The organism is Sporosarcina sp. BP05 (genome assembly GCF_014282005.1).
In the GTDB taxonomy this organism is placed as follows: Bacteria; Bacillota; Bacilli; order Bacillales_A; family Planococcaceae; genus Sporosarcina.
In genome coordinates this window covers 1-57671 of the sequence record NZ_JACFTD010000019.1, presented here as the reverse complement: position 1 = coordinate 57671, position 57671 = coordinate 1, and the positions used below count along the sequence as shown (strand labels likewise).

At 39.0% G+C, this 57671-nt stretch carries 48 protein-coding genes and 3 pseudogenes (1 of these 51 running past the window's edge); 26 read left to right on the top strand and 25 right to left on the bottom strand.

What is annotated here, in order from left to right; all coding sequences use genetic code 11:
- A protein-coding gene (locus tag H2672_RS16255; protein ID WP_186673095.1) for an EAL domain-containing protein crosses the window boundary here: on the bottom strand, positions 1–2005 show its 5' portion. The gene continues 530 nt to the left of window position 1, outside the view; only the first 2005 of its 2535 coding nucleotides appear in the window; its start codon is at positions 2003–2005; the stop codon falls past the left edge of the window.
- Positions 2006–2951: 946 nt separating this feature from the next.
- Here H2672_RS16255 and H2672_RS16250 point away from each other — a divergent pair.
- Genes H2672_RS16250 through H2672_RS16240 form a run of 3 tightly spaced genes read left to right on the top strand, consistent with a single transcriptional unit; the run spans position 2952 to position 7203 of the window.
- Positions 2952–5168, top strand: a complete 2217-nt coding sequence (locus tag H2672_RS16250; RefSeq protein ID WP_222439433.1) for an EAL domain-containing protein — start codon at positions 2952–2954, stop codon at positions 5166–5168.
- 24 nt (positions 5169–5192) lie between these two features.
- Positions 5193–6827, top strand: a complete 1635-nt coding sequence (locus tag H2672_RS16245; RefSeq protein ID WP_186673094.1) for a thiamine pyrophosphate-binding protein — start codon at positions 5193–5195, stop codon at positions 6825–6827.
- 1 nt (position 6828) lies between these two features.
- A complete protein-coding gene (locus H2672_RS16240; RefSeq protein WP_186673093.1) occupies positions 6829–7203 on the top strand; it encodes a carboxymuconolactone decarboxylase family protein in 375 nt (124 codons plus the stop codon).
- A gap of 383 nt (positions 7204–7586) precedes the next feature.
- Here the strand turns inward: H2672_RS16240 and H2672_RS16235 are convergent, their stop codons facing one another.
- The 4 genes and pseudogenes from H2672_RS16235 to H2672_RS16220 all read right to left on the bottom strand — a co-directional run bounded on the left by H2672_RS16235 (position 7587) and on the right by H2672_RS16220 (position 11580).
- Positions 7587–7853, bottom strand: a complete 267-nt coding sequence (locus tag H2672_RS16235; protein WP_186673092.1) for a hypothetical protein — start codon at positions 7851–7853, stop codon at positions 7587–7589.
- 889 nt (positions 7854–8742) lie between these two features.
- Entirely contained in the window at positions 8743–10125 is a 1383-nt protein-coding gene (locus tag H2672_RS16230; RefSeq protein WP_186673091.1) for a catalase, read from the bottom strand.
- 180 nt (positions 10126–10305) lie between these two features.
- Positions 10306–10581 (bottom strand): annotated as a pseudogene (locus H2672_RS16225) (DNA alkylation repair protein); the annotation flags it as partial.
- Between the two features lie 312 nt (positions 10582–10893).
- On the bottom strand, positions 10894–11580 hold the full coding sequence (locus H2672_RS16220; RefSeq protein WP_186673089.1) for a LysM peptidoglycan-binding domain-containing protein: 687 nt from the start codon (positions 11578–11580) through the stop codon (positions 10894–10896).
- A gap of 370 nt (positions 11581–11950) precedes the next feature.
- Here H2672_RS16220 and H2672_RS16215 point away from each other — a divergent pair, with 370 nt between their 5' ends.
- Positions 11951–12979 carry an NADP-dependent oxidoreductase gene (locus H2672_RS16215; RefSeq protein ID WP_186673087.1) on the top strand — a complete coding sequence of 343 codons (1029 nt, stop codon included), beginning with the start codon at positions 11951–11953 and terminating at the stop codon, positions 12977–12979.
- 332 nt (positions 12980–13311) lie between these two features.
- Entirely contained in the window at positions 13312–14667 is a 1356-nt protein-coding gene (locus tag H2672_RS16210) for an NAD(P)/FAD-dependent oxidoreductase (RefSeq protein WP_186673085.1), read from the top strand.
- A 275-nt stretch (positions 14668–14942) separates the two neighbouring features.
- Here H2672_RS16210 and H2672_RS16205 read toward each other — a convergent pair whose 3' ends face one another.
- The gene (locus H2672_RS16205) at positions 14943–17102 is read right to left on the bottom strand and encodes a M28 family peptidase (RefSeq protein ID WP_222439432.1); all 2160 of its coding nucleotides are present in this window, start codon (positions 17100–17102) and stop codon (positions 14943–14945) included.
- A 411-nt stretch (positions 17103–17513) separates the two neighbouring features.
- On the opposite strand from H2672_RS16205, the gene H2672_RS16200 reads away from it, so the two are divergent.
- From H2672_RS16200 to H2672_RS16185, 4 genes are all read left to right on the top strand, one after another.
- Positions 17514–18464, top strand: a complete 951-nt coding sequence (locus H2672_RS16200; RefSeq protein WP_186673083.1) for a carbamate kinase family protein — start codon at positions 17514–17516, stop codon at positions 18462–18464.
- Between the two features lie 64 nt (positions 18465–18528).
- Entirely contained in the window at positions 18529–19764 is a 1236-nt protein-coding gene (locus tag H2672_RS16195) for a Zn-dependent hydrolase (RefSeq protein WP_186673081.1), read from the top strand.
- Positions 19765–20046: 282 nt separating this feature from the next.
- Positions 20047–20223, top strand: coding sequence for a Zn-dependent hydrolase (locus H2672_RS16190; RefSeq protein ID WP_186673079.1), 177 nt, complete (start codon positions 20047–20049; stop codon positions 20221–20223).
- Entirely contained in the window at positions 20207–20785 is a 579-nt protein-coding gene (locus H2672_RS16185; protein WP_186673077.1) for a Fic/DOC family protein, read from the top strand. Before H2672_RS16190 ends, H2672_RS16185 begins: the two co-directional genes overlap by 17 nt.
- 203 nt (positions 20786–20988) lie before the next feature.
- Here H2672_RS16185 and H2672_RS16180 read toward each other — a convergent pair whose 3' ends face one another.
- On the bottom strand, positions 20989–24471 hold the full coding sequence (locus H2672_RS16180; protein WP_186673075.1) for a right-handed parallel beta-helix repeat-containing protein: 3483 nt from the start codon (positions 24469–24471) through the stop codon (positions 20989–20991).
- Between the two features lie 407 nt (positions 24472–24878).
- Here H2672_RS16180 and H2672_RS16175 point away from each other — a divergent pair, with 407 nt between their 5' ends.
- The 3 genes from H2672_RS16175 (at position 24879) to H2672_RS16165 (ending at position 26088) form a co-directional block, all read left to right on the top strand.
- A complete protein-coding gene (locus H2672_RS16175; protein WP_186673073.1) occupies positions 24879–25115 on the top strand; it encodes a helix-turn-helix domain-containing protein in 237 nt (78 codons plus the stop codon).
- Between the two features lie 121 nt (positions 25116–25236).
- A complete protein-coding gene (locus H2672_RS16170; protein ID WP_186673072.1) occupies positions 25237–25608 on the top strand; it encodes an IS3 family transposase in 372 nt (123 codons plus the stop codon).
- A gap of 3 nt (positions 25609–25611) precedes the next feature.
- Entirely contained in the window at positions 25612–26088 is a 477-nt protein-coding gene (locus H2672_RS16165) for a DDE-type integrase/transposase/recombinase (protein ID WP_186673071.1), read from the top strand.
- Positions 26089–26467: 379 nt separating this feature from the next.
- Here H2672_RS16165 and H2672_RS16160 read toward each other — a convergent pair whose 3' ends face one another.
- The 3 genes from H2672_RS16160 to H2672_RS16150 form a co-directional block, all read right to left on the bottom strand.
- Complete coding sequence (locus tag H2672_RS16160; RefSeq protein WP_186673070.1) at positions 26468–27646, bottom strand: hypothetical protein; 1179 nt, start codon at positions 27644–27646, stop codon at positions 26468–26470.
- 363 nt (positions 27647–28009) lie between these two features.
- Entirely contained in the window at positions 28010–29242 is a 1233-nt protein-coding gene (locus tag H2672_RS16155) for a hypothetical protein (protein WP_186673069.1), read from the bottom strand.
- A gap of 49 nt (positions 29243–29291) precedes the next feature.
- Positions 29292–29924 (bottom strand): FIVAR domain-containing protein, encoded by a 633-nt coding sequence (locus tag H2672_RS16150; RefSeq protein WP_186673068.1) that lies wholly within the window; start codon positions 29922–29924, stop codon positions 29292–29294.
- Positions 29925–30252: 328 nt separating this feature from the next.
- On the opposite strand from H2672_RS16150, the gene H2672_RS16145 reads away from it, so the two are divergent.
- From H2672_RS16145 to H2672_RS16120, 6 genes are all read left to right on the top strand, one after another.
- Positions 30253–31029: a conserved phage C-terminal domain-containing protein gene (locus H2672_RS16145; protein ID WP_186673066.1), complete on the top strand. Its 777-nt coding sequence runs from the start codon at positions 30253–30255 to the stop codon at positions 31027–31029.
- Positions 31030–31062: 33 nt separating this feature from the next.
- On the top strand, positions 31063–31467 hold the full coding sequence (locus tag H2672_RS16140; RefSeq protein ID WP_186673064.1) for a DnaB-like helicase N-terminal domain-containing protein: 405 nt from the start codon (positions 31063–31065) through the stop codon (positions 31465–31467).
- A 48-nt stretch (positions 31468–31515) separates the two neighbouring features.
- The gene (locus H2672_RS16135) at positions 31516–31710 is read left to right on the top strand and encodes a magnesium chelatase subunit ChlI family protein (RefSeq protein WP_222439430.1); all 195 of its coding nucleotides are present in this window, start codon (positions 31516–31518) and stop codon (positions 31708–31710) included.
- A 211-nt stretch (positions 31711–31921) separates the two neighbouring features.
- A complete protein-coding gene (locus tag H2672_RS16130) occupies positions 31922–32500 on the top strand; it encodes a transposase (protein WP_186673062.1) in 579 nt (192 codons plus the stop codon).
- Between the two features lie 63 nt (positions 32501–32563).
- A complete protein-coding gene (locus H2672_RS16125; RefSeq protein WP_186673060.1) occupies positions 32564–32893 on the top strand; it encodes a hypothetical protein in 330 nt (109 codons plus the stop codon).
- A 341-nt stretch (positions 32894–33234) separates the two neighbouring features.
- A complete protein-coding gene (locus H2672_RS16120) occupies positions 33235–33882 on the top strand; it encodes a hypothetical protein (protein ID WP_186673058.1) in 648 nt (215 codons plus the stop codon).
- Between the two features lie 527 nt (positions 33883–34409).
- Here the strand turns inward: H2672_RS16120 and H2672_RS16115 are convergent.
- Together H2672_RS16115 and H2672_RS16110 are read right to left on the bottom strand one after the other, a co-directional pair.
- Complete coding sequence (locus tag H2672_RS16115; RefSeq protein WP_186673056.1) at positions 34410–35282, bottom strand: hypothetical protein; 873 nt, start codon at positions 35280–35282, stop codon at positions 34410–34412.
- A gap of 323 nt (positions 35283–35605) precedes the next feature.
- On the bottom strand, positions 35606–37156 hold the full coding sequence (locus tag H2672_RS16110) for a hypothetical protein (RefSeq protein ID WP_186673054.1): 1551 nt from the start codon (positions 37154–37156) through the stop codon (positions 35606–35608).
- A gap of 1343 nt (positions 37157–38499) precedes the next feature.
- Between H2672_RS16110 and H2672_RS16105 the strand changes: the two genes are divergently transcribed.
- Complete coding sequence (locus tag H2672_RS16105) at positions 38500–38943, top strand: hypothetical protein (RefSeq protein ID WP_186673052.1); 444 nt, start codon at positions 38500–38502, stop codon at positions 38941–38943.
- A 738-nt stretch (positions 38944–39681) separates the two neighbouring features.
- On the opposite strand, the gene H2672_RS16100 is transcribed toward H2672_RS16105, so the two are convergent.
- The 8 genes from H2672_RS16100 to H2672_RS16065 form a co-directional block, all read right to left on the bottom strand.
- On the bottom strand, positions 39682–40647 hold the full coding sequence (locus tag H2672_RS16100) for an LCP family protein (RefSeq protein ID WP_186673100.1): 966 nt from the start codon (positions 40645–40647) through the stop codon (positions 39682–39684).
- Positions 40648–40820: 173 nt separating this feature from the next.
- Positions 40821–42620, bottom strand: a complete 1800-nt coding sequence (locus H2672_RS16095; protein ID WP_186673049.1) for an ABC transporter ATP-binding protein — start codon at positions 42618–42620, stop codon at positions 40821–40823.
- Between the two features lie 231 nt (positions 42621–42851).
- Positions 42852–43322, bottom strand: coding sequence for a lasso peptide biosynthesis B2 protein (locus H2672_RS16090; RefSeq protein WP_186673047.1), 471 nt, complete (start codon positions 43320–43322; stop codon positions 42852–42854).
- 31 nt (positions 43323–43353) lie between these two features.
- Positions 43354–43644 (bottom strand): lasso peptide biosynthesis PqqD family chaperone, encoded by a 291-nt coding sequence (locus tag H2672_RS16085; protein ID WP_186673046.1) that lies wholly within the window; start codon positions 43642–43644, stop codon positions 43354–43356.
- Complete coding sequence (locus H2672_RS16080; protein WP_186673044.1) at positions 43634–44572, bottom strand: HPr kinase/phosphorylase; 939 nt, start codon at positions 44570–44572, stop codon at positions 43634–43636. The genes H2672_RS16085 and H2672_RS16080 overlap by 11 nt, the downstream gene beginning before the upstream one ends.
- Positions 44573–44813: 241 nt before the next feature.
- Positions 44814–44945, bottom strand: coding sequence for a paeninodin family lasso peptide (locus H2672_RS16075; protein ID WP_186673042.1), 132 nt, complete (start codon positions 44943–44945; stop codon positions 44814–44816).
- A gap of 15 nt (positions 44946–44960) precedes the next feature.
- The gene (locus H2672_RS16070; protein ID WP_186673040.1) at positions 44961–46901 is read right to left on the bottom strand and encodes a lasso peptide isopeptide bond-forming cyclase; all 1941 of its coding nucleotides are present in this window, start codon (positions 46899–46901) and stop codon (positions 44961–44963) included.
- Positions 46902–46967: 66 nt separating this feature from the next.
- Complete coding sequence (locus H2672_RS16065; protein WP_186673039.1) at positions 46968–47234, bottom strand: helix-turn-helix transcriptional regulator; 267 nt, start codon at positions 47232–47234, stop codon at positions 46968–46970.
- A 416-nt stretch (positions 47235–47650) separates the two neighbouring features.
- Between H2672_RS16065 and H2672_RS16060 the strand changes: the two genes are divergently transcribed.
- The 3 genes from H2672_RS16060 (at position 47651) to H2672_RS16050 (ending at position 49774) form a co-directional block, all read left to right on the top strand.
- Entirely contained in the window at positions 47651–48052 is a 402-nt protein-coding gene (locus tag H2672_RS16060) for a helix-turn-helix domain-containing protein (protein ID WP_186673038.1), read from the top strand.
- A 595-nt stretch (positions 48053–48647) separates the two neighbouring features.
- Complete coding sequence (locus tag H2672_RS16055) at positions 48648–48899, top strand: hypothetical protein (RefSeq protein ID WP_186673037.1); 252 nt, start codon at positions 48648–48650, stop codon at positions 48897–48899.
- A gap of 623 nt (positions 48900–49522) precedes the next feature.
- Positions 49523–49774: a hypothetical protein gene (locus H2672_RS16050; protein WP_186673036.1), complete on the top strand. Its 252-nt coding sequence runs from the start codon at positions 49523–49525 to the stop codon at positions 49772–49774.
- Between the two features lie 772 nt (positions 49775–50546).
- Here the strand turns inward: H2672_RS16050 and H2672_RS16045 are convergent.
- Positions 50547–51059, bottom strand: a complete 513-nt coding sequence (locus H2672_RS16045) for a competence protein ComK (RefSeq protein WP_186673035.1) — start codon at positions 51057–51059, stop codon at positions 50547–50549.
- A 404-nt stretch (positions 51060–51463) separates the two neighbouring features.
- On the opposite strand from H2672_RS16045, the gene H2672_RS19755 reads away from it, so the two are divergent.
- Both H2672_RS19755 and H2672_RS19750 read left to right on the top strand, forming a co-directional pair.
- The gene (locus tag H2672_RS19755; protein WP_255485859.1) at positions 51464–51670 is read left to right on the top strand and encodes a sigma factor; all 207 of its coding nucleotides are present in this window, start codon (positions 51464–51466) and stop codon (positions 51668–51670) included.
- Positions 51655–51945 (top strand): RNA polymerase sigma factor, encoded by a 291-nt coding sequence (locus tag H2672_RS19750; RefSeq protein ID WP_255485858.1) that lies wholly within the window; start codon positions 51655–51657, stop codon positions 51943–51945. Before H2672_RS19755 ends, H2672_RS19750 begins: the two co-directional genes overlap by 16 nt.
- 312 nt (positions 51946–52257) lie before the next feature.
- Here the strand turns inward: H2672_RS19750 and H2672_RS16035 are convergent, their stop codons facing one another.
- The 3 genes and pseudogenes from H2672_RS16035 to H2672_RS16025 all read right to left on the bottom strand — a co-directional run.
- Positions 52258–53508 (bottom strand): nucleotidyltransferase domain-containing protein, encoded by a 1251-nt coding sequence (locus H2672_RS16035; protein ID WP_186673034.1) that lies wholly within the window; start codon positions 53506–53508, stop codon positions 52258–52260.
- A 250-nt stretch (positions 53509–53758) separates the two neighbouring features.
- A complete protein-coding gene (locus H2672_RS16030) occupies positions 53759–53917 on the bottom strand; it encodes a hypothetical protein (protein ID WP_186673033.1) in 159 nt (52 codons plus the stop codon).
- Between the two features lie 41 nt (positions 53918–53958).
- Positions 53959–54159 (bottom strand): annotated as a pseudogene (locus H2672_RS16025) (transposase domain-containing protein); the annotation flags it as partial.
- Positions 54160–54314: 155 nt separating this feature from the next.
- Here H2672_RS16025 and istA point away from each other — a divergent pair.
- Both istA and istB read left to right on the top strand, forming a co-directional pair.
- The gene (gene istA / locus H2672_RS16020; protein ID WP_186673031.1) at positions 54315–55766 is read left to right on the top strand and encodes an IS21 family transposase; all 1452 of its coding nucleotides are present in this window, start codon (positions 54315–54317) and stop codon (positions 55764–55766) included.
- Positions 55738–56463: an IS21-like element helper ATPase IstB gene (gene istB, locus H2672_RS16015; protein WP_222439429.1), complete on the top strand. Its 726-nt coding sequence runs from the start codon at positions 55738–55740 to the stop codon at positions 56461–56463. Before istA ends, istB begins: the two co-directional genes overlap by 29 nt.
- A 70-nt stretch (positions 56464–56533) precedes the next feature.
- On the opposite strand, the pseudogene tnpC reads toward istB, so the two are convergent.
- Positions 56534–57671 (bottom strand): annotated as a pseudogene (gene tnpC, locus H2672_RS16010) (IS66 family transposase); the annotation flags it as partial.

Genomic DNA, 57671 nt, shown 5'->3' with positions numbered 1-57671 from the left:
GGTCAGATACAAAATCTCGCTGTTCTATCGTTTCTACACCTTCTGCTACGACTTTTATTGAAAGCCTTTGTGCCAATTGGATAATAGAAGTTACTATTTCGGAGCTGTCTTTATCAGAAGGAATGTCCTTTATTAAACTCCTATCTATTTTCAATATATCAGGTCTTATATCTCTTAAACTTTTAAAGGATGCATAGCCTGTACCAAAATCATCAAGTGAGATTTGTATACCTAATTCACGCAAACCCTTTATTTTACCTAACACTTTTTCTTCCTTTTCCATCATTGTACTTTCCGTGATTTCAATGTTAAGCCATTTTGGATCAAGTTCGTTTTCTTGTAAAATGCTAGAGATCATATCTACTAAACCTGCTTGTAAAAACTGCACAAGTGACAAATTAACTGAAGCCTGAATAAAGTGACCAGCATTATGCCATAAGCGCACATTTTTGCAAACTGTCCGCAATACCCATTCACCGATTGGAATTATCAATCCCGATTCTTCAGCCAGCGGAATAAATTCATCCGGTGGAACAATTCCCCAAACCGGATGATTCCAACGAAGTAGCGCTTCTACACTACCAACTTGATTCGTCCCCGCATGAACAATCGGTTGGTAATAGACAAGAAATTGATTATCATGCAACGCTTGCTTGAGCTCATTTCTTAATGAAAAGACCTTGTATGTAGCGACATTAGCCGTTGGTGAAAAGATTTGATACTTACCATTTCCTGCTTTTTCTGCAAGGTATAATGCAAGGCCTGCATTTTTCATTAATGAAGCTGTATCATCTCCAGATTCAGGATAAATACTGATACCAATACTCGTCGTAATGAAAAGATTATAGCCTTTAATGTCAAATGATTGCTCAAAAACATGCAGTGCTTCCTTCGCGATTTGTTCAATTGATTGAACGTCTTGAAGGTTTGTAGTTAAAATTGCGAATTCGTCTCCGCTTATTCTTGCCATCATTTTTATGTTTTTATTAAGCGTGTTTTTTATTTTCCGTGCGATTTCAATTAATAAAAGATCACCAACCTCATGACCTAATGAATCATTTAAAAACTTAAACCCGTCTAAATTAAGCAACATAACAGCGAACTTTCTTTTATCAATATTCGCTAGTCGTATTTCAAGATCCACCGCATTTTCAAATGCTCGTCGATTTGGTAACTCAGTTAAATAATCATGATAAGCCATATATTGAATTTCGCGCTGTTGCTTTTTTATTTCAGTAATGTCATGGACATTGCAAATAATTCCATTCACACTTGGCGTATTAAGGAGATTCGTGTAGATGACCTCAAAGTCACGCCATTCCCCATTATTATGCTTTAATCTAAGCTCAGCTGTGAACGGAGTATTTGGCCGATTGAGAATTTCTTTGAATTTACCCTTCTTGAAATGAAGGTCATCAGGATGCAAAAGATCAAAAAAGTTTTTCCCCGTAATTTCCTCCACTTTATAGCCAAGAACAGCCTCAATTGATGGACTTTCAAAGACAATTGTTCCATCTGAATCGAGGATGCCAATAATTTCATGAGAATAATGAATTAATGATTGAAGTTTTTCGCGCATTTCTTGAATATCAAGCTTCAATTCTTGATTAACAGAAACATTACTTGTTAATCCATAAAAGCCCAATACTTCGTTATTCTCTATTTGAATAGGTGTCAGCGTCACATCAATATGAATGACTTCACCATTATTAATGACTCGATATTTTACATATTGGGCCTCGCCGTTTAATACTTTGGCGAAGTAGCCTTTTACCAGTTCTAAATCTTCTTCGTAAATAAAGTTGCTATACTTTTTCCCAATAATTTCTTCAACATTCATTCCGGAAATTTGGTCACTGCCTCCACGTACATTGACGATTACCCCTTTTAGATCAACAACGAAGAGAAGAATATCGGGCGAGTTTTCAAATATTTGCGGATAAGAGTTTTTTTCCTCGTTCAGATAAGCCATTAATCTTTTCTTTTTATTAATTCTTGATAGCAACTATACTCCCCCTTTTATATAAAACGATAATACTGCGGTAATTCGTGTTAGGTTCGAACTGGTGACTATCTTCCCATCGAGCGAACGCTTGAATAAACATGCAAAATAGGCCAGACATTAACTAAGATGTCTGGTCCGTTATTCCAACATTATAATTGTAGTATATCTTCTGAAAACTGTCACGCAAAGTAGTTTCTGGTACTTTTTCTAGGTTTGTTGGACACTTTGCTGGGTTTGTTGGAGATTTCTTCGGTTTGGTTGGACACTTTCCCGGCTTTGTTGGACACTTCGACACTTTCGTTGGACACTCACCCGTTTGTTGGACGCTTTCTGGGCTTCGTTGGACACTTTCCCGGCTTTGTTGGACACTTCGATACTTTCGTTGGACACTTTGCTGAATCTGTTAATCTTCATTCTATTATTTAAAAGTTATAGCATACTTTCAGGGCAGCGCCGCCCACAGCTCCCTGAAATCACTTTTTCTTCTACGCAACGCGAGCCGCTACGCATATTGTTGGATTGATATTAAGGTTGGGTTGCGGTAAAATTGGTATACTATGAATCCTTTCTACTGGTTATTTTGTAATGATTTAACCTCAAAAATCGGGGATTCTTTTTTACTTTCCCATTAAAAGTTCGGCTATATTTTCGGAACTACTTATATAGGTTTACCTAGGCGAGATACCTCACCAGTACTACGAACAAATCTAGCAATGGAGCGACACTAATGAAAGGCCGCACACCCGCATCCTGCAGGCGCCGGAGTATAAGACTATCGAGGGAAGCAGATCAATCCCTCCACAGTGATCTTCTGGGTGGGTTTATTAAGTGAGACGACAAAGGTGCGCTGGAGTAATACTCCATTTGTTAAGTGCCGACTAAATAATAATTTATCCTAGGCTGCATTTAATCCATGCTAGAGCCTTAGGAGGAGGAGGATATAAATATGACGGATCCATACTACATTACAGAATCTAAAAGAATGTGCAAAGAGTCCGGGATGGATCCTAATGAGGTATCAAGACCCAAGAACTTTTTAAGCGAAGTTCAGTTTGCTGAGAAAAGAAAATCATATAGTGAAATCCTGTCAGTTGTGAGTTTTTTCTCGAATAAGCTGCTGAACTCCTTAAAAGGCACCCCGATACTCGTTGTTGTTTCGGATGAAAACGGATATCTTCTTGAAATAGAAGGAGATGAAACCATAAAGTCTACCATCGATCAATTCGGGATCAGACTAGGCGGCCTGTTCACCCAGGAAGACACAGGCACGAATGTTGTCAGTCTTTCATTGCTACAAAAGCACCCAATCAGTTTAATTGGCGATCAACATTATCATACGTTTCTTCAAAACATTGCGTGTTACGGGACTGCATTTCATTATACAGATGACAATAACCTACTTGGTAGCGTGTCCATCATGATGCCCATCTCGTTTCAAAATCCACTTTTTCTAACGATGTTAGCCCAGGCGGTTGATTCGATTGAGAGAGAACTCTTATTAAGGAAACAAAATAAGAAGCTTAATATTATGAATCAGATTATGTTAAGCAGGACAAGAAATGGGATCGTTGTCACGGATGAGTTCGGAATCACTACAGAGTTTAATGATTTTGCCCAAAAAATCTCGAATAACAGCAGAGAATCCGTTATAGGAAGAAACATTTACGATTCGCCAATAACGGGAGATTATTTTAAAGAAGTACTGGAACAGGGAAAAATAGTCGAAAACGAAGAAATCAAATTTGTAGATGACGCGGGTAACCTAGTTGTCTGCCTATTCGATGCCCAGCCCATTTACGAAGAAGGCAAAATGATTGGTGCCTTCGGTCAGTTCAGGGACATTTCAGACCGTTACTTATTGCAGGAAAAGTATAACTACTTAGCCTATCATGATGACTTAACAAACCTACCAAACAGACGATATATTAATAGAGAGTTAGAAACCATCATCGCAGAACTAAATGCAGGTCACCGTCATACTATGGCACTTTTATACATCGATCTGGACCGTTTTAAAATCATTAACGATAACTTCGGTCATTCCTATGGGGATGAACTCATTACGAAGGTAAGCAAGCGTTTATGCCGTTCTCTTGGGGAAAAGGATATACTTGCCCGAATGGGTGGGGATGAATTCATTTTCCTACTTACTGATTTTAGTAGTCCTGATTATGCCACGAAAAAGGCTGAAGAGATACTCAATCTGTTTCATGAACCTTTTCAAGTCGGCGAGAAAGAATTACATACGACAGCGAGTATCGGGGTTGCGATTTATCCTGACTACCCCATTTCAATGGAGAAGCTCATGGTCTACGCAGATAATGCGATGTACCAGGCAAAATTACAAGGTAAAAATCGCTATGTAATTCATACCTCCGAATTATTAGAAGATATGATGGACGAATACAGTCTCGAGATCGATTTAAGGAGAGCACTTGAGAATAATGAATTTGTTCTTCATTATCAGCCACAAATTCATAATCAAACCGGTAAATTGGTTGGGTTTGAAGCGTTAATTCGCTGGCAGCATCCTAGGCTAGGTCTGCTCCCTCCAGGGAAATTTATCAAACTGGCCGAAGAAAACGGCTTGATCACCCAAATTGGAGAGTGGGTCATCAATGAAGCATGTTCCCAAAACAAAAAATGGCAGGATGCTGGAATGGAACCGATAAAAGTCTCCGTTAATCTATCTACACAGCAATTTCTTACAAGAAATCTCGTAACCTATATGGAGGATGTGCTGAAACGTACAGCACTTGACCCGCAATATATCGTAGTAGAGATTACTGAATATATGGCGATGGAGTACGAATACTCCATTATCGTATTGAAAAAGCTGAAATCGCTCGGCATTGGCATCAGTATTGACGATTTTGGGACTGGCTATAGCTCGCTGAATTATCTTAAAAACTTCCCGATTGATTATATTAAGATCGACAAATCCTTCATTAGTGAATTGATGAACGATCCGAATGACGCCATTATTGTAAACGCAATTATCACGTTAGCACACAACCTTCATAAAGAAGTGATTGCCGAAGGTGTTGAAACAAAGGAACAGCTCGACTTTCTGACAAAACACCAGTGTGATATAACACAAGGCTACTTCTTCAGTAAGCCACTTCCTATTGAGGAAATCGAGAAAATTTATTTGGAACGATAAAGATAATAGGGGGAGCAAAACATCATGACAACGACTGCGTCCGTATTAGTATCAAATTTTAAACAGTGGGGAATTAATCATATTTTCGGCATTCCAGGAAAGGCAATATCCCCTATCTTATTCGAGATATTAAAACATGATTTGGAATTTGTATTAAGTAAACATGAAGCAGCGGCTGGGTTTGAAGCTTCTGGCTATGCCTTAATGAATCAAAAAATCGGGGTCGCAGTTGGTACGTCTGGGCCTGGTGGGACCAACTTGCTGACAGCTGCTGGTCAGGCGAAAGCCTCTAATCTACCTCTATTAATTATCACAGGGCACCCTTCACTAAAAGATACTGGAAAAGCAATGGGACAGGATTCCAGCATATTCGGTACCGATCTTGTGGATATGTTCAAATCGGTCACCAAGTTCAGTGCACGAGTAGAACGAGGTGATATGCTACAGCCGTTCCTGCAACATGCCCTTGAAAAGGCGTTGTCAGGTGTTAAAGGACCTGTGCATCTATCTATTCCGTTTGATATTTTACTAGAAGAGATTGAACCATTCCAACTGGAATTTCCAGTGTCCCATGAAATGATCTCTCCCAAAACGAGTGAAGTCATCGAAAAACTGAATGCGGCCAAGCGTCCCCTTCTCTTCCTGGGGAAAGGCGTTCATTCCAGCATGGCCTACGAAGAAGTGCAGCATCTTGCTGAGTATTGGAACATCCCTGTCATCACAACACCGGGAGGAAAAGGTACATTTCCATCCAATCATAAGCTTTCATTAGGCGCATTTGGACTAGGTGGTACTCCAGAAGCATCCGCCTATTTGAATGAACCCGTTGATGTATTAATTGTAATTGGATCAAAACTAAGTGACATGTCAATCGCTGGCCTATCTGAAGCAATGTACCCAGAACACGTCATCCACTTTGACTATGACCAAACCTATATTGGAAAAGCGATTCACGTACCTACTACACCTGTACTTGGCGATATAAAATCGAATCTGACAGCAATTTTAAAGGATATACCCGAAACAAACAGCGAAGCTTTTTTAACAACAATCGAGTTAAGCCCACTTGAGGATAATCAGCCAGGAGAACGAATGTCTGCGGTCCAAGTATTACGGGCGATGCGTAACACGCTTCCGGATGATGCGATTATTTTTGGAGATGATGGGAGCCACTCTTTCTACGGCATCAAGTACTTTGATATTTATAAACCAGGGACTTTCTTCTTTGATGATATATTCGGTGCGATGGGCAACGGAATTGGCTATTCCATCGGTGCAAAACTCGCAGCCCCCGAGAAAACAATTATCTGCTTAGTCGGTGATGGTTGTATGTTCATGCATGGTACGGAACTTTCCACAGCGTACAATTACAACTCCCCTGTCCTGTTTATCGTTTTGAATAATGGACGATTAGACATGGTGGAAAAAGGAATGCAAAAAATGATTGGCACGTCCATCGGTGGTATTTATGAGACCCCACTAGACGTAGCCCGATTTGCCGAATCAATGGGACTAACAGCAACTACATGCCACAATCCTTATGATTTAACCGATGCTATAAAAGAAGGGTTACAACTGATTAAAGAAACCAACAAACCGATCGTAATTGAAGCATTAGTTCTTGAAAATGAAATTCCACCAACAATGGGGAGGCAATAATATGGAAAATGAAAAACGACACGAGTCCGGTTTAAATGTAATGGAAGAACTATTCTCCCCAGAAGTACGTACGGTCATGGCAGAAATGAAGGATATTTCACCTGACTTTTACAATATGATTGTATCATTCGGCTTTGGAGAGCTTTACGCTAGAGAAGCAATTTCCCTCAAACACCGGGAATACATAACACTCACTACGCTCATCACACAGGGTGCTTTTGATCAGTATAGAGTTCACTTGCAGGCAGCCTTGAACATCGGCCTCACAAAAGAAGAAATTATCGAAATCATCATCCAGTGTGTCGGCTATGTCGGGTTCCCTAAAGCCGTTCAGGCAATGGGAATAGCCAAAGAGGTTTTCGAAAAGAATCAGTAAAATGTGTCGGATCCTGAGGGGTATCTACGCTTGACACAAAGATCAACTATTTACACATCTTAATAAATATGCACAAACCAGACATTCTCCAATTCGTCTGGTTTTTCCATTACTACACGATTTTAGAAGACTATCTAAGTAGCCCTGTGCACAATTAATCAGGGTTGGTTGCAGGCTCTTTGGGCTTGGTTGCACAGTTTCTAGGATTGGTTGGACACTCCGCTAGTTTCGTTGGACACTCGCCCGTTGATTGGAGGCTTTCTGGGGTTGGTTGCAGACTACGTCAGTTTGGTTAAACACTTTTTGGATTTAGTGAAGGGTACCTGAAATTTAAGCGCAATTCCCTATTTTGAACGGACTAAAACACCTTGTACCGTCACTATTCAACCTACACTACTTAAGCTCCGTCGCCACTTCCGTCCATCTTTTCGATGCATTGGTAGTATGTGGTGATAATACACGAAAGGAAGATCCATGTCCTTGACGCTATCTACATAAGTCCCATTTACATAGGTAAGGTCACCTCTTCTGGATAGCCCATTTTCAAGTTCTTCGTCAACGATTGTAATCGTCCCACTATCTCTCTTTCTTAGATGATCGATTAGTTCTGGTGTATCTTTATTGTTACCCATTATGATAAAAGCTTTCATAACATATAACCCCATTTCTCATTTTTGATTAACACCCTATTCAAGTGCAGAGAGTTGGCCCTAGTTCGGAAAGCAATGTGGAAATTCCTCATATGTCTATTGTACCATGAATTCAGAATAAATACATAACACGATTTCGTGATTGGTAGTACTACTTCGAGCCACACCCATTTTTTACGCTATCTTCGACAAACCAAATCCAGAAACCATGCTGCAATGGGTCTGAATTCAATAGAGGTTTCCCGTAAATTAATAAAAGGTCCTCGTGAAAAATGGATTTTCCCCCGAGAAACTTTTCGTACATAGTCGGCTAGATATGTTGAAATAAAGTATTCATTGAACTCGCTGCTGCGCTCGTCCTAAGCCAAGTAACTTCGGCTCCCCCTTGTAAATCGCCCTATCTAATTTTGTATGGTATTTAGGTATAGCCGTTTTTCACAATCCATCACAGTAGATAGGTTTAGCAACGTATGTAATCTGTGGTTCTGTTTGTCGATGATGTGTTTCGAAGCATTCATAAATGTTACAACCAATTCACTCTTAGTGGTTTTTTTAATCAAAATGCGGTGGCTGAATACCCATACACAATTCACATTCTCTCGCGATATCATGAACGGTTGTTTTCTTGAATACCCCAATAAGTTTGTTGCGGAATGCGCCGTCTGTGTTTATAAAAAAGGAAAACAATTCAACATCCAACTAAACAACAAAAAAACAGGAAACCCAGCGATGTTTTGTCGATGGCTTTCCTGTTTTTTTGAATAAGGTTCTCTCCTACTGGTTCAAAATCGGTACCTGCAACAAATATCAACGAGCAATTCACGCAACTACATAAAAACATAAATGATAGTCGAATTTGCAGTAAATACTTAGTCCATGCGTTATAGAATTAACCCTTTTTCTGCGTTTCAATTGCCTTGACAACCCGTTCGCCCATTTCCGGCGACGCTTTGTACAGATACGTTAAAACAATGCGTCGCGTTTCATCGGATATGCCGGCAAGACCAGTGGAAAGATTAGTGACTAGGTGGTCTTGCTGCACAGGGGGAAGAGATTGATAATATTGCCCGGCCTGCGTAAAATCATCCTGTTTTGGCAAATCGGATCGTTCCAGATGCCCCTCCACAAACCTGCCATTGCCGCTTGTTACGAGATTTGCTGGCGACCAGTCTTCCTGATGATTGATAGTTATTTTCCGGAAATCCGGTCCAAGACGCCGACGCTGGGAATCTGAGTAAATATTGGCGCGCCCCTGCAGCATCTTATCATCTGATAATTCGGCCCCCTCTAAAAGATTGGATGGTGAAAACGCCAGTTTTTCCACTTGTTCCATATAGTTATCCGGGTTTCGGTTCAACCTCAAGCGGCCAACCGGTCTCAGCGGGTACTGCTGTTCATCCCAAACTTTTGTATCATCCAATGGATCATAAGACAGAACGGTTTCGTCTCTTGGATTCATAAGCTGCACATAAAGCCCATACACAATGGGCTCTCCTTTTGCTAGTGCATCATGCAAATCCTTACCTGCAATATCCGGATTCTCGCCGTTCCACCTTGCCGCTTCTTGACTGTCTATATACTGCTCCCCTGCCTCAGGAATCCAGTGATATTTAACATAACTGCGAATGCCCTCCCCATTCCTCCAAACGTAGGTGTTCACACCATAACCTGGCATGTGGCGAAAGCTTTTTACTGTGCCTGCGTCAGAGAAAAGCCGAACAACGAAATGGGTTGATTCTGGAGCTCTGGCTACGAAGCTCCAGAACCGTTCGGGATCCATCAGGTTAGTTACCGGTGAGGGTGATAAAGCCTGGACGGACTCTGGAAATCGTATGGCATCTCGTACTAAAAATACAGGAATATGGTTGAAGACCAAATCAAAAATACCCTCTTCAGTATAAAACTTAGTAGAAAATCCACGCACATTTCGTGAGGTATCCGGAGTACCTTTATTGCTTACAGCCAGCGAAAACCTCACCGTAACTGGAACTCGCTGCCCAGGTTTTTGTAAAAAGCTAAGCTTCGTATAGTTTGCCATAGAATACACGGTCTCAAAGTAACCGAAAGCACCATAGCCTTTAGCATGCACGGGTCTTTCTAAAAATGTTGAATGGATAAAGGTCTCCAATGTTTCATGCAAAATACTGTCCTGCTCCAGTACAGGACCTCTTTTACCTACAGTCTGTGAATGCATATTCTCAGCGCTTACTTTTGGACTATTTCTGTTTAGATTCGTGGAAGAGTCTGATTCCCCTCCATTGTTTTCTCTCATAATTATTCCTGCCTCCTGTACCCACAAGTTAATTCCCTAAGATACACTAGTATTTATGTGAGGCTCCATCCATTTATGAATGTAGCTAGCAGAATAACCACGCAAAAAAGATCAGACATCCGCGTACATGTCCAATCTTCATATCAATAAATAGAATGGCACCTGAAATTAAGCCTTATATTAACATCTTACATGCTTGCGTTTAAAACCAATCTTTCCTTTATCGACTTCTTTTTGAATGCTTTCGTAAGCGTTTAGCAAACTGCTTTTTTTCTTGTCCCGTTTGACTTCTACTATACCTACTGCCTTTGCGGTCTCGACTGCCTTTTCATGGAGCGGCAAATAAGAAATCCCCACGGTGTATAGAAAATTATTCATAGCTGATTTCGTTCGTTCTGGCGAATCGTGAATCGTATTTTCCACACTATCAAGCATATTGGTAATTTTGACTTCTGAAACTAGATGCATACTCTTTGCTAAAAGTAAGTTAGAAGCACATTATACAACGTGCAAGAGTGCCCGAAATTGTATCTTCGGGCACTTACTCTTTCTATAGAATGTCATCTATTCTTTTCTTTCAAAGCAGCTGCATCTTTCACTTGAATAGGTAGCCGAAAGCGAACCGAAAATGGTCCAGTGAAATTGAAGGTTACCAAACCCTTCTCACCAGTTTTTTATGCGAATAAATGGTTAATCAACAGACGTGATTAAATTATAGTGAATTAAATGACTAACTTTGAGCATTGCGTTCCCGAAGTTAGTACCTTATCAATTTAAAATCTTTATGTTAACCGTTTTGCGACCCCACTCAAGTGCGTCTTGTTCATCTGGAACAAAGACATCAATAATGTTCCCTTTAATTGCACTGCCGATATCCCCGGCTATCGCCTCACCGTAACCTTCAACCCATACACGCGATCCAAGTTGAATGACTGCCGGATCGACTGCGATGACTTTTTGGTTCGGATTTGAAAGTAAGTCAATACCCGTTGATGTGACTCCCGAACAGCCTTCACAATTAGCTGTATATGCCGTTGCTGTCACAGTCATCTCTTTTGCTACTGGATTAGTAGTTGCTGGCTTTGAAACTACTTTTGATCCTTGCAACACAAGCTGATCTCCTGGGTGGATTAAATCGCTTGAACTGTTATTCCACTTCATTAATTCACTTACTGAAATGCCGTTTTTATTGGCGATGCTAAGAAGTGTATCGCCTTTCGCAACCACATATGTATCTACCTTATCTTCTATTTCAAGATTTTGGGATGGATATATAAGAGTAGAGTCTAATTCGTTCCAAGTCTGTAATTCTTCTACGCTAACATTATTGGCTTGTGAAATAGACCATAATGTATCTCCTGATTGTACCGTGTGAATGCTAGATGCAGAAGCTTGTCCTGCCGCCCCCACTGATAATACTGCAATTGCCGTAATTGCAAAGATGTGTTTTTTCATATGATGAATTTCCTCCTTCTTACTATTATGCAATAGCATATCACCCGAATATGTCATAACCATTGCTGTGAGATGTGCATGGGGTATCAATTGTGTGACACAATTAAAATCGGTACCTGTGCAACGAACAACAACGAACAATTTACGTAATTGTATAAAAACCCAAATGACATTAGATGTTGAAGTAAATACCTACTAGTCCATGCCTTAAAAATATGTAATTGTAGTGAATTGCTGGAATAGCGTCATCACAGGTACCTTAAATTTTAATAGGCAACCTCTTTAGTCTGAAATCTTTGTCCCTTGTACTTCATGAGTGTTAGACTTTTGTTCTGCCGACTAATTCGGCAAACATAGAGGAGGTCCTACAATGACACAAGTAAAACAACAAGAAATCCACTTGGCCAACCGCCCAAAAGGAATGCCTTCCAAAGAAGACTTTAATTTTGTAGAGAGTTCAGTTCCCACACCAAAAGAACATGAAATTTTAGTACGGACACTTTATTTATCCGTTGACCCATACATGCGTGGAAGAATGCAAGATGCAAAATCATATATCGCTCCATTTGAATTAAACAAGGTCATTGCTGGAGGTGTCGTCGCAGAAGTCGTTGTATCTCGATCAGATGCCTTCAAACAAGGAGACGTGGTTGTTGGGAACCTAAGCTGGGCTGAATATACCGTAGCCAGTGAACGAGAAATTCGAAAAGTCGATCCGAAAATGGCTCCTGTTTCTACCCATTTAGGGATTTTGGGCATGCCGGGCTTAACCGCCTATTTCGGATTGCTAGACATCGGTAAACCGCAAGAAGGTGAAACCGTCGTCGTTTCTGGAGCTGCCGGCGCTGTTGGTTCAGCAGTTGGACAAATCGCTAAAATTAAAGGTGCAAAAGTAGTAGGCATCGCGGGTTCAGATGAAAAGATTGACTACTTGCTAAATGAGCTTGGCTTTGATGCAGCTGTTAATTATAAAAAAGATAGCTTTCAAGCTGACCTTAAAAATGCCCTACCAGACGGAGTTGATGTGTATTTCGATAATGTTGGTGGCGACGTTTCAGATGCTGTTTTCAAACATTTAAATAGGAACGCCCGAGTTCCATTATGTGGAGCTATTTCTTCTTATAATGCGGAAGGTAAAGATTCAGGACCCCGAATCCAATCAACGATGATCAAGACAAGTTCTCTTATGAAAGGCTTCACACTTGGCGATTACGCTGCTGATTTTAGTGTTGGCGCTACAGATTTAGGTAAATGGCTACAACAAGGTAAGCTGAAATACGAGGAAACAATTGTCGAAGGCTTTGAAAATACGCCGGAAGCATTCCTCGGTTTGTTCAAAGGGACGAATCTTGGTAAGCAGCTTGTGAAGGTTGCTAATCCTGAATATGCGAAGCTTTAACCGTCAGATAATCAGTCACATCCCCTAATTAACACGAAAAATCAGCCATTCACGTACATGGCTGATTTTTTTGTGATTATATGAAATTCCGGATAGTGTCAGATTTAAACTAATGACCATCACCCCAATGATAAATACCAATTCAATGTCTGATCTACTTCCCCTTTCTTCGTATTAATTTAACTTTATTTCTAATTTCAATCCTTTGTTTTACATTATTTCACTGCTGTGCAACGCTAGTGGTGCACCCAACATCAAAGCCTGATTAACATTCCGCCCTCAACTAATATGGTATATTAATAGAAAAATAATTGATTGGATGTGCTTGCATAATGTCCAACAGGGAAAAAGCCATTATTATCGGTGGGGGGATTTCAGGGAAGCTTGCCGCTCGTGTGTTGTCAGACTTTTTTAAGGAGGTAATCATCCTTGAGCGGGATGATGAAACGAATGGTCAGCTGGCGAGAAAAGGGGCACGGCAAGGTGACCATTTACATGCACTGCTCCATGCTGGCCAATACGGCCTTGAGGCTTTATTTCCGGGAATTACGGAGACATTTCACAACAATGGAGCTGTGAAAATCAATTCTACAAAAGATCTTGCATGGTTTCATCATGGCGTTTGGAAGCTCCGTTATGATGGCGGAAAGTCAACAACCCTTCAATCCCGTCCACATCTTGAATGGCATATTGAACAATACATTAAAAACATTTCTAATGTGACCTATCTTTATAGCCAAAACGTGAAAAACTTATTGCATCAGCAAGAGGGCAATCGAATTTACGGGGTCGAGGTTAGCACAAATGACGGCAATAGTAAGACATTAACGGCTGATTTAATCGTTGATGCAAGCGGATCGAGCAGCCTTACAGCTCATTTTTTCAAAAAGCTAAACATACCTATTCAAATTGAAAAGGTTGCTATCGGCTTATGTTATGTCAGCAAAACATTTCGTCTTCCAAAAAGCCAGACCAGGGACTGGAAGATAAAATTAATTTATCCTAATCCCCCCGACGAAAAAATAGGCGGCACCATCTCCAAAATAGAAAATGATCAGCATATCGTCACAATCATTGGTTACCAAAATAGTATTCAAGAAAAGGAAGTTTTAAAAGATGAAAGCGGGTTCCTCCATCTTGCAAATAGGCTTCCAAAAGCAGATATTTATAACGAATTAATACATGCAGAGCCGCTATCTAAAACGACAGTATACCGAGTACCGCACATTAGTTGGAAGCGAATTGATAAAACCAAGCAGCTGCCAAAAGGGTTATTACTCATTGGAGATACAGTTTGCAGAATCGACCCTGTTTTCGGCCAAGGAATGAGTATTGCAATCATTGAAGCACTTACTATGCAAAAATTATTTAAAAATAATAACGATGACCTAGATAAATTGCAAACTACTTTTCATAAAAAGATAGCCAAGATCCTATCCCCCATCTGGAATATGGTCATCACAGAAGATTTTCGTTATCCTGGTGTATCTGGAAAGAAACCTTTTGGTCTTTCCATTCAACAATGGTATTCAAAGCATATCTTCCTTTTATCATCTAAAAATCAAAAAGTCTATGAATCCTTTATTGATGTAATGAACCTTGTACAATCCCCAACCATATTACTGCGTCCTTGGATTGTAAAAAAGGTATTGGTTCATCGCTTTTTTATGAAACGAAAGGACAACTAAGGAAATAGCATCATTTTCTTAGTTTTTTGTGTGCCTGTGCAACAAAAAACAACCCATAATTCACGCAGTTGTATAACAAACCAATAGAGATTAGATAATCAGTTCCCTATCTAATCTTTTTCGCATAAAAATGTAACTGAAGTGAATTATCTAAATACAGTTTTGCAGGTACCTAAAATTCAAAAATACCCTATAAGAGGGACTTTTTCAAAGTGTCCATCTTATAGGGTACAGTTTACAATTGCTTGGCTAGAAGACTCACCTTTACGCGTACCTTATTTCAGCTCACTCAATAGCTCGCCTAGTTTTTTCACACTCGCCGTTTCATCCAACACAGTTGAATTCAACAACTCGATTTGTCTTTCTAGTGCGCCTTTTAATGTTTCAATCTCTTTGGAAACATCAGCATTTGCTTGTTCACTCTTGGCTTTCAACGAATTAATCGTATCAAATAAGTCTTCGTGGCCGACAATTCTTCCTTCGCCCCACATTAGTTTTTCTTTAGGTGCTTTTAGTACGTAATCTGTGAAGTAATTGAATACTTCTTTATCGAAGGCATATGCGTACCAGTTGTTATCGACCCTGTATAAATACTCGTCCAACGAAGTAGCAATGTCCCCTTTGCTTAATGCTTCAATTGATAGCGTTATATTCTCGATGTTATTTTGTGCATGTTCGTGCGGGAAAATTTGCTCATCTTCCCATGTTAAACGTACAAATTGATCCTCCGCATACTTAAATGCAGCTAGCAATCCACTGTTCAACGCACGGCTTTCCTCATACATTTTCTGAGCAGTATCCGAATCCCCTTTTGACAGTGCAGCAAAATAATCTTTATTTACCTTCGCTACTTTTTCATTTACATCATCAGTAATCGCAAGAACACGATCGATTTCTGCGATTAATTCGTCAGGTGATACAGCTGCTTCTTCAAATACAGATGCGTTAACTTGTTCTTTCAGCGCGTTCAAACGCATCGTGAAATCCAGTGGAACAACTGCAGTCGTATCGTAATGCATTGTCAGGAGTCCATATAGATTCAAGTGGAATTTCAGTGCATGTGCATTGAAAGCATCTTCACTATCGAACTGGGAATGATAATGCGAGTGCATAAATTCGCTGTCCTGAAAGTCATTGCGAAGTGCAGGAACACCAGCGATTCCAAACGAAAAGTCATCCGACCACGTACGTAGTGGGGATACAACTGAAATTCCGTCTTTATAGACTTCAGACAGCTGTGGTACATCTTTTGCAAACTCAGTCAAATAGCTGTTCAACTCATAGACCGAACGAATCTCATCTTGCGTTGTATGTTCATATGCCGGTAACTCAAAGTTCATATTGGCAAACGCTTTTCCTACCCACTCAGGGTGGATGTTGAAGATTTGATTGTATGCCCCTGTTGACCAATCGTAACGGGAGTTCGAAACGCCCCACTCTTCCGCCGCTAGCGCGTTAAAAATAATTGTTTTTTCAGGTTGATACCCACTGTCAATCAATCCTTTTGCAACACCCATCATAAGACCAATTGCCGCGTTGTCGTCTTGAAATCCAGCAAAGTACGAATCATAATGTCCCGATAAAATGATATAGGATTCTGGATCTTTCCCAATAATTTTACCGTAGTAATTATACGTTTTTCCATCCATTTGTACAGTCGATTTAGCATCGAACTTCACCGTTAGAGAATTTCCATTTGCTTGAAGTGCTTTTTTTAAACTAGTTGCATCCGTTTGGGACATCGAAAACGCTGGCGCATCATCCGGTCCACAAATATCTTGTGCATTCAACGCATCTGGGTCCACTTCGCCATAGCCAGCTTCTTGCACGGTAATGACAGCAGCTGCACCTTTTACATGTGCTTGATACGCCGGGTAATTTACCCACCATTCTTCACGCTGATTAATATCAACTAATACGAGTTTACCTTCGATATCCAGTCCTTCTAAATCAGCTGCAGTTCCCTTACCGGCGTAGACAACTTCAAGCTCTTTTACGCCTTCCGTGTCAAAATTCACTTGATAAGCACCGAGGACAGCTAGATGTTCTTTCCCGTTAGTATCTGTAAACGTTAGTTCCGCTTTTTCAAACTCCCATGTATCTACCTTGAACTCATCTTTTGTCACTTCGACAAGACCAATTTTCTTCATTTCTTCACCGATATGCTCGCCGGTTTCTATTTCTGCAACCGATCCTGCAGTGCGGAATCCGAGCTTCTCATTCGTCTTAAATTGTTCCAAACTCTTTGCAAATTCAAAAGCATAGTCCACGTCAACTACAGAAAGGTAATTTTCTTTATCATCTAGTAAAGGAACCGTTTTTACATCCTCCACTTTGTCTTCCTTCACTTCAGTTGTCTCTTCCTTTGGTGTACATCCCGCTAATGATGTGCCGATAACCATCGACAAAACCAAGTAACTCATGAGCTTTTTCATTTATCTCAGTCCAATCCTTATTTTTCTCCAACTAGCTAATTAGACGATAAAAATGGACGATTAGCAATACCTATTTAATTATTGGTTGCCTGTGTACGGTACAATTCAGACCCAACTTTGACTGTTTTTGAATTGTGTGGTGCATAGGTGGTACTCACACGGTTGTATAATAATTCAAATGGGATTAGATATTACACTGAATGCCTAATCCGCGCCTTATAAATATGTAATTGTAGTGAATTACTAGAATAGTGCCACGAACAGCTACCTGACACTATGTAATTATTGCAATCCCGTATATAATCAAGACTATGAAGGATCCATTTCCTATGAGCTTGAATTTGAGCTACTGAGCAGACGAGTACACAAACGCAGCTAGAACATTACATGGGCATTATAGGAGGAACACGTGTGAGCGGAGTAATAATTGTTGCCATCGGCGGAAACGCGTTGGTTAAAGGAAATGGCTTCGATTCAATTCAGGATCAATATGAAGTCGTGCAAAAAACGGTTATTAATATTGCCGATATGGTGGAAGAAGGCTTTAAAGTTGTCGTTACACACGGAAATGGACCACAGGTAGGTTTCGGTCTTCGAAGGTCTGAAATTGCACGCGAACAAGAAGGAATGCCTTTAATCCCGCTCGTTAATTGTGTAGCGGATACACAAGGCGGGATTGGCTATCAAATTCAACAGGCATTAACAAATGAGTTTGCAAGAAGGGGTATTGATAAAAAAGTTGCTACTCTTCTAACTCGGGTTGAAGTTAGTTCAGATGATCCCAACTTTAAAAACCCAACAAAACCTGTGGGATCATTTTATACATTTGAACAATCTGAACGAATGAAGGCAACACATCCGGAATGGAAATTTATTGAGGACTCCGGAAGAGGATACCGGCGTGTGGTACCATCCCCTAAACCAATTAATATACTTGAAAAGGATGCGATTAAGTCCCTCATTGACTCTAATTTTGTCGTTATTGCAGTGGGTGGTGGTGGAATCCCTGTCGTACAGCGGGAAGATCATACATATGAAGGAATAGATGCAGTTATCGATAAAGACTTTGCGACAAGTCTTTTAGCGAAACAAATACACGCAGATACGTTAATTATTACAACAGGTGTATCGAAGGTTTGTATTAACTTTGGTAAAGCTAACCAAATAGAGCTGGAAAGTATTACAGTTTCACAGACGAAGCAATATGTACGTGAAAACCATTTTCCTGAAGGGACTATGCTCCCTAAAATTGAGGCCAGCTTAAGCTTTTTGGAGGAGAGCGGGATTCGAGTTATCATTACGAATACCGAAAGTTTAAAAGACGCAATCAATGAAAAGGCAGGGACACATATCATTAAATGAGTTATTTAAATCGTATACTCTTTCTTCAAGCTAAGATGAAAATGGATAATTGGAGGTTACGGGCATGGATAGAAGAAAAAGATTTGAAGCATTATTTGCTACTATAAATCAATACAATACTGGTGATAAGGGAATAACACGAATTGCTTACTCCAACGAGGAACAAACATGTACCCATGCTTTTATGCGGATGTGCAAGGCTGAAAACCTAGCGATTCGCATGGATTCTTGTGGTAATGTAATTGCCAGACGGGAAGGTAAGATTAAAGGGCTCCCCCCTGTTGCCATGGGCTCTCATTTGGACACTGTCTACCAGGGCGGGAAATACGATGGTGTACTTGGCGTAACAGCTGCATTGGAAGTGATCAAACGCCTAAATGAAAATAAGATTGAAACAAACCACCCCATTGAAGTGATTTCATTTGCGTGCGAAGAATCATCCCGTTTTGGTGTATCAACAATTGGAAGTAAAGCGATGGCAGGGCTATTTGAAAAGGACAAATATCGACATTTGAAAGATAGAGATGGCATTACTTTAGAAAATGCACTCTCTTATTGCGCACTTGATATTAATGGTATCGATCAGGCAAGTCGAGTGAATGAGGAATTTAAAGCTTTTTTTGAATTGCATATCGAGCAAGGTCCAGTATTAGTCAATAATCATAAAAAAATCGGTATTGTTACAGGAATTGCTGCACCGGTTAGGCTAATTGTTAGAATAACAGGTAAAGCATCGCATTCAGGCACGACTCCGATGAATATGAGAAAAGATGCTCTTCTTGGGGCAGCAGAAATTGCCTTGGAACTTGAAAAAGTCGCGAAGGCAGAGGAAGACTTTGGTACTGTCGCTACATTAGGTGTTATGGAGGTGTTCAATGGGGCTATGAACGTCGTACCAGGAGATGTGGAATTGAAAATTGATATGAGATCCACTTCCGTAGAATCAAGGCAACGTGTGCAAGATCATTTAGCGCAAACGATCGCTTCCATTAAAGAGAATAGACAGCTTGAGATAGAAAGTATTGAAATTAGTTCTGAAGAGCCTGTACTTCTATCCCCAGAAATTAATAATGCGCTAGAAATGGTTTGTAAGGACAAGAATATTCCCTATCAACTCATGCAGAGTGGGGCTGGCCATGATGCCATGAACATGACCCGGTTATGTCCTGTAGGGCTTATTTTCGTTCCATCCGTAGACGGAATCAGTCACCATCCAAATGAATACACAGCTATTGAGGATATCTTAATCGGAATTGACGTATTGGAAGAGGCAGTTCTTCGTTTTGCAGTAGCCGAGTAACCAAACTGGTACCTAGGTAACAAATTGTTTGTGTGCCTGTGCAACAAAAAACAACCAACAATTCACCCAATTGTATAAAAAACCAAAAGAGATTAACTAATCAGTTACCTATCTAAACCCCTTTGAATAAATATGGAATTGTAGTGAATCGTTCGAATACGACTTTGCACAGGTACCTGTCACTATTTTTGAATTGTGCGGTGCACAGGCATGGTCCACCCGAAGTGGATAAATTCTGCTATACAGCTTATAATTAATGAGTATAGGAAGGAGTCGTTTAGTGTGAAGGAAATTCAATTAAATTCTCCTGAGTTTAACCGCGTATTGAAAAATATGGAGCTCGAAAACTTACATTTAAGTCATTCACTGCAACAAAAAGCTCTTGATATTGTCAATTCGGGTATGCCAGTAACGCCGGCTTTGATTAAGGAAGCTTTGGCAAATGGCGACATACAATGAATTTGAAAATGACCATTATCTTTTAACGACAAATTTGTTAGGTATGACAACTTTTTCCAAGCTCGAGCAGGCTGAGGCGTTTACTTTCTTGATTCGTGCAACTCAAATAGAACAAGGTGCATACAACATCATGGCTTTTTCGCTTACCAATTTTGTCGGACTTCACCGCCATTTATTCCAAGACATCTACTCGTTTGCAGGACAATTCCGAGATGTGCAATTGATGAAAGGTAATACGCGCTTCTGCCAAGTACAATACATGGATGCATACGCGTCTAATTTATTCACTCAATTAGACAATGAACCTGACTGGGATACTCTTGAGTATGCAGCTAAAAGATTGGCTTATTTCAAATCAGAGCTGAATATGCTGCATCCATTTCGTGAAGGCAATGGTCGAACAATTCGTATTTTCCTACAAGCCTTTGCAAAGTCAAAAAAGTTTTTATGGACATACGACAAAATCGATCGTGACGAATACATGCAAGCTATGATACGTGCAGTAACAAGTGAAGATTTTCTTGAAAAGGTATTGCTAGATACATTAAAACCCATAGATTAAATACCGACGAACTTCCGACTTGGAAAGTTCGTTTTTTACATTAAATTGTTTGTGTGTCTGTGCAACAAAAAAATAACAAAAGGTGGCGGAAAATTGATTGGGAAGTAAAAAAACTCCAGCCCTTTTTCGGCCAGAGAATTCTTTTCATTTACCGTCAGAATTACCCGATTAGTGTCTGAATTGAGCGGTGCACAGGCAGCGATTCAACTCTCCAACAAAACTAAATCATCCTTGGTAATTTCTTTTTCGAGCGCAAGCCTATTTTGTTTATTGCTCGCCACAGCCATTCGATAATCGACTTTACGCGTCATTTCTTTCGCTATTTTTTTAGCAAGACCGGCATTTCCGAAATGACTATCCCTACGCGCATAAATCTCTTCATAGTGACGAACTAATGCACGCTTTGCTTCATCTGTTATGCCGTACCCTTTACTATAGAGGTCGGTAATCTCCATTAATTCCTTTGGTGTATAATCTTCAAAATGGAGCGTTAGTCCGAAACGTCGACGGAGTCCGGCGTTGCTGTCTAAGAAACGATTCATTTCTTTTTCGTACCCTGCGGCGATTACTAGGAACTCGCCTTGTCGATCGGACATTTTTTTCAGCAACACTTCCACTGCTTTTTTCCCGAAGTCATTCTCTCCACCACTCGCAAGTGTGTATGCTTCATCAATAAATAACGCACTACCCATCGCTCGTTCAATCAGCCCGGCTGTCAGCTTCTCCGTTTCACCAATATGACTACCGACTAAATCGCTGCGATCTACTTCAATCAGATCGCCTCGTTCTAATAATCCAAGCGCTTGATAAATACCAGCGAGCACACGACCGACCTCGGTTTTACCTGTCCCTGGTTTACCAATCAACAGCGTGTGGTTCATCAATTTCTCTGTAGAATGATTTTCTCGTTTGTAGTATCTCATTAATTCAATCATTTTATCGATTTCAGCCTTCACAGAACCAAGGCCGATAAACTGATGGAGTTCTGCACGTTTATGCGCGAGTAGTACTTCATCGATTGGAACTTCGTACGTCTTCACGCCACGCTCTTGTACCGCTTGTAAAACGTCTTGTTCTTCAAACGTCGTCAATACCTTTTCCGTCCACTCTTCACGCGGAAGTTTCGCAATTCTCATCGAGTGAGCAAGCCCGATTTGATCGTATAGGATACGTGCCATTCGAGCGTTACTAAATGTTTCATCGCGCATACGATAACGTTCCACGAACTCCTCATAAACTGCTTGTTTGGCAGCAGGAGTAAGCACATAGCTTCCTTCACACTGGCTTAAGAAGATTTGAAGCAACTCATCTGGTGTATAGTCTTGAAAGTGAATCCTTTCAGTAAAACGATCTTTCAATCCCGGATTAGACGCTAGGAAACGGTTCATTTCTTCGGTATAGCCTGCCGCGATGACAATGAATTCACCGCGAGAATTTTCCATTGCAGGAAGCAACGTTTCAATTACTTTTTTACCGAAATCATTACTCGAATTGCCCCCTGCTGCAAGCGTATACGCTTCGTCTATAAAGAGGACGCCACCCATAGCTTCCTTAATAATTACTTTCGTTCGTTCTTCTGATTCACCAACATGTGTTCCAACGAGATCCTCTCGCTTCACTTCAGTTACGTGGCCTGACTTTAATAAACCTAGTTCCTTAAAAATCTTTCCTATAAGCCGAGCGACTGTCGTTTTACCAGTACCCGGATTACCTTGAAAGATCATATGAGGCGCTACCACCTCGTTAGCTTTCATTCCACGCTCTAATTTGAATTGATTAATGTCGCTTACGTTTTTAAACTCCTGGATTTTGTCTTTCACATCTTCCAGTCCAATAAACCCGTTCAAACCATTCATGAAAACATCCATCTGATTAGTAGGTGATGAATCTACAGTAGAGGAATGTCCAGCACTGCCGCCTAATTTACTAGTGATTGGTGGAACCTGCAAGTCCGTATTGGTGAGCACTGGAACACTGTCATCAAAGCGGACTAAATCTCCTGCTTGGTTGTTCTCAAAAGAACAGCCGTTAAGAACCGGGACCGAACGCTCGAGTCTCAGCCCAGCCTTCTTTCCATTCATCACTTGCACCCCAGTGAATACAGCATCCGAACAATCTTGCAAGATGATTTGATCATCCGGGTGGCCATGTACGCGAGTTTCCGTCACTTCAGTACGCTCCACCTGACTCAAGACGATTCCTGACGATTTACCGTCATAGATTTCACACTCCGTTATAAAGACTTCTGCAGATTCCGTTGCTCTTATTTGTGGCCTTTTATGATTGAACAAAATTGACCGTTCTACTGAAATAACGACTTCAGGACCTGCAAGTATGCCGTTCTTATCGCCACTCGATATTTTACAATCGGTAATTTCTGCTTTAGCCGCAGCACTGAGTAAAACGTTGGATCCCTTATGACCGAAGATGATGCAATTGGCTGCCGTCAACTTGGATTCTTTCACAACTATCCCTGCACTATCCCCACTCTTTACTTCGGTCGCCGACAGAATTACTTCCGATTGTTCAGAAGCAAAAATCTGTACACCACTATGATGGCTAATTAGAGAATCCGAAATAGTCACTTGACTACTTGTCGCGTAAACGCCTTTATTGTTTCCACTCTCAATTTCACACCCCAGAATCGTGAACACGCTTTGAGTAAACGAAGAGAGTTGCGTCATCAGATTGTACTTCACTTCAGATTCGATGAGTGTACACGTGGAATTTTCGGAAACAATTCCTCTAGACTTACCCGAAAGGATCTGTGTTTTTGTAATCGAGAGGTTGCTTTGTTCGTTACAGGAAATTTGGTCTCCTTTTTGGTTTTTAAACAGTGAGTCGGATAGGTCAACTGATGAATTACTGACGTTCATTCCTTCAGCCTCACCGTTTTCAAACGTACTTGCCTCGACTTCGATATGGGATCCATTCGTAAATGCTACATGCTCCAAACGTTGGTTTTTAAAAACACAATTTTTCAGGACACCCTTAGATTGATCACAATAGATTCCCTGCACATGTCCAAAATAAAAATTCGTACTTTCTACGTCCATAGAACTGTCTTGTTCCAAACGAAGTTGAACCCCGCGATTTCCGATGAATGAACTTTTGGTGATTGTTGCTCGACTCGTTTCATACAAGCAAAGGCCAGCTTCTTGCCCACTTAAAATTCCGGTATTCGTTACCGCGACTTCTCCTGCTGCGCGCACACTAATTTGTGCAGACTTGATCGTGTCTTCTACTATGCATTCGAACAAAGCCAAACGCCCGAATACCTCAATCCCTTGTAGGTTTTTTTGAAAGTTCGAATGTCCTGCGTATACTTTTGCAGCTGCATCAACTCGCATGGCAACTCCTTGAATCTCAGAAAAAAGACAGTGGTGAAGCGTTACATCTCCTGATTCGATATGTATTCCATAGGCCACTGGACCAGTGCCTCCGCCAATGCTGATCGATTCGATACGCACTTCTTCCGTTGTCGCGATACGAACACTTCCTGTTAGACGAACTGAGCTCGCTTCACCTTCTGAACTTCGAAGAACCAGTAGCTTATCGATTGTTACATGTTCATCATAAACACCTTCATCAACTTCCACTGTATCTCCTGGTAGAGCTGCCTCTACTGCAGCCTGAATGGTTTTGTAGTTGGATCCTTCACGCTGAGACACTTGAATAATTGCCACGTATCTTCCCACTTTCTATTCGTAAATTCAATTGATTTCTATACGTTGTATTTTTCTAAACACAATTATAGGAATGAGTTCTTTCATCAGTTAAGTATACTAGTAAGCCTAGGGACAGAGTAAAGAACTGCTTGTGAACAAGAGTAGATAGCAAAATTTTAAGGTACCCTTCAACTGTTCTTTTGTGTGCACTGTGCCTGACAAAAAGGAAAAAGTTCATACAGCCGAATAAACATGCAAAAAAACCAGACATTCGCCAATTTATCTGATTTTAATTCTATCTTTATACAATTGCAGGTACTTTCAGAATAGTGCCGCGCACAGTGCTCGACCCCCTTATAATGGACATAAAGCGGGTATACTATTGTACCAGTATTATTTATAATTCATCAAAAGGGGATGATACCATGGTTTACAGACCACGTAGGAAGATGAATATTTATACATCACCTGAAAATAAAGTAAAAGCAGTAGAGCGTATCTTGGATGAACATATGCCCACAAAACAAATGGCAGAAGAAATGAATGTGAGTCTAACAAGTATTCAACAATGGGTTAAACAATATAAAGATTTCGGACCCGCTTCATTTCTAAACTTAGATACACAAAAAAACCTATGTCGTTGGTGGATGTGGAAGAATTAGCACGTTTAAAAGTTATTGAAAAAGCTTATGAAGAACAACAGATTCAGGTGAAAATCTTAAAAAAGTTCCAAACCTTTCTCAAACAGAAGTAAAACCTGTGTACTTTGAAGCCATCACAAGTTTGAGAAAGGAATATACTGTACGACAATTGGCTAAAGCATTTAATGTATCACCTAGTGGTTATTACGATTATTTAAAACGTCCCCAAAAAGTTCCTTCTGAACGCGATTGGCGGGATAAAGAAATGATTCAATGTCTTTATGATGAAGTAGGAGGAACATATGGTTCGAAACGAATCGCTGGTACTTTAAAAGAACAAGATGGCTATGTGATTAACCATAAACGTGTCGCTCACTTAATGCGTGAGATGAGTCTATCATCAAAAGTGAGAAAGAAAAAATCGTCTGCAGAGAAGAAGCATATCGCCGCGGGCTATATTTACCCGAACTTGTTAAATCGTGATTTTAATGCATTTTTCCCAAATCACAAATGAGTAATGGATGTAACAGAAATCACATTTGGAGATACAAAAATCTACGTTTCAGCTTTAATGGATCTATTTAATCGAGAGCCTATTGGCTTTCAAGTTGGGTTCCATTCTAATACAGCGATGATGGAGGCTACGATTCATCAGGCGATGGAAGCGCGTCAAATCACAGACTTAAGCCAGGTAATCATTCATACAGATCAAGGGAATGTGTATCCTTCTTATCGGTATCAACAGCTATCGAGGGAATTAGGGTTTATTCCGAGTATGTCGCGTAAAGCAAATTGTCATAATAACGCTATGATTGAATGCTTTTTCTCTCACTTAAAAGTCGAGTTTCCATTTCTTTTTCCTATGCTTTCTGTTGAGCAGCTGATGAAGGATTTACCAAAGTATGCATCGTTTTACGCAAAAAAACGTAGCCAGAAAAGACTTGGTTATTTATCACCATCATCTTTTCTAGCTGCGTATTGTAAGGGTGCTTAGTGGCACAATTTAAGCCTATGTTTCATGTCCACTTTTAGGGGGCTTGATCACAGGCACCTGACACTATTAGAGGGCGTCCTTCAGCCCTCGCAGTAAAACGACTTATGGCCCGAGGAGTTGGCGCCTGGAGCTAGACAATAAGTAAAGCGGTTGTCATATAGGTAGCCAATTTCCCGACTTATAGGACGACCCCCTTACAAAAAACGCTGGTTTTACCTTTCACGAAAGCGTCAAATAGCAACCTTCTAGTAACCAACGTAATTGTTTGTGTGCCTGTGCAACAAAAAACAACAAACAATTCAATCAGAGGACTCTTTTCATTCACTATTCAAATTGCCTGATTAGTTCCCAAATCGTGCGGTGCACAGGTATCGATTTTTTACTTCAAGAATCTTTTTAAAAATTTATCTCGATCTTCCATGTCTCGTGTATAAACATATTTTCTAGAGAACTTTTCATCAAATTCGTCCCAATCATTAACATCTCCAACATCAGTCTTGACTAATGTTGCGATATCATATCCTAAAAAGTCTATCAACTCTTTTCTACTTACTTTCATTAAAATTTCTTCCGATTTCAACTCAACGCTCTCTAATTCTGGATAATCAGCTAGAAAGGTTCCCGCCAATAAGACTAGACTTAAGTTTAAACCAACTGATTTTCTGAAAGTTGGAGAAAACTTAATAAAAATCTTGTTCTTTTTTACTTCTATTTTTTCCATGTAAGGCACATATTCAGAATATCTATCACTATTCATTACGAGTTCTCTCAGCGGATAGAGATATTTTAGATTTATTCTATATTCATTTATTGCAGCAATTTCTTTCCCCTCTACAGTAATTGGACCTTTTTGTTGCTTAATGAATAAATTTAAAAATCGTTTATTATCATCGTATGGCGCATCAGATATCGGTTCTAAGTATGTGTTTGCGAATAAATAAAACTCCGCACCCAATTCGTCTTCCTCTTCTTCCTCGATTCCCCTCTTAAGTAACGAAACATCGAAACCTAAAACATAGCCTAAATCTTCTCTATTTACATCTACCGAGTGATAAATACCTTTATCGTTAGGTGGGGCATTAATAATGACGCGGTTAACATTTGGATGATTCGCTAATACAAACATTGAACGACCAATTAAATAAGCGTTTAAGTCTTTATAGTCATTGTTCGGTACATACTTTTCATACAACTCAGGAAACGTATATTTATTAAATTTAATACTGTCGGGGTTTACTTTCTTCATTTCTTTGTATGAATTATGAAAATCAACAACAATCGTACTTCCAACTAGTTTCATATTATTTACATACTTACCAAATTTATGATGTTGTAAATAGAAATCAAATAATGATGAAAGCATAATATCATTTTCATTCATTTCCTCTTCCGTGTCGCCAATAACGTCTTCTTCTTTCAATGTCGAATCTTCATCAATTTCTTCTACAGGAATCTCTGCTTTTTCAGCCTCTACTTTTTCTTCTTTATCATTTGAACAAGCCGTTGTTAGTCCTAATATTGAAACCGCCGTTAACAATACAATTAATTTCTTTTTCATTTTAATCTCTCCCATTACTATATACCTTTCAATATCACTAGCTTGATATTTGATCAGCTGTTGTTCATTTTTTTGATTGCTTCTTAATAATTATTTCAGTTTTGATGAAGACTTGACCTGCTTCGAATATGCAGTATTTATTCTCTTACATGAATTTAGTCATTTAATTCAGGCTAATTTAGAAGTCAGGGGAAGAGATAATTACGAATCTGTTGAAAGAATTGAAAACGTAAAATAAAAAACAAAGAGTATTGAAGGATATCTGCTGAAAAATGCGTCGATTCGTTCACTAATAATAATTATAAAAAGATATCAAATACAAAATGAATGAGAAAGCATTAGTAAATGCTTTCTCATTTGTGTTCAATCTACACTGATTTTTATTTGTCTAATTTTGTTATCTTGTTTAACGTAGTACAAGATTTTGTTCTTCGCATCATAAGTCGCGGAATTGACGGAATAATCGAGTACTGTTTGAGTGCGTGTTTTAAAGTCGTAGTAGTTCAATGTTTGGTCGAAGCCCATATCTGTGAAGATGAGGATATCTTTATTAATCCAAAAAGCTTCTTTCAAATCTACAATGTCTTCTATTAAGAACTCATTAATATAGACTTTTTCTCCGTAAGGGAAATCCTTATGACCAGTGAATCCAGATAAAATAACTGGTTCTAGTTGGAAAGGGTTTACGATGAATTGTCTGATATGTTTGTTTTGCTTTACAGGCAAGGTGAACAATTTTTGTTTGTTTTTTCCTCTGCCTTCAAATGACGAAAATGTTTGGTCTTCTTCATCGTAAGTAAGTACTGTTTTTCTGTGTATAGCCGAGCCGTATGTACTCATTACAGCAAAGAAATCATCCTCTATGTCATCTCGTGATGTGTTGAATGGCGTGTAATAGTAACTGTGGTTTTCGTCGTCCTGTGAAGAGAAATAGAATGTGTGGTTAAGTACACCGAAATCTATTAAAGAATGCACGGTGTTCAAGACTTCTTCCTTCCCATTTTTAGGGATAGGAAATTCATATTGATAAGTAGTGAACTTATCATGTCCTTTTTCTTCAAACAGTACGTATCTGCCATCATCACTAGCTTTAGCATTTGATACGTTATCCGCAAGTTGCTTAATTTGTTGGTTAGCAGGAGTATAGTAAAGTAATTTATTATTAACTAGTGCTGCAACATATCCATCTTTAGCTAAAATGAGTCTTGCGAAATCGTAAGGAACCGTAGAGCCTTTTAGAATTTCTGGTTTGGTTAATTTGTATTCTAATTTTGTTTTTGTATTTTCCGTTTCATCAAAAATAGTTGGAACAGCCCCAAAATGAGCGCTATTTTCTTCTGACTCTTCATCGGTAGGGTCAGTGTAATCTACAGTATCGTCTTCTTTTCCATACAATAATGTGCTAGATTCCTCTTCATCCGATGGGGAAGTTGACCCGTCTTGCTCTCCTGAATTGTTGCTATTTTGCTTGTTCGATTCAGCGGGATTCGTTGAATTTTCATCATTACTTTTGTTATTAATGACAAAAAATGTTGCAATTAATAAGATAATAACTAGAATCGCAGTCACCAGGTACCAAAAATTTTTTCTTTGCATGTGTATTCCTCCATTGTTTTATCTAAAATCCTTATTCATGATACCATGTTTATGAAATAATACAGTTTTTTTTATTAAAAGGGTGAATAAAAAAAGATGCCTGCGCACCACGCAATTCGGCATTTTCTGTGAACTTAAGATCAGCGAATGCAGCATTTAAATCAGCTAGAGCATCTTTGACTCGTTTCTGTGTTGCCTTATCATTATTCATTACACCATTTGCTACTTCTAGCTTCGCTTGAAGAACATTCCAACTCTCCTTATATCCAGTTGCATGAATTTTGGTTAGTTCTGCAATTTTTTGCCGCAGTTCTTTCTTATTCACAGTTGCCACTTTTACTGCCGCCTCTTCAAATTTTACTTTTGCGGCCGCTAAAGCTGACGATGCTGTTGAAATATCTGATGCAGTCGCTCTTGTATTATTTAGTACTATTTGCGCTTCTGCAACTGCAAATTTATAATCATCAATTGCACTTTGAGGATATTCACCCGACTTGTCTCCCGCTACGGCCGCCGCAATCGCTTGGAGAGCTACTGTTACTGATACTGATACTGTCAAGGTAATTTTATTTACTATTGGCCTTTCTACTGACGGCCGATCTTCATCATCAACAAATGGAGTTTTATTTCCAGTTTCAAAATCGGTACCTGTGCAACAAAAAACAACGAACAATTCAACCAATTGTATAAAAACGCAAAAAGGATTAGGTATTGTAGTAAATACCTAATCCCCGCCTTATAAATATGTAATTGTAGTGAATTACCTGAATCAAGCCTTACACAGGTACCTGAAATTAGATAATCAGGCGCCTATCTAATCTCCCGTTCATGTATATGCAATTGTAGTGCGTTATCCGAATACAATCTTGCACAGGTACCTGAAATTTTAATTTCATCAAGTTGTCCCCTTTTTCGAATGGTTTGTCTATATATAGTGTGAAGGCACCGTTCGTCTAGGCCAAAGACGTCGTGCTGTCGTTAAAAAAACACTCGCTCGAGGAGGATTCCTGATGAATTTAGTAATAGAAGAGTCGCCGCTTCAAGTACTTCCGTCGCTTGCGATGCAGGTTGGATTGAACGAGGCTATGGTACTTCAACAGCTACATTTTAGATCGCTCATCTCGAACAAAATTCGGGATGGGCATAAGTGGGTTTACAAAACATATGAAGAGTGGAAAAACGAAGAGTTCCCATTTTGGTCTGTCGATACGATTAAAAGAGCGATTCGTAGACTGGAAGATAGCGGCTATATCATTTCGACCTCTTCGTATAATCGGATGAAAATGGACAAGACAAAATGGTACCGCATTGATTATACAATTCTGCACTGTCAGGGGGGGCAAGATGCTCCATCGACGACCGCAAAATCTTTCCAAGAGGAAGTGCAAATTGCCCCCTCTACAGAGGGCAAAATGCCCCTAGCAATAACCAAAGAAATTAAAAGAATTAAGAAAGACCTTGTCGAGAACGATCTCGACGTTGTGTCTGTCATTGATTATTTGAATGACAAAGCGATCAAGCAATTTAAAGCGTCTTCGAAGGCGACTGCACGATTGGTGAAAGGGCGTTTCAGTGATGGGTACACAGTGGCGGATTGCAAAAAGGTCATTGACACGAAAGCGAGAGACTGGCTGGGTGATCCACATTGGCAGAAGTATTTACGCCCTTCCACGTTATTCAATGTGACGAATTTTGAAAACTATTTGGAAGAATCGAGGGCTGGTGACTTGCCAGAAAGCATTCCGCCAAAGCCATTCGAATTAGACTTTAGCAAAGGGGAGGCGTGAAGGATGGACCGTCATGAGTAGATTGAAAAAAGTGTGTTAGGAACGATGCTCTCGGAGAATTATTTAATCGTTGATAGTGATGTTAAAAAAGATTTTTTCATCAGTCTAATTCATAAAAATATATTTGGGTGCATGCAGTCGTTACTGGCAAAAAAACGTCCCGTCGACTTTGTGGCGCTACTGACGATGATGGAGCCCGTGGAACTGGGCGGCGCAAATTACTTGGCTGAACTGGCGCATTTTGCGAGCCCGACGAAGTTTGACCGCTATGTTGACATGATGCGCGAGGCGTGGAAAAACCGTGAAAAAAACAAGATCCTTATACAGGCAAAAGAGGGGGATTGGGAAATTGGGTCGATTAATTGTTTGTGTGCCTGTGCAACAAAAAACAACCAACAATTCACACAGTTGCATAAAAAGTCAATAGAGATTAGATAATCAGCTACCTATCGAATCTCCTGTTCATAAATATGTAATCGTAGTGAATTGTCCGAATACAACCTTGCACAGGTACCTGAAACCCAAATCGAACGAACATGCTTTGAGCAAAAGTGGAGTAACCGAACACAGGCGAAACTGATCCGAATCGCTCGAACAATCTCCGACTTGGAAGGCCAAGAAGAAATTACAGACTCTGCGCTCCAAGAAGCAATTGGCTGGAAGCGTCCCCCTTCTTTGTGACAAGGCTTCAGGCGCCAACTCCTCGAAGAGGCTCACAGGATGTGAGTTACATAGCGGGGAGGGATTGAACTGCGCATTCCTCCTTATTGCCGCAGGACGCGGCGTACTTAGGCTGTGATCCTTGAAGGCGGTTCGGCTATCTCTGTCGGAGCTGGGCGGCGCATTCCGCTTTACTTTGCTACAGCACTCTACGAGGACGGGAGGTTATAAAATGCCAAGACGAAAACGAAACTGGCAACCGAATGCTTATTTCCACGTAGTCATGCGCGGAAACAACAGACAAAAGATCTTTCAGACGAAAGAAGATGTCATGCAACTGATGCGTTCGTTTGAATTCGCTGCTGAAAAAGACCATTTCACGATGCTCGCATTTTGTATCATGACAAACCATTACCATTTGCTTATACGTTCTAAATACGTAGATCTTGCAAAGGTCATGGCACGCATCAACCGAAGATACAGCGACTATTATGCCAAACGTTATTCACACGTCGGTCGGATCTACGAGAAAAGATACTTTGCAAAACAAGCCGACGGTCCGCAGGCAATACTCGCCATTAGTAGCTACATCCATCGCAATCCAATCGACACCCTAGTTCCAATAGTGGGAAAACTGGAGGATTATCCATACAGTTCTTATCCCTATTATTCGAATGAGAAACTAATTCCACCTAGTTATTTAAGAACCGACCTCGTGGCCCATTTCCTTCCCCACCCGTTCGATAAGACGAATCAGGCTTATTGTCCGTACTGTCTTACGTATAAGCAGATTGTGGAGGATGACACATAGTCACAGGCACCCGAACAAGGAATTTAAAATGTGATATACTAGAAACTAATGGGAGTGATCCGGATGGATAAACAGATACTTGAAATGCTTGAACTGATGAACGATAAAATGGACAAAGGGTTTACAGACCTGAATAACCGCATGGGTACAATCGAAGCAAAGGTTGATTCACTGGATGCTAAGGTTGATAAAGGATTGGCAGAAATGACTGTATGGCATGGGGAACGGTCTAATGAGTCCGTTAAACTGCTTACCTCAATAGACAATCGTTTCGATAAGCTAGAAAATGAAATTGAACAGCTTAATGTCGTCACATCAAAAAGTGTAAGATACTTGAAACACAAAATTATGGAACTTGACCAAGAAGTTTTCTTACTTCATCCAGAACAGTAAAGAATCCGTAAAGGGTTCTTTTTTTATTGTTTGTGTGCCTGTGCAACCAAAAACAACCAACAATTCAACCAATTGTATAAGAATACAAAACTTATCGTTTTCTCACTAAATATCTAATAAATATGTAATTGTAGTGAATAACCAGAGTAGTTTCGTGCACAGGTGCCTGAAATTTATTGTAGTGAATTGTCGAAATAGTATCTTGCACAGGTACCTGAAATTACTTCATTTTTGCAAAATACATCCACATTAATTTATTACATTCTAAAACAATTTATAGATGAATAAAATCAAGTTAGGGTACATGTGGTAAGTAAACCCAAGTATTGGAGGGCGTGTAGATGCCAGACTTTTATTTAGTTTCTTATACTCCACTTTGTCTTAATGCAACAGGTCGAAAGGCTATAGCTAAATACAAGCTACCACCGTTTTTAGATTCCTCAGTCAGGAGAGAACCCAGCTTTGAACAAAAATTCCCTGGCATTTCTTCTCTTTGTAGAGCCGGACAATTCGCTCCTAAACTTAAAGTCGATGATATTGTTATATATATTACTAAAAAAGGGAAATATGGTAGTGGTGGTATAGGGCATTGGAAATTAACAGCAGTATTGTGGGTTAAGGATATTAAGGAAAATCATCTTGAGGCCGCTAAATGGTATAAAAGTTCAAAATTTAGTATTCCATCGAACTGTGTTGTTCCCGAGAGACCTCCTAACCCAAGAGGATATTCGGGTTTTACCCAAAAACATGAAGTGCAGGCCATAGTAGATTATCAAAGGAAGTCTAGAAAGTTCCCTAAATATTTAATATGCGATGTTATCTTTAAGGATCTGATAAATCCACCGCCACTTTACGAATCAGATTTCATGCGTATTTTGGGACGAATTCCTGTAACCCAACAAGCAAACAAGAAAGGTTTATCTTGGGAAACTTTAGACGAAATACTTCAGTTGGCGGTAAAACGCCAATATAATAGTTGGAAAGAATAAAAACCTCATTTAAATACAATACGGTGAACCGTATCATAAGTAAGTAAGGTCTTTTCCTGAAAAAAGGGTCAGTCCAGATTGATCTTTGAGGACCCGTTCCTTTTTTTGTTTTAAAAATCGGTACCTGTAACAAATTAAATCGACCACTGTGCAAGAAACAACAACGAACAATTCAACCAATTGTATAAAAAAACAATAGAGATTAGATAATCAGGTACCTATCCAATCTCCTGTTCATAAATATGTAATTGAAGTGGAATGAAAGAATAGTTCCTCGCACAGGTACCTGACACTAACTTGATACAGAGCCTCCATGGGCATGAGTCCCAAGCTAGGATAACCAGCAATACGCGCTGGCTTGCCCCGCCAAGGCTATCATGACCGCCTGCGCAGGCACCTGAAATTAACGCTTACATTTAAGTTGTCTGACTAGTGTCTGAATTGTGCGGTGCACAGGCATCGGTTTTTTATGTTTTTTTCATTTGCCAACTAACTATTTAACATTATAGGTACCTAATATTATGAAATTATTTACTTTTTGCATGGCTCATCAAACTACTTTTATGTCGCTCTAAATATTCGAGTTCCTCTTTTGTTAAGTCCTTAGAATTTAAGAATTTTTCAATGTACTCATTTAAGACATCACTTTTAATCCTAGAAATTATAGAACTCGTTTCTCTCATGTCATCAATAATATCATTTTCAAGGTCAAAAGAATTAGTTACTAAGCGGAGCCTTACTTTATGGAACATCTTTGTAAAATTCATATAGATATCTTCACCATATGTAATAAGACTGTTCTGTGCAACTTCTATTTTATCCAAAGCTCCTCTGTAATTCTGGCTTTGTACCAAACTGATATACTCCTCAATTTCTACTTCTATCCTATTAGCAATATCGATTCTGCTAATCAAGTATTTTTGATTTTCCTTTATCGCTTTAATTTTCTTTTCTTCTTCTTTTTCTTCTTCTTTTTCTTTATCCCTTTTTGTTTCAACTTCATAAATATCTCTTGCAACTGCTACAGCCTTCTCTGCAGAATAGTATATAAGGTAACTAAAAATACCCGTAATTACAACTCCAATAGTAGGAACTACAATTTGTGATAGTTGATAAATCTCTGCATTTACCTCTGAGCCCTTATTTATTTGTTGATAGTTATAAAAAATCCATTCCTTTCCTAAAATTTGAAAAAATAATAAGGTTATTGATAACAACAAAAGTCCTAAACTAATAATTTTAAATATTACAAACAACTTTCCCGTTTTGAAACCGCCTTGCTTCTTTTTGTTAGCAAAAAGTAATAGCAGATTAGGGAATAAGAATAAAATCATAAAAAGAACAGTTGCAAATATTAATAGTATAATGAACCCTCCACCATATAGTTCATAATCCGGCATATTTTCTACTCCCTATTTTATATTACCTGTAGTCTCTGATGAATTTTTCTAAGGTGCTTTTTAGCTAATTGTTTGTGTACCTGTGCAACAAAAAACAATGAACAATTCACCCAATTGCATAAAAAACAAAATAGGTTAAATAGTCAGCTATCTATTTAAACCTCTTTGCATAAATATGAAATTGTAGTGAATTGTCGGAATACAACCTTGCACAGGTACCTGAAATTATTCAGACACGGTTTTGAATGTTTTTGAATTGTGAGGTGCGCAGGCAGGATTCACTAGTTGTGATAAAGACACGAAATATAACCGACGCATCCTACTTAATAAGAGGGTGGTATATCGGAATCATATTTGAGTCTCCTATCCTCATCAGACTTGTCATAAAAATCTCTTCCCGCTTCGTTGTCGTATTGTTCAACGATATGTCTCGGTTGATCATTCCTACGAGCCCATTCAGCTTGACTTTCACTATATTCCCTCTGAATTTTCTTCATTTGGTTATCCCAACTATATGGATTATCCTCATCATTATCATTATCCCCATAATTTTCTTTGCGATCATAATAAGTATCTTCGAAAGTATCTTCGGAAGTATCTTCAGAAGAACATCGATCACGACTATTGTAACTGTACTCCCACGCTCGATAACTCGCCTCTTCTTCTATCTCTTCAATTGTTTTTTTAGAGAAGCCCCTCTCACGAAGCGTTTGTTTGATCTGTCCTATCGACCTTTTTTTCTCTATATTCAATTGATTCAGCTCGTCGATTTCACCATTTACACGGGACATAATACTATTAGTGACTATATTTCCAACAAACATCGGAATAAGAAATAGGCAGGCAAGCCCTACAATGAACAAAACAAGGAAGGACTCCGCAAACGAAGACTCATCTGTTTTAATAACTTTGATATACACTGAAACACAAATTAATGCATAAAGTAAATAACCAATGAGGGTCAATAGAAACTTTTTAATTTTCCCTTCGATCCGTTCCATTTTATAGCCACTTACGATTAAGTTCCTCGGTTTGTTTTTGCTAGTAGTTCTTAGTGGATTAATCACTTCAAATAATTCGTCATTTCCCATACTAGAGAAATTGGCTATACCTTGATTTAATTCCGCTAGTTCGTTTTGAACTTTCTTCTTTTCTTTAGCATTCGTACCTGCAATCCAAAAATTGAAAGCCATAATTCTTTCAATAACGCCTCTCCCTTTAGCTCCTCTAAATATGAAGGCAATCATCAAAGTAGCAATCCAAGTAGCAGGGAGGATCAAATCAAAAAATGTAAACAGTGAAAGTCTCCCTAATTCGCTACTAAATTGAGAAGTAAAATAAGCTAGTGCATATGTTGCAAGTGAATTCGTTACGAGTACTCTGAATCTATTATCCTCTTTGCCTGCTACGATGATATAGGACCAAGCTGCAGCAACCGGAAATGCAAATAATATGTAATAAAACGAAAAATTAAGGAATACAAATAATACAACAGAAAAGCCCATTGCTGTAGCTATACATCCAGTCGACAGCACATTTCTAACATCTTTATTGTTAATCAATCTCGGCAACAAGATTATGCATATCAAAACAATACTAATAACTACTTCATCTCGATATAACAACCAAGCGGGTGCATTGAACACCCCCGTTTCAAAGAGTGTATAGAGAAGTATGTATGTCAATTGAAGCGCCGTCGCAGCCTTCAATATGAGTTTTGAAGTATAAGAATCTTCGAATTTAAATTGCATAAAACCAACGACTAGGACAGTTCCTAAAAATAGATAGAGTATGGAATCTAAAGGTGAATAGGAATAAATAAAATGACTGATTGTGAAACTAGTGAATAGTGATAGTAATAGATTACGAAGCATATTTCTCCTCTTTTCAGTTATGAATCCTAAAGATGCATCTTTTTATTAATTTTTCAGTGCTCATTAATTACATGTTTGATTTGCTGTAAGTACTTATATTTCATTCGTTTTCTAGGTGTTTTCACCCAAATGAATTACTCCTTTTCTCTGTGTCATGATGAATGGTGCCTATATCATTATACATGCAAAAACTATAAGTACCAGACACTCATCAATTTCAATAGTCTGAATTTTACGGGTACCTGGTATACGCCAATGCTTTAGACTTATTTTGAGTGTTTGTGAATATTGCCATTGAATAGAGCCACTTGAGACAGAAAATAGAGCCACACAAGGACCTGAATCAGCCAATACAGGCTATCACGCCTTTCATGCATCGATGTTTCTCCATCAATTATAATAAGTTGATTACGGCCACTCGATTTTACCACTTGTGACATCTTTTTTACCATTGAACGCCAAAATATTTACCACGTAACGCCACCTCTATGTACCAGAACACTGAGATGCATGCCAGCTGGGGAGAGAACGGGTTTTAACAGCATGACCACAAAGGCGGCATGTGCTGATTAACAACTTGACACCGATCCTTCACGAGCATGAGTCTCAAGCCAGGAAACCAGCAACACGTGCTGGCTTGCCCCGACAAGGGCTATCATGCCCGTCACTCGGTGTAAAGTTGTGAGTTTAAGAGTCGGTAGCCCTCCCCAGTCATTGTGTATCCTTGCCCCCATGCAGGGAGTAAATGATTCAAAGGGGGGGCAATGGTAAACTACTTGTCATTCACTGGTACATTTGTTGTCATACGGTGGTAAAAAACATGTCACGTGTGGTACATTTCATTGGCTGTAATCAAAATACCGAACACATTCAAAGTTTATGCGGTTGCGGCAGACAAAAAGTTCGTTTACATTGCCAACACAATAAAAGGTAGTGAGAAATTGGTTTGGAAATAAAGAAACTCCAGCCACGTTCGGCCAGAGGACTCTTTTCATTCGCTATCAAAGTTGCCTGATTAGTGTCTTATTTGTGCGGTGCACAGGCATCGCTCACTAATATGAGAGTGTGGTGATGAGATTGAGTTCCCTGTCAGGTACTTATATCTTACTTGAAGTCGCTGGGATTTTTTATGGTTAATCAAAGTAATTTGATTACTTCATAAACCAGGTACCTAACACTATTTTAAAAGTTTTGTCTAGCCAGGATTTGAAACTTATATCATAAGCACATTGAATAAAGCTATAATGCCTATAATCAACTTTTCACGCTTACATTTATAGGAGTTTATATGTATAATGAAATAGGCAATACTAATCATTATACATATATCAGGAGGAATTCAATTGCAAGATATTATTTTATCAAAACTAGTAAAATCTGAATCAAATCTAACTACTGACCAAATTAAGCATGTACTTAATGGGCGGATGGAAAAAGAAACTTCTTTTGAACTCGTTTCTGAAACTAATAATTCCCTAGAAGTGAAGTATAAAGATAAATTAAAGTTCACTAACTTAACAGCTCATTTTTCCTTTAAAACGGATGGTAAGAGAGCCAAAATTGATGTGAATACTAAACAAAAAATCAGTGGAAAGGCTCAAATCTTTATTGTAATTAATGCAGCTTTTTTAATCACAGGCCTTCTAGCACTACTAGGTATAATTGGATTCATATTCCTTTTGGTTAAAATCTACGGTTCCTCCAAAGAAAATAGTAAAAACTTAGAGGAGATCATGAATTATGTGCAAACAGAGTTGGATTTTGGTCTTATAGAATCATTTGATTAAGATGTATTTTTGACGGGAAATTAGAAAATAAAACAGCACCATTCCAGATACGATAACTGGAGGGAGCTGTTTTCACGTTAATAGTTCAAAGTTGTGTGTGTGCCTGTGCAACAAAAAACAACCAATAATTCACCCAATTATATAAGCAACCAATAGAGATTAGATAATAAGGTACCTATCTAATCTCCAGCTTATAAATATGTAATTATAGTTAATTATTAGATTAGTTTCCTGCACAGGTATCTGAAATTTAGTTCCCCCCCACTACAAGGTCGTATGATTTTTCCGAACATATCCACAACGACTGCAACGATCAGAGTAGTAACTCATCTTATGGTACCCTGACAGCTTACACTTCAATTTTCCAAACCACTTTATCATAATAATTCCCCCTTTATATAACTAACTCGAATGTTGTTTATATCCAACTCTTAATCTATAAGTTGGATATTCTACCTACTAATGTTTTAGTTATCATTAACTAGTTACGTATATCTATCAACCTATATCGATATAAAAACAACCATTGTTGTGAGGGCAGTCTCACCCAATCGGACATAGCCTTAAATGACGTTCGTGTTCCTTAGACTAGAGGTTTGCCGCTCGTCTCCCTCAGATTCATTGCACCATGGAGACCCTCACGTTAAGCTAACTGCTACTTCTGCCTTCACAGCTTGGGACATGTACCCGAAATCTGCTTCCCCAACCAATTCCTCTTATGCAACCCACATTTCATCTTCAATTTCCATTTCCAACTACCTTTACACTTCCGATTTCATCCTCAGGTGATAAGAACTGCTGCAGCGCCTGTTTATTTTTCTCCAGATCAATACTAAGAACGGCCCCTACCGCCACACGTTCATCTTTATAGGAATTCGCAATAGGGATCCGTAACGTCTGCATGTCAGATTTTCCAGGGAGTAAACCTTTTCCAACTTTGAGTAGTGTCTGCTTGTTAATATTTGTATCAATATAGGGCTCCGTAAGTCCAAGTAACTTCGGCACATTTAGTAGTGTATGAATACTGATAGCTTGGTCCTTCACTTTTGATAGCACTTCTTGCTGCCGTTCCACTCGCCCAAAATCATTTTGATCATCGCTCCGAAAACGAACATAGCCTAATAACTGGTCCCCATTTAAAACTTGTTTACCTGGCTCAATTTTTCCGGCTCCATAAGGGATTGGATAGGGTACCTCAACCTCTATCCCGTCAGGAGCAATCACATCCATAATTTTCGAAAAACCGGTAAAGTTGACAGTTGCGTAGTATTGCACGTCGATATCAAAGTTTTGCTTAATCGTCTTCCTTACAAGTTCTGGACCACCAAAAGCGAATGCAGCATTTTTTTTTTGTTTTCCATTATCCGGAATTTCCACATACGTATCTCTCATGATGGAAACTAATTTCATGTCATTTGTCGTTTGATTGTAATGCGCGATCATTAACGTATCCGATCTTCCGTTTTCATCCTTGTGGGCATCACTTCCCAATAACAGAACATTCATCACACCGGCTTGTGGCTTCGCGGCTTCAAACTTCTCAAACTTTTCAAAAGTTGGAGGATCGACAATTAAATCCAAACTTTCACTCGCGAGAGATAACCCGCTCTTGTATTGAAGCTGCCAATACAGAGTCCCCGCTCCGATAATACATGCCATGACTACGAATAAGATGCCTAGCTTTTTTCTTCTGCCACTTTTCATAAATATGTTCACCTACCCACCCCTTAGAACTTTTCTTGGTTACCACTTCGACTTTTAGGTTTTAAAAAGTCCTTATTAGAATGGTTATTAGGGCACACGAATTACTAAAATAGGTACAGAAAAGGCTACTCATTTATCCTTCAAATCAGTGCGGCACTTCAAAGTTGCTAAAGTTATAGGGTAGTTTGCATTTGAATAGCTAGGAGGTTGCCAAACATCCCTTCCTTATCTTGCGCTAACTGGTTGTAGTTGCCCGACTGAATAATTTCTCCTGCGTCCATTACTAACACCTGATCCGCGTTACGAATGGTAGATAAGCGGTGGGCAATTACGATAATGGTCATCGTTCCTTTTAAACGCTCGATAGCGCCTTGAATCTTCACTTCGTTCTCTACATCCAATGCACTTGTTGCTTCGTCTAAAACAAGGATTGATGGTTTCCGTAAAATGGCTCGGGCCAAAACAAGACGCTGCCTCTCTCCACCCGATAGTCGGATTCCCCTATCGCCAATGCGTGTATCCAGGCCTTGTGGAAGCTTTCTTACAAATTCATCAGCTGCCGCAAACTCTAACGCTTCCCAAATGGTTTCATGACTTGCAGTAGGATCAATGATCAGTAAATTTTCTTTAATGGTTGCGTTAAACAGAAATGGATCCTGCGGAATATAACTAATCGATTTCCTCAATGAGACTAAGTTATCAGTAGTAAGAGGTTCATGGTCAATGGTAACCAATCCATGATCAGCTTGATTTAACCCCATCAATAGGTCAATTAACGTGCTTTTCCCTGCTCCAGATGGCCCCACTATAGCTGTCATGCGGTTAGCTGGTATGTGCACGTTTATTTTTTTCAGCGCATACGTATCAACATTTTGATCATACGTAAAGTAAACATTCCGGCAATTTAAACCGTATTTAATCTCCATTGGCTCCACATTTATAAAGTCTTGGTTATGTAACTCTCTTGCTTCCAAACATTCATTTTGTAAATTCAATAGGATTTTAAGGGATGGAATCGTGGTGCCTAGTTGCTCTAAATTAGATTGAATGCCTGATATCCTTGGCCACAACCTTGCAAAAATAACCATTATCAACATAAGTTGTGCTGGCTGAGCTGTTAGCATTTTTATCGAAAAAAATACAAATGTTGCAAGTAGAATAGTCGAAACCATTTTGAAAATCATTTGTGAGGTTGTATTTACAGTCGCTAAGTTAATCTTATTTTGCTCTATCTTTTTAGTCAGGGAGAAAAACCAATCCAAATGAGATTCCTCTAATGAATTACTTTTAATATCCTTGATGCCATTAAAGTGATCCGTGATACCCGCCAAGTATGTTTGCGCTAACTCCACTGTTTCATTTCCAATCGATTGAGATTTTCTAATGAATTTTTTGGAAAAAAGGATAAGGAGTAGTCCGCAAAGTAAAATAAAGCTCGTCAATTTAACGGATAAATAAAACGCTATCGCGATTTGTATGATTGTAAAAATAAGCGAAGATATAAACTGCAAAAACAAATAAATACCTGCACTCACATTAGACATTTCATTTGTCATAATGTTAATAATATCGGATTTCCTTTTTTTGAGATAAAACCCCCAATTCGCTTGAAGCAAACTTCTATACGTTTCTTCCTTTAATTGTCGAATGAAACCTTGTTGGATTTTTGCCCCCAAGATGGTTTGGTGCCGTTTAAAGATACTTTGCCCCGCCATTACTAGTACGTAAACACCCAATATGATGATGAGACTGATTGTTTCTGGAATACCTGAAAATATGTCAGTCATCCAACTTAAAAAAGAAATTCCTTCTGTACTGACATCCAAAATACCTGTTAAACCAATCAGTGGAATTAATAAAAAAATCCCTACACTTTCTAATAAGCCAATTAACATCATACAAATAAGATTGATATAAAGAATTTTTCCTGAGTAATCATGTATTTTTTTTGTAAAGTGCAAGAGATACTTCAAAATCGGATCCTCCAATCGTATGCCTTGAACCCATGTTTCAGCTACATATTGTACGGACAATAAAACCTGTTTCTTCGAGGCAAGTAAATAAGAGGATGAGGAATGGTTTACAGCTCCTAAACTGCATTATGTAGCGCTGGCTTTTTAAAAATGATCGAATCACCATCACCTGCCAACACAAGCAACAAAAAAACCTTAATGTGCTTTGCAACACTAAAAACAGCGTCCTTGTTAGTCGACCAGCCTGTTTCCGTCGACTTCTTTAGCAAATTTCGCAACAACCGTAAACCTGTCCATCACTTCAGCACCCGATACATAATAAGGCCCACTACGTAACCATGCGTGTGCAATAAATCCACCTTTTTCATCTTTCGCGGTACCTAGGTAAAGGGTGCTTTCAATATTTCGCTTCTCCAGCATTTTCATGCCAGCGAATGCCTTAACAAGACATTGGCTTTCCCAAAAAGTATAGCGACTCATAAGATGAATCGCTTTCGATATCTGCGCGATCTCCCCTTTGTTCGATGGTACAGAAGAAAAAGATGTCTCTTTCATTTGTTCACCGAGGGAAGGAGCCACTTTAGAAAATGGAATGCTCTTCAGATAACGTCCCCTCCCTAAATGGAAGTAAACCTCAATAAGGAGCCATTTAGTATTCATATTTAATCTTAAAAACGCACGAACTTTCTTTAACATATTCATTGTTTCCTCCCTAAAGAAAGTCATGAATCTACTAGTCTTGGATGATCAATCCTTCATCGAGCAATTGAGTCAAAAATTCAGCAACTTGTTCTTCACACTCCGTTTTCTCAACGTCATAACGCGATTGCAAGGTGACAACCACCGTTTCAATGGAAATAGGTTCATTCATAAGCTCCCAAATCTCCCCGCCTAATTGCCCTAGGTTATAATATTTTCCACTTTGAACGCTTAACATCACTTTTTCTCCGTCCATATCACTGACAATGTTTCCTTGTTGTTGACTAAATAGAGAATTCTTTAAGCCTTTTTGATTAGTAACCATATACATTCTCCTCCATCTTTAATGTAGTTAATATGAGTTCGACTAACTCATTAGCCGTAAAACGTGTGGTCGGCCGACGAATTTGATGAATATTAATTTTATTCATCATTTTGGAAGACATATCAAAATGCCATTCCATTAAACCAGAACCTTGCATAAAAAAATTGCGATAGGTATGAGCATATAATGCATAAAACCGTTCCATCTTTTCAATAGGTTGAATGGTAATGTCCTGATGGTCCCCTTTGACTAATTCGAATATCCCAGCAAGTGGCATTGGTTCGGCAGCAAACTGTGATTCAACTGGAATGGCGAATTTTGTATCCCTAACAAAGAGCGGTTGATAATCAGTCGATTCCATACCGAAATGAGTTAAGCTTTCCAACCATAATTTCTGTTGGGGATATGCTGGCGTGACAATTGGCACGTTCGCATGGTTCAAGGTTACCGGTATCACATCATCACTCAATAGTTGATAGCCTCTTTTTAAGAATGCAGAAGCAAGAGTAGATTTCCCTGCGCCAGAATCACCGACGATGGCGTAAGCCTTTCCATCTATAGCGATTGCACTTCCATGTAAAGGAAGGATCTTTCTTTGTAGTAAGACGGCGCCCATACAAGTACCCAAGAGAAATAGGCGAATTTGATCTTCATCGGATCCATTCAATGGAGAGACTACGATTTTATGACCATCTTGAATAAGATAAATCGCCGTTTCAGGTATATGAAACATAAGCCAATCTCTTTTTACGACAAAGTCTTCTTCGAAATCCGAATGCTTAGCCCATAATGTAGAGAGGTCAGACTGTTCAATCACAATATCAGTTACATTCCCTATCCCACTAAGTTGGGGTAATTCCGGTAAAGGAATCTCACTTAAAATGGTTAATCCAAACGCTCTATAAACAGAGTCTCTTTTACTAAGCATATAAACGTCCCTTCCGTTACCCGGTATTTCAACAAAGCACTACTTCGTATCGCCAACAACAAAGACAAATTTCTGTTTTACGAAATTAGTTTTTTAAAAAAGTAACCTATTTATCAGAAAAAGCCCCTATTATCCCTAGGATAATAGGGGCTTCAACCTTTACCAGCTACGGGATTCCATATGTATGAAATCCAAGCAGATTTGTATTGATGGAGCGAATGCTACAAATAATTCTTCATGCTTAACTAAAAGTTAATTGTGGTCTACCAGTCCCTGCGTCAAAACTAGCATCAAGGCGATCGCCCGTTTGTCCATGCATTGTCTCATTAATGTTAAGAACTTCTAATTCAGGTTTTTTCCATTCCATCTTCATATGTATCACCTCCCTTCAGTTAAATTTTTTTAAGAACCGATAAACAATTAAAGTACGCATCAAAAACTTATAATTAGTATCCGTATCATATTCGGCCTTCGGTTGCTGTTCCACCGCTTCTAATGCTGCCTTTAGAGACCGCCCATCTATATATTCAAGGATTCTTGGATCTGTACAAAGTTGCTGTACTTCCTCTCTAAATGCCTCCCAATTCGGAATCATTCGATGAACCCAATCAGCCCCTTGGACACCTCGAATATGCTGATTTAATCGAACCTTATCCGGTAAATAATTTTTGGTAGCTCTTCGAATCAGTGCACGATCTACTCCATTTTGTACATATTGGTTTTCGGGTATCGATAGACAAAATTGGATGACACGTAAATCATTGGTTGGGTCTCTTTTCCATAAGGAATACCGTAAAGAAAGTTTCGTAGCAAGCGTGCTACTAGCATTCCATTGAAAGACATCTTCATAGTGCTTTTTTCTAAGTGCGAAAATATCCGCTTTGGCATACCAACCTGTATGATCAATCCCATACTTTTCGAATTCGGAATAAACACCCATCTTTTCAGCAAAACTAGGATTAATGAGATCCGGAACTTTATAAGGTGTCCCTTCCGGAAATAGACGGTCAATTAGGGGCAATCCCATTCTTGCAATTATCTTCAAGTGGCGTGATCGGGATCCCCCTACATTATTCCGATAGTGAAGCAATTCTTGATAAAGTTGAACCCACTTCAATCGTTTGAAAAGGAGGGAATAATACTCTGAAGCAAATCCCCAAGAAACCGAAGAGTTCCCACGATCTCCATTGAGCAATACACGAACATCTGCGTCATGCGCTTTGTCAAACATCCCTTTCAACCAAAAAGAGTTTTCGAAAAACTTATAAGGCATTTCCAGAATATCAAGAAAGTCATCAATTTCAGAATAAGAGTCTTTCCCTTTAAAATCACAATAATGAGTGGTAATACCGCCAACATAATCGACCGTGGACGAAATATAAGGACTTTCATCCGCTATTTGGTAGTTAGGTGTAAAGTCCTTAAAATCATTAGGCGGAATATAACTAAATGTATGTAACCCCTTGTTTTCCTTTTGGAGCTCCCTTGCTGCAAAGGCAACAACAGCTCCTGAATCTAATCCCCCACTCAACTGCGACCCGACCTTGCCATGTGTCCTTAACCTAGAGGTCACAGCTTCCTGAAAGACATCTTGAAAAGCTTCAACATATTCCTCATTCGACTTCAATTTGAGTGTCTTTCCTTTAGTGACATACGAATATCGATTAAGCGTTATTTTACTTTTCTCTATCAAAATGCTATGCGATGGTGGTAATTGTTCGATATGTTGATAAGGAGTAATGGTGGTATCTACCACATCAACCATTCCGGATATAGCCAGATATTGCGCCAGCCATTGTTCATTCAGTTTTTTTTCAACAAACGGTAAGTCCAATAGCGGCTCTATTGTCGTACAAAAAGCAAACTTGTCATGACTTTTGTAATAATACAGCGTTCTACTCCCTGAGAAATCTCTAGCCCCGAAAAGCCTTTGATGTTTTTGATCCCAAATCATAAAAGCGAAATCACCCACTAAAAACTTCGGAGCAGCTTCATTCCATTTATAGTAAGCACGTAAAATGAGTTCACTATCCGTAATATGCTTTTGATGTGACGGTTCAATTTGTAATCGCTCAAATAATTCTTTTCGATTATCAATAATCGCATCTGAAGTAATGGCACACTGCCTTTCATAATCGTAAAACGGCAGCGGCTCCCCCACAGATTCGGGTGTAATCCATTGTGCATGACATCCGAGGAAAATAGAATCTAAGTGCCATGTTTGAACCGCATCGGCGGGGTACTTCTGTAAAGCCTTCATCAAATTACGACCATGTTGGATATGTATTGGTTCGCCATTTAAATGATAAATACCGGCTATAGCGCTCATACTTTTCTCCCCCTTCCTCGTTTAGGCAATTATATATACTTTTATGTACCCCTTTACAGAGGACGTTTACTTATTTCCCCTTAATGGACCCTCATATTGATTAGTCCCCAACACACTCGCAGTGTTGTTTTTCGAAACATCAGTATTAAAAAAAATATCGCCAATCGGTAAGTTAAAGTAGTCCGATATTTTTTTCATCGTCTTGGCACTCGGGGAGTACGCCCCATTCTCAATTCTTGATAGGGCAGTTCGACCAATACCGATCTGTGTTGCCATTTCCTTTTGAGTAGCATTTATAGTTTGCCGATATTTTTTAATGTTGTTAGCCAACAATTTGAGTATCCCTCCACCTAAAGTCCCTTTGTTTCGTAATACAACACATCATACCTTTTTTTGTTTTTTACGTCAACACAAAATTAAAAACTTTACATAATTCATTTTTATCATTATGAATACTTTTGACTTTCACAGGGCCGAACTAGTGCATACGACTTAATCTGACAAAATTCATCGTTTTCCGTAAGATTAATCTACTACTTTTCATGTTTTTGGGTTATTATGTACGTAGGTGTACTTCTGATTGGTTAATGATTCCACTGCTTCACTCCTGCCTCCTCCCCAAAAAAATGGAGCTATCTTCTACCATCAACTACGGCAGGGAACAGTTGATTTTGATAACCATGCTAATTTTGGGTCTATGTATGTTGTAGGGCATCATCATTTAAAGACGAGAATGGATGTGAGTTTGTGTGAATAAATTCGGAACTCGAATTCGTAAATTACGTGAGGAAAAAAAACTAACATTGCGAAGTTTAGCTGAGCAATCGAACTTAAGTTATTCCTTTATTGCCTCTTTGGAAAAAGGTAGATATAATCCTTCAAGGGAATCCATTTTTTCTCTTGCAGCCCCCTTGGATGCAGATGTGAATGAGTTGCTAATGCTTGCTGGCTTTCTCCCGAAACAACACGAAACGGCAGAACAGCAGGCGGAGAATTACTCTGGCGACCATTCAAAAGGCAAGGATCAATTTGTACTGGAGAATATTATGGACATGTCGGTAACCTTTCAAGGTGTTGAACTAAAAAAAGCCGATAAAATAGCGCTCATCGCTTTTCTGGTAACTGTTTCTGGATTAAAAGAATCCGAATAAGCTTTATAGTTTATGGCACATATAAGAACACCTTTTTTTGTAAATGATGTGTAATCAATCAATTACTAGAAGAGGCGTTTTTTTATTGAGTAGAATACGTCCTTCACACCCCTTTTATCTGTAGAATTCTAATGCCCTCACACATCCTCTATTTTAATCACTATTGCTATCAACCTTAGTTATTAAGCCAATTCAATGAAACCGATTAGACGAAAAAAAGCATGCCGTACTTATCTAAACAAGAAAACAGAACAATTCACCAACCTGGACTTTACTCCTTTCATTCATAGGCATAAAGTCTTTACATAAAAAACCCTTAATGGCTAGTAACAATAGGCATTAAGGTTAGTTGAAAAAAATCCCAAATTGTAGTTTAATTATGGTAATAGATTATTATACCTATTCTAATACTTTAAAAGCTCACTACTAAAGAGTGAGTATCAAGTTATCTTTAAGAACCTCGAAAGTTCTTCCCAGTCTAGGATGAAGAAAGAGCTTTATCGAGGATTGCGTTTTCCTTAGTCCTTGAGTTTCCATTCAATCGTTATAGATAAATAGTAGGCACCGCTGACCGCAAAATCGATAAAAGTAGGTGATGACAATCAAAGCTTATATGGTGAACGACTATTATATTTTTACTGATTACAATGAGTTATCTTCCCATATTCACGATGTTATTCATTTTACAAGGCCAACGTTTCAAGATAATAGACGTTCCTTCTCAATTATTACTGGAAAGATACACCAGGACGAGATGGTGTTCGTAAACGATAACGGTGATATTATTCCCTTAGCGTTTGAGCAAGAAGACGATCTTTACTATTCAGCATTAAGACAATTGATCTAACGGTCCTTATTTTATATTAAACTTGCGGTTGATGATTCTCGAATCTATCACCGTTTTTTCAATTCACTTTTTAGTTCAGTTTGCCTCCTCGACAATCGTCGGCGATTCACATATCCCTCACCGCCTTCCTACATAACTTACAAAACCATAAAAAGTAAACGAACGTTAGCGTAGTGATTAGCTTTACGCGTACTAGCGATAGCTGAATTGATTCGATTATGCGAATGTAATGATTGGTCACAAAAAAGTGTAAGAGCCATTTCTATTTGACGGTTATACATGCATACAGGTTCAAACAAAAGAAGCTAGACTATTCCTAGGAAAATTATCTCTCTATTTAGTAATAATAGGAATAAAGTTCAGTTGAAATAAAAACCAAATTATAGTTTAATTACAGTAACAGACTATTATAACTATTCAATTGTTTACAAATTTAACCTGGAAGGGAGAAATCTTCATTCACCTATATAAGTTTCACAAGTTCTTTCCAGCCTAGCATATGAGAAAGGAACTTTTTCGAGCATAGCGTTTACCTTAACCATAGTGCCGCAATTGCCATTCACACGTTTAAGCTGAATAGTTATAGTATGCCCCACTGATCGCTAAATCGATAAAAGTAGGTGATGACAATCAAAGCTTATATGGTGAACAACTATTATATTTTCACCAATTACAATGATTTAGTTTCCCATATTCATGATGTCGTTCATTTTACAACATCAGATTTTCAAGATAATAGCCGTTCCTTCTCGATTATTACTGGAAAAATTCATCGAGATAAGATGATGTTTGTAAACGATAATGGTGAAATTATTCCCCTAGCGTATGAGCAAGAAGACGATTTTCACTATTCAGCATTACGACAATTGATCTAACAGTCACAATTCCGATTATAACCAAATCCGACTTGCGGTAGATGATTCCCGAATCTTATCACCGCTTTTTTTTGATTCACTTTATAGTTTAGTTTGCCACCTCGATACTAGAATGCAGTGTAAATATTCCCTTTTACCATCTACGATAATTGCAAAACCATAATAAGCTCCAAACATTAGCCCGGTACTTATTGTGCGCAAAATAGCGTCAGCATATTAAATAGCAAAAAGTATAAAAGCGAGGCCGCGCAAATTTCTTCAACTACCCAAGCTTGGTTATAATGGTCCAATTCACCTTCTTCCTGCAACAGTCGCCTTTCAACTTGTATAGCCTTTTAGATTCTCCGACTTTAAATACAACAGACTTTCAAACTCATGAAACCCAATAAAAACAAAATGAGCGACTATTTTATTCTTTAGGAATAAAATGGTCGCTTAAGTTTTCACCAAATTTGACACTATTCAACACTTTTCTCCTACCCGCTTACTAACATTCATTTACAAGAGGAATGGTTTTTTGTAGTTAATCCTCTACACTTATTAGTATAACTTTGAAAGTTTCCTTGTCTTTCTACATGCCTATAATAGAAAAGGGCGTAACGGAAAATATAGAAATCGAAAGGACTTTGGCAATTTTAGGGGCTGGTTTCAAACATAGATACCCGGAAATTATATCAGTACTAACAATGGCATCCCCATGATCTACCATCTGTATCTTCTACTATGTAAGTCAGCACTTTACTTCGCAGAAGTATTTACTCATCCACAACATTTATAGAGGGAGCTGTTGGAAATTATTTTCTTTGGCACCTTTGGAAAGATAGAGAAGCATTCGGCGTTCCGCATTGCTGAAAATGTCTAGCAATGTGTGAAGCCTTTGCTGTTGTTTCAATAAAGTATGTTTGGAAACGTTTACAGTGATTGTCGTCCCTTGATCGAATTTCACTAATGACCTACCACCCGATAATTGTTCAACTTGAAAAGGATGATTAAAAATCCAAACGCAATCATCCTTTTTATAAGAGGATGTTGGAAAAGCACCTAGATTATAGGGTGCAATAACAATCGGTGTCTTATTGGAGTAGTTTAATGTCTTACTCGCGGATACTCTACGGCCCTCGAGTGTAGAAGCATATCGCATACAGGCTTTATCAAGTAAATCAATTGGGGTCAGTGTTGATAGTTTGATACCCTCCGTAGTATATATTCTCGATTGATGTATTCCGTCATAGAAATGTTCGACTACTAGTGCATGGTCTATCCAATACGAATCACAGATTTTCATTATCTAACCACCCTTTCCTATGTAACTATTTTATCACTAACATATTAATGTGAATAGTCATATTTAACTAAATTTATTTGTTTTTTCACTACCTAACCATAAATTCATGAATAGTAAAACATCACGATAGTTTCCTGAACAGCATTATAGGTACTTGAAATTATCGCGGTAGATTGTGCGCACCATCGCTGTAATTAGACCCCTATATAAGTTCATAACCGTAGTAAATTAAATATAATGGATAACACAACTATCCATAGACCAAAAGTCATGTTTCAACCTTCAATTTATCACGTAAGCACGCCAATCGTCACAAACGCTCATTGGATTCTCTATTTCGAATGTACTACGATGTAGTCACCCGGGAATACAACGTATCGTGCACGGTCTGGAAGGCCGCTCAAATGGTGAATTTCGAAGACGTTTTGGAACAGTATGAACCGATGATATCCGCATCTATTCGCAAATTGAATATTTACCGTGGCCATGATAGTTTCAGACAAGCAGCCAGAGTTGCTTTATTGCAAGCATGGAACCGTTTTGACGAAGCCAAAGGGAATTTTACGCCATTTGCCTATAGAAGCATTCGGGTGCCATGTTGGATGAATTGAAAAAAGAAAACCAATTTGAGGAGCATGTGACACAGATGGAAGACGAGTTCTTGGAGAATGCAATTGAGGCCGAATTCGATGTCCATTATGGGGCGTCAAATGGGCTTGCCGAAGCGCTGGACATATTGTCCCCTGCTGAGAGGGACCTCGTCAAATGGCTGTTCATCGAAGGGTTCACACTTACCGAATGTGCTGAAAGAGTCGGCATTACGGTTGCAGGAATAAAGAAAAGGAGAGAGCGGATGCTGGTGAAATTTAGAAGTGAATTAACCTAGAAAAGCGGAAGGCGCTGCTTAGCTCCGACAGGCATAAGACGGTTTACGAAGAGGGCGTCCTTCAGCCCTCGCAGTAAAACGACATATGACCCGAGGAGTTAGCGCCTGGAGTTAGACAATTAGAAAAGCGATTGTCCTATAGGTCGCTAATTTCCTGACTTATGGGACGACCCCCTTACAAAAAACGCTGGTTTTACCTTTAACGTAAGCGTCAAATTTTACGCTTACTTATAGATCCACAACTAAAAGCATCCCCCCATTACACACAGGTGGATGCCTTTTAGGAATTACTGCTTATTTTATTTTCAGGCATCATTTATTTTCTGCTTTTTGAATTCTCTTTACTGTTAGTGTAAGCTTACTAGACTTTCTCCAGACTATAAAAAAAGGACGTAACGGAAAATACAAAAAGTAAAGAGGTTTAGGCAAACGCAATGTCTGTACATCCGAAGATTGCGGATAAAAGTGTAGCAAAACATAAATAACTTTCTGGATATTGGTTTTTACTGAGTAATTATAATAAAATAGGGTGAACCACCTTTTAAATTTTGACTTACTTAATAATGGATGAAGCTTATCGTGATTAATTAAAGGTTCTTTGGACGATTGATTAATCGATACATAACCCATTTCTACAAGATAATATGTTGCCAATTCAGCTAGTTTTCTTGAACGTTTTTCTGCTGTTAAGGGTACTAACTCTTTAGGAATTTGGGTTTTTAATAACTGGGATGCTAATAGGAGTGCTTGTCCTACTAAATGACGTTGATATTTTATTAGTATTGGATTTTTTTCATTCCTTATGATTTGGTCAATATCAGCCAACCACCGAAGACGAAACCACCCATGCTTGGCACCATGACCCACAAGGTATAAAAACAAATCCTCTTCTCCAAAGAAATAGACAGGGTAGCTTGTGAGCGTACTTAGCCTTTTTCGCTCCCACAACTCATCAAAGCTAGGCTCCTTCGCCGGGGGAGAAAAGAGTCTCCAATGGATTTCAATTTGGATTCTCTTTTGTGAATGGTAATAACATACATGGTGACTTCTCCACTTGTCCATTTTAAATGGTGAATGCATTTCCTCTTTTTCATACCCACAACTCACTAATAGTGCTTCAGTTTTGTTAACATCCAATTTGGGGATCAAAATATCTAAATCTTTTGAGGTTCTGAGGGAAATATCACCGAAAATCGCGTCCGCAATTACCGGGCCTTTCAAAAAAAGAGACCGAATACCATTTTCATTAAAAAATTGACTTATTCGTTCCATTTCTCCACTTAAGTTAAGCATTTGAAACGTATTTTCTTTGTACTCTTGGCTTAAGGTATGAAGTATATCTGAAGGAATTAACTTTTCATCCATTTTACTCAGATTCGAATAAATTAATGGATAGATCCGATGATGCCTAGCCATTTTTAGGAGTAACTCCCAATCAATTTCCGCAAAAAGTTCTTTATTGAGGCATCCTTGAAATCCTGGATTTTCTGTCTGCATAATTTGAAGTAATAGTTTTAATTCCTTTGGCATAAACGACAAATCAAGATCATTATTGTTATCCATTACCCGTTCCCCCCTTTTCCATTGTTTTTCACAATGAGGTACATCTTCGCACAGTTTCTATCTACTGTTATCTTTCAACTAGTAACCTATTAAAATTCGTTTATTTGGATTCAATTTCAAACATTGCTATCAATCTAGTCACAATACACCGCAACCTTTTCCTATTCATCCTAATTCGACACATAAATGTAATTACCTTCATTTATTTTCAACTTTGCAAAATAAAATAGTGATTTGTAAAGTATATAGGTTAAACCGGAAGCTCACAATCAAACAACGCACATTCACCTGTAGCACCTCCTGGTACGATAAACTTATTAACTGAAGTAGGTGCTTTCTGAGTATTGCGGACAGAATGAGCCACTAGTGCGGAGTTTTGAGCCACAGATTGCGGGAAAGTAAGCGTCAAATAACGCCCACCTGTCTTTCAGTGGGCGCTTATTATATGCTCTATTTAGTTTTAATTGGAACGTGGCAATCTGTTGGAAGGGTATTTGACCATGGAAGTAGCTTATCCAGGGCTTCCGAATCCGTCAGATCTATTAAAGGCAACTGTTCAAATACGTAGGTTAAGTAAATCAATGGATTTAACTGATTTTCTTTGGCAGTTTCCACGATACTATAGGCAATTGCGCTTTCTTTTGCGCCTTTTGTGTAATGCAGAATAGAAGTACAGAACTTTGCAACGTATTTGTACAGAGTTATGCATGAGAATCTCATGTAAATAAAAAAAAGGACTTGCTAGTCACCCAGGTCAACCTCTACTGTTAAAGTGCGAACTCAAAACAGATGGAGGTTAAGGAAGGATGCTAACAATGCCCGATATTAATTGTATCAAACACTTACGAAATGAAAAAGGTTTATCAATCGAAAAGATTTCAAAAGCACTAAACATTAACTGGAGAACTGCAAAGAAATATGCTGATGAAAGCGAGCTTTCCCCGTCTATCATCAAACCTCGCAAAGGTATGATGTATCAGGAGAAATGGGGAATGATGGTGTCTGATTGGTTATTCGAAGATGAGAAAGAGAAAGCAAAGCTTAGAAGAAATAATCTACAATTATTTAAAGAGTTGCAGACTCACGAATTTAAAGGCTCTTATCGAACATGTTGTAATTTCATTGAAGAATGGAAAGTTCAAAATGATAGTACAGTTCAAGATCAGGGGTCTGAACGATTAGAGCACCCTCCGGGTGATGCACAAGTTGATTTTGGTGTAATGGAAGCTGTAGAAGATGGGAAAACCCGAGATATTCGTTTACTAATCATGTCTTTCCCGTGCAGTAATGTTGCTTTTTATGAACCGATGCCATCCGAGAATCAAGAATGCTTATTAGAGGGTCTTAAAAAGTTGTTTATAAAATCGGGTGGTGTCCCCCGAAAAATCAGAATAGATAACTTGACGCCGGCTGTTAAAAAGACCAAAAGTAAAACAGAAGATGCTCAACTAACCGATGAGTTTTTACGGTTTCAGATGTTCCATGGCTTTGAAACGCAAGTATGTAATGTTCGCAAGGGAAATGAAAAAGGTCATGTAGAAAGAAAAGTCGGTTATGTTCGATATAATATCTTCAGTGTCCCCCCTGTCATTACGGGATTAGAGGATCTTTCTAAAAAGTTATTGGATTTTTCAATAGAAGACCAATATCGAAAACACTATCGTAAGGAAATTGAAATACAGGTTCTTTGGGAAGAAGAAAAGTGCACGCTGAAAAGTTTACCAAGTGAAGAGTATCCGGTACGAAAAGAGCAGCTAATTAAGGTGAATGCTTACAATGAGATTAAATTAGATGATACAGTTTTGCATATTCCAAAGGGAAAGAATCACATTCAGCTATATTTAGTTTCAACGTGGAATGAATATAAAGTAGTTACACCAGAGGGAGAAATCATTGCGGAAGGTCTACGACCTTATATGAATAAGAGAAGATTACTGCCTTGGAAAGATATTTTCAAATCTTGGATTTTAAAACCACGCGTTGTCGAGTATTCGAGATATCGTCAATACTTGCCAGGCAGAATAAAAGAGTATCTCGACATCCCTTCAAACCACGTGCGAAAACAACGACTTGAACAGGTGCTATCATTACTAATGCGATTTCAATTAGAAGAAATCAATGAAGAGTTTTATAAACTTCTGGGAACGGATCAGCCCCCCGAACAAGACCATCCTTTTGATGTGAATTGGAATAAGTATGATCAATTAGGACGTTCAGGAGGAGTTAATGATGTCAGAGAACCTTCGCAATCTATGTAAACAGCTTAGGTTAGCCTACGTGGCCGATGCATTTGAAACCGTTGAATTTTCAACTCCCGAGGACTTTCTAACAAATATATTCACGAAAGAAATTGAGATGCGTGAACTTACCAAGATAGAAAGAAACTTAAAAAAAGCCAAGTTTTTAGAAAATAAATCATTGGAATCATATAAATGGAGCTCTGCTATACGGCTCCCCCAAACAGTAAATAAGGAACAGCTTGAGAGTCTGGACTTTATCAGGGATCATCAGAATTTAGTACTTGTGGGAGCTCCGGGGACCGGTAAAACGCACCTGGCCTCAGCGTTGGGAAGAAGGGCGTGCGAAAAAGGATATGAAGTGAGATTTTATAGAGTTGCCCATTTAGTTGAGGAGCTTGAAAAAGCTCATAGAAACGGCAAATTGGGTGCATTTCGCAAGAAGTTCGATGATGTCCAACTTTTGATTTTAGATGAGATGGGCTACGTTCCTTTTAGTAAAGAAGGAGCAGAGATATTGTTCCAATTAATAACAGAGTTCTATGAAAAGAAAAGTTTAATCGTCACTTCGAACTTGGAATTCAGTCAGTGGAATCGAATTTTCATCGACAGTAGGTTAACCGCTGCACTAGTGGATCGGCTCATTCATCACGCACATATCATTACATATAGTGGAGAAAGTTACCGACTAACGAATGCGTTATCACGTATCAACTGAAACAAAATCTTTGGTGGCAACACTCTGTATAAAAGATTGCAATACCCTGCACTTTTTTCTTGCAAAATACACCTTTCATCGATTGAGAGAAGAGCCAATTTTTTCTACCGATCACGAAGGGCTTTATGGCGCGTTCACTTCGATTATTATCGATTTCTAAGCGTCCATCTTGTAAAAACATTGTTACACACCATTGGTTCCGGCATTATTTGATGGCTTGTCCGAGTGCGCTTTTAGGCGTGACGCGGGAGCTTTGCGTTTGTAGCCATACTGAAAAAGCATCCAGCACAGGCTGACTACGCTCAAGTCGCTCTTTTAGGCGTTCTTCAGGACTGACATCCTTTAATTTCCGCTCGATAGCGAATAGTTGATTACAGAATTGGAGCCCTTCTTCCGCGGCGCAAGGTGTTTCTTTATTCTTTGCTTCCGCAGGCAACGCAGTGAGCGCTTCGTCAAATTTCCTTCGCGCATGGGCCCAACATCCCACCAGTTTCACCTTCGGTATATCGTTATACCCCTGATAGCCATCGACATGCAGAAATCCTTCATAGCCAGAAAGGAAGGCTTTCGGATGCTTGGCAGCCCTTGTTTGTTGGTAATCGTACAACACAATGGCTGGCACATCACGCCCCGTTCTATACAACCACATATACGACTTTGACGTCGCCGGACGCCCTGGTTCGGAAAGTACTTGAAGCGTCGTTTCATCCGCAAAGAGAACACTTTGCCTCAATAATTGAGTATGTAGACGTTCGTAAAGATGGCTAAGCCAATGGCTTGCCCCATACATCATCCAGTTGGCCAGTGTTTGACGTGATAAAAAGACGCCTAGGCGTTCCAATTGTTTTTCTTGACGATAAAGAGGCATGCTTTCGACATGTATTTGGTTCATGATATAGGCCATTGCCGATGGTGAAGCCAGACTTCCTGGATACATAGGTGCTGGCATCTTCGCTGTGACAATTGGTGTTTCAGTGCCTTCACGTTCACAATTTCGGCAACTGTAGACATGGCGTACATGTTCAACGACCTTCACTTGTGCGGGAATGACTTTTAACTCGCGACGCACTTCCATGCTTATTTCATGTACTTGTTCACCGCAACACAAACAAGCCTGTTCCTCTTCCGATAAACGATAGTGAATCGTTTCAGTTGGCAGGTTTTCAAGCATCGCTTCGATTTGACCCGATCGTTTTTTCCGACGATAG

Excerpts from the sequence above, each read along its gene's own strand:
- H2672_RS16205 (WP_222439432.1), bottom strand. The coding sequence starts at position 17,102 with ATGAAAAAGCTCATGAGTTACTTGGTTTTGTCGATGGTTATCGGCACA.
- H2672_RS16115 (WP_186673056.1), bottom strand. The coding sequence starts at position 35,282 with ATGCCGGATTATGAACTATATGGTGGAGGGTTCATTATACTATTAATA.
- H2672_RS16210 (WP_186673085.1), top strand. The coding sequence starts at position 13,312 with ATGTCCAACAGGGAAAAAGCCATTATTATCGGTGGGGGGATTTCAGGG.
- H2672_RS16235 (WP_186673092.1), bottom strand. The coding sequence starts at position 7,853 with ATGAAAGCTTTTATCATAATGGGTAACAATAAAGATACACCAGAACTA.
- H2672_RS16110 (WP_186673054.1), bottom strand. The coding sequence starts at position 37,156 with ATGCTTCGTAATCTATTACTATCACTATTCACTAGTTTCACAATCAGT.
- H2672_RS16230 (WP_186673091.1), bottom strand. The coding sequence starts at position 10,125 with ATGAGAGAAAACAATGGAGGGGAATCAGACTCTTCCACGAATCTAAAC.
- H2672_RS16100 (WP_186673100.1), bottom strand. The coding sequence starts at position 40,647 with ATGAAAAGTGGCAGAAGAAAAAAGCTAGGCATCTTATTCGTAGTCATG.
- H2672_RS16090 (WP_186673047.1), bottom strand. The coding sequence starts at position 43,322 with ATGAATATGTTAAAGAAAGTTCGTGCGTTTTTAAGATTAAATATGAAT.
- H2672_RS16175 (WP_186673073.1), top strand. The coding sequence starts at position 24,879 with ATGGTTTACAGACCACGTAGGAAGATGAATATTTATACATCACCTGAA.
- H2672_RS16080 (WP_186673044.1), bottom strand. The coding sequence starts at position 44,572 with ATGCTTAGTAAAAGAGACTCTGTTTATAGAGCGTTTGGATTAACCATT.
- H2672_RS16130 (WP_186673062.1), top strand. The coding sequence starts at position 31,922 with ATGCCAAGACGAAAACGAAACTGGCAACCGAATGCTTATTTCCACGTA.
- H2672_RS19750 (WP_255485858.1), top strand. The coding sequence starts at position 51,655 with ATGTTGGATGAATTGAAAAAAGAAAACCAATTTGAGGAGCATGTGACA.
- H2672_RS16160 (WP_186673070.1), bottom strand. The coding sequence starts at position 27,646 with ATGAAAAAGAAATTAATTGTATTGTTAACGGCGGTTTCAATATTAGGA.
- H2672_RS16250 (WP_222439433.1), top strand. The coding sequence starts at position 2,952 with ATGACGGATCCATACTACATTACAGAATCTAAAAGAATGTGCAAAGAG.
- H2672_RS16085 (WP_186673046.1), bottom strand. The coding sequence starts at position 43,644 with ATGGTTACTAATCAAAAAGGCTTAAAGAATTCTCTATTTAGTCAACAA.
- H2672_RS19755 (WP_255485859.1), top strand. The coding sequence starts at position 51,464 with ATGGTGAATTTCGAAGACGTTTTGGAACAGTATGAACCGATGATATCC.
- H2672_RS16165 (WP_186673071.1), top strand. The coding sequence starts at position 25,612 with ATGGATGTAACAGAAATCACATTTGGAGATACAAAAATCTACGTTTCA.
- H2672_RS16245 (WP_186673094.1), top strand. The coding sequence starts at position 5,193 with ATGACAACGACTGCGTCCGTATTAGTATCAAATTTTAAACAGTGGGGA.
- H2672_RS16120 (WP_186673058.1), top strand. The coding sequence starts at position 33,235 with ATGCCAGACTTTTATTTAGTTTCTTATACTCCACTTTGTCTTAATGCA.
- H2672_RS16155 (WP_186673069.1), bottom strand. The coding sequence starts at position 29,242 with ATGCAAAGAAAAAATTTTTGGTACCTGGTGACTGCGATTCTAGTTATT.
- H2672_RS16125 (WP_186673060.1), top strand. The coding sequence starts at position 32,564 with ATGGATAAACAGATACTTGAAATGCTTGAACTGATGAACGATAAAATG.
- H2672_RS16195 (WP_186673081.1), top strand. The coding sequence starts at position 18,529 with ATGGATAGAAGAAAAAGATTTGAAGCATTATTTGCTACTATAAATCAA.
- H2672_RS16045 (WP_186673035.1), bottom strand. The coding sequence starts at position 51,059 with ATGAAAATCTGTGATTCGTATTGGATAGACCATGCACTAGTAGTCGAA.
- H2672_RS16050 (WP_186673036.1), top strand. The coding sequence starts at position 49,523 with ATGACAATCAAAGCTTATATGGTGAACAACTATTATATTTTCACCAAT.
- H2672_RS16035 (WP_186673034.1), bottom strand. The coding sequence starts at position 53,508 with ATGGATAACAATAATGATCTTGATTTGTCGTTTATGCCAAAGGAATTA.
- H2672_RS16075 (WP_186673042.1), bottom strand. The coding sequence starts at position 44,945 with ATGAAGATGGAATGGAAAAAACCTGAATTAGAAGTTCTTAACATTAAT.
- istB (WP_222439429.1), top strand. The coding sequence starts at position 55,738 with ATGTCAGAGAACCTTCGCAATCTATGTAAACAGCTTAGGTTAGCCTAC.
- H2672_RS16185 (WP_186673077.1), top strand. The coding sequence starts at position 20,207 with ATGGCGACATACAATGAATTTGAAAATGACCATTATCTTTTAACGACA.
- istA (WP_186673031.1), top strand. The coding sequence starts at position 54,315 with ATGCTAACAATGCCCGATATTAATTGTATCAAACACTTACGAAATGAA.
- H2672_RS16145 (WP_186673066.1), top strand. The coding sequence starts at position 30,253 with ATGAATTTAGTAATAGAAGAGTCGCCGCTTCAAGTACTTCCGTCGCTT.
- H2672_RS16070 (WP_186673040.1), bottom strand. The coding sequence starts at position 46,901 with ATGAGCGCTATAGCCGGTATTTATCATTTAAATGGCGAACCAATACAT.
- H2672_RS16220 (WP_186673089.1), bottom strand. The coding sequence starts at position 11,580 with ATGAAAAAACACATCTTTGCAATTACGGCAATTGCAGTATTATCAGTG.
- H2672_RS16240 (WP_186673093.1), top strand. The coding sequence starts at position 6,829 with ATGGAAAATGAAAAACGACACGAGTCCGGTTTAAATGTAATGGAAGAA.
- H2672_RS16055 (WP_186673037.1), top strand. The coding sequence starts at position 48,648 with ATGACAATCAAAGCTTATATGGTGAACGACTATTATATTTTTACTGAT.
- H2672_RS16215 (WP_186673087.1), top strand. The coding sequence starts at position 11,951 with ATGACACAAGTAAAACAACAAGAAATCCACTTGGCCAACCGCCCAAAA.